The 57671-nt window shown below is 73.6% G+C and carries 45 protein-coding genes, 1 tRNA gene and 2 pseudogenes; 18 read left to right on the forward strand and 30 right to left on the reverse strand.

Annotated elements, in window-relative coordinates; all coding sequences use genetic code 11:
• Positions 1-206: pseudogene (locus IE170_RS32685) on the reverse strand (DNA-3-methyladenine glycosylase 2 family protein); the annotation flags it as partial.
• Positions 207-310: 104 nt separating this feature from the next.
• Positions 311-1765 (reverse strand): peptidoglycan recognition protein family protein, encoded by a 1455-nt coding sequence (locus IE170_RS17695; RefSeq protein WP_189810365.1) that lies wholly within the window; start codon positions 1763-1765, stop codon positions 311-313.
• Positions 1766-1904: 139 nt separating this feature from the next.
• On the opposite strand from IE170_RS17695, the gene IE170_RS17700 reads away from it, so the two are divergent.
• The 4 genes from IE170_RS17700 to IE170_RS17715 all read left to right on the forward strand — a co-directional run bounded on the left by IE170_RS17700 (position 1905) and on the right by IE170_RS17715 (position 7933).
• Positions 1905-2657, forward strand: a complete 753-nt coding sequence (locus tag IE170_RS17700) for a TIGR03089 family protein (protein WP_189810366.1) — start codon at positions 1905-1907, stop codon at positions 2655-2657.
• A 161-nt stretch (positions 2658-2818) separates the two neighbouring features.
• The gene (locus IE170_RS17705; protein ID WP_189810367.1) at positions 2819-4048 is read left to right on the forward strand and encodes an LCP family protein; all 1230 of its coding nucleotides are present in this window, start codon (positions 2819-2821) and stop codon (positions 4046-4048) included.
• Positions 4049-4272: 224 nt separating this feature from the next.
• Entirely contained in the window at positions 4273-6108 is a 1836-nt protein-coding gene (locus IE170_RS17710; protein WP_189810368.1) for an LCP family protein, read from the forward strand.
• A 109-nt stretch (positions 6109-6217) separates the two neighbouring features.
• Positions 6218-7933 carry an LCP family protein gene (locus IE170_RS17715; RefSeq protein WP_229884916.1) on the forward strand — a complete coding sequence of 572 codons (1716 nt, stop codon included), beginning with the start codon at positions 6218-6220 and terminating at the stop codon, positions 7931-7933.
• 114 nt (positions 7934-8047) lie between these two features.
• On the opposite strand, the gene IE170_RS17720 is transcribed toward IE170_RS17715, so the two are convergent.
• Positions 8048-9076 (reverse strand): glycosyltransferase family 2 protein, encoded by a 1029-nt coding sequence (locus tag IE170_RS17720; protein ID WP_189810369.1) that lies wholly within the window; start codon positions 9074-9076, stop codon positions 8048-8050.
• Positions 9077-9251: 175 nt separating this feature from the next.
• Here IE170_RS17720 and IE170_RS17725 point away from each other — a divergent pair, with 175 nt between their 5' ends.
• The gene (locus tag IE170_RS17725; RefSeq protein WP_189810370.1) at positions 9252-10751 is read left to right on the forward strand and encodes an LCP family protein; all 1500 of its coding nucleotides are present in this window, start codon (positions 9252-9254) and stop codon (positions 10749-10751) included.
• A 24-nt stretch (positions 10752-10775) separates the two neighbouring features.
• Here the strand turns inward: IE170_RS17725 and IE170_RS17730 are convergent, their stop codons facing one another.
• On the reverse strand, positions 10776-11327 hold the full coding sequence (locus IE170_RS17730) for an acyl-CoA thioesterase (protein WP_125544516.1): 552 nt from the start codon (positions 11325-11327) through the stop codon (positions 10776-10778).
• A 106-nt stretch (positions 11328-11433) separates the two neighbouring features.
• Between IE170_RS17730 and IE170_RS17735 the strand changes: the two genes are divergently transcribed.
• Positions 11434-12765 (forward strand): LCP family protein, encoded by a 1332-nt coding sequence (locus IE170_RS17735; protein ID WP_189810371.1) that lies wholly within the window; start codon positions 11434-11436, stop codon positions 12763-12765.
• A gap of 69 nt (positions 12766-12834) precedes the next feature.
• Here the strand turns inward: IE170_RS17735 and manB are convergent, their stop codons facing one another.
• Positions 12835-13917: a mannose-1-phosphate guanylyltransferase gene (manB, locus tag IE170_RS17740; RefSeq protein ID WP_189810512.1), complete on the reverse strand. Its 1083-nt coding sequence runs from the start codon at positions 13915-13917 to the stop codon at positions 12835-12837.
• Positions 13918-14036: 119 nt separating this feature from the next.
• The gene (locus IE170_RS17745) at positions 14037-15194 is read right to left on the reverse strand and encodes an acyl-CoA dehydrogenase (protein ID WP_189810372.1); all 1158 of its coding nucleotides are present in this window, start codon (positions 15192-15194) and stop codon (positions 14037-14039) included.
• 194 nt (positions 15195-15388) lie between these two features.
• Between IE170_RS17745 and IE170_RS17750 the strand changes: the two genes are divergently transcribed.
• On the forward strand, positions 15389-16732 hold the full coding sequence (locus tag IE170_RS17750) for a UDP-glucose dehydrogenase family protein (RefSeq protein WP_189810373.1): 1344 nt from the start codon (positions 15389-15391) through the stop codon (positions 16730-16732).
• 27 nt (positions 16733-16759) lie between these two features.
• On the opposite strand, the gene IE170_RS17755 is transcribed toward IE170_RS17750, so the two are convergent.
• The 4 genes from IE170_RS17755 to IE170_RS17770 all read right to left on the reverse strand — a co-directional run bounded on the left by IE170_RS17755 (position 16760) and on the right by IE170_RS17770 (position 20927).
• On the reverse strand, positions 16760-17851 hold the full coding sequence (locus IE170_RS17755; protein ID WP_189810374.1) for a membrane dipeptidase: 1092 nt from the start codon (positions 17849-17851) through the stop codon (positions 16760-16762).
• Between the two features lie 207 nt (positions 17852-18058).
• Positions 18059-19249 carry a dipeptidase gene (locus tag IE170_RS17760; RefSeq protein ID WP_189810375.1) on the reverse strand — a complete coding sequence of 397 codons (1191 nt, stop codon included), beginning with the start codon at positions 19247-19249 and terminating at the stop codon, positions 18059-18061.
• Positions 19246-19791, reverse strand: a complete 546-nt coding sequence (purE, locus tag IE170_RS17765; protein WP_189810376.1) for a 5-(carboxyamino)imidazole ribonucleotide mutase — start codon at positions 19789-19791, stop codon at positions 19246-19248. The genes IE170_RS17760 and purE overlap by 4 nt, the downstream gene beginning before the upstream one ends.
• Entirely contained in the window at positions 19788-20927 is a 1140-nt protein-coding gene (locus tag IE170_RS17770) for a 5-(carboxyamino)imidazole ribonucleotide synthase (RefSeq protein ID WP_189810377.1), read from the reverse strand. Before IE170_RS17770 ends, purE begins: the two co-directional genes overlap by 4 nt.
• A 213-nt stretch (positions 20928-21140) precedes the next feature.
• Between IE170_RS17770 and IE170_RS17775 the strand changes: the two genes are divergently transcribed.
• Positions 21141-21686, forward strand: a complete 546-nt coding sequence (locus IE170_RS17775) for a GtrA family protein (protein ID WP_189810378.1) — start codon at positions 21141-21143, stop codon at positions 21684-21686.
• A gap of 27 nt (positions 21687-21713) precedes the next feature.
• On the opposite strand, the gene IE170_RS17780 is transcribed toward IE170_RS17775, so the two are convergent.
• Positions 21714-22979: a sensor histidine kinase gene (locus tag IE170_RS17780; RefSeq protein ID WP_189810379.1), complete on the reverse strand. Its 1266-nt coding sequence runs from the start codon at positions 22977-22979 to the stop codon at positions 21714-21716.
• A 14-nt stretch (positions 22980-22993) separates the two neighbouring features.
• A complete protein-coding gene (locus IE170_RS17785; RefSeq protein ID WP_125546019.1) occupies positions 22994-23671 on the reverse strand; it encodes a response regulator transcription factor in 678 nt (225 codons plus the stop codon).
• A gap of 494 nt (positions 23672-24165) precedes the next feature.
• Between IE170_RS17785 and IE170_RS17790 the strand changes: the two genes are divergently transcribed.
• On the forward strand, positions 24166-25683 hold the full coding sequence (locus IE170_RS17790) for a peptide MFS transporter (protein WP_189810380.1): 1518 nt from the start codon (positions 24166-24168) through the stop codon (positions 25681-25683).
• Between the two features lie 80 nt (positions 25684-25763).
• Here the strand turns inward: IE170_RS17790 and IE170_RS17795 are convergent, their stop codons facing one another.
• The 8 genes from IE170_RS17795 to hutU all read right to left on the reverse strand — a co-directional run bounded on the left by IE170_RS17795 (position 25764) and on the right by hutU (position 36193).
• Positions 25764-27128 (reverse strand): hypothetical protein, encoded by a 1365-nt coding sequence (locus tag IE170_RS17795; RefSeq protein ID WP_229884919.1) that lies wholly within the window; start codon positions 27126-27128, stop codon positions 25764-25766.
• Positions 27125-28120, reverse strand: a complete 996-nt coding sequence (locus IE170_RS17800) for a neocarzinostatin apoprotein domain-containing protein (protein ID WP_189810381.1) — start codon at positions 28118-28120, stop codon at positions 27125-27127. Before IE170_RS17800 ends, IE170_RS17795 begins: the two co-directional genes overlap by 4 nt.
• On the reverse strand, positions 28117-29022 hold the full coding sequence (locus IE170_RS17805) for a COG1470 family protein (protein WP_189810382.1): 906 nt from the start codon (positions 29020-29022) through the stop codon (positions 28117-28119). The genes IE170_RS17800 and IE170_RS17805 overlap by 4 nt, the downstream gene beginning before the upstream one ends.
• 14 nt (positions 29023-29036) lie before the next feature.
• Entirely contained in the window at positions 29037-29696 is a 660-nt protein-coding gene (locus tag IE170_RS17810) for an LPXTG cell wall anchor domain-containing protein (RefSeq protein ID WP_189810383.1), read from the reverse strand.
• A gap of 110 nt (positions 29697-29806) precedes the next feature.
• Entirely contained in the window at positions 29807-30982 is a 1176-nt protein-coding gene (gene hutI / locus IE170_RS17815) for an imidazolonepropionase (RefSeq protein WP_189810384.1), read from the reverse strand.
• A 983-nt stretch (positions 30983-31965) separates the two neighbouring features.
• Positions 31966-33321 (reverse strand): formimidoylglutamate deiminase, encoded by a 1356-nt coding sequence (locus IE170_RS17820; protein ID WP_189810385.1) that lies wholly within the window; start codon positions 33319-33321, stop codon positions 31966-31968.
• Positions 33312-34502, reverse strand: a complete 1191-nt coding sequence (locus tag IE170_RS17825) for an allantoate amidohydrolase (RefSeq protein WP_189810514.1) — start codon at positions 34500-34502, stop codon at positions 33312-33314. The genes IE170_RS17820 and IE170_RS17825 overlap by 10 nt, the downstream gene beginning before the upstream one ends.
• 17 nt (positions 34503-34519) lie before the next feature.
• On the reverse strand, positions 34520-36193 hold the full coding sequence (gene hutU / locus IE170_RS17830; RefSeq protein WP_189810386.1) for a urocanate hydratase: 1674 nt from the start codon (positions 36191-36193) through the stop codon (positions 34520-34522).
• Positions 36194-36298: 105 nt separating this feature from the next.
• On the opposite strand from hutU, the gene IE170_RS17835 reads away from it, so the two are divergent.
• A complete protein-coding gene (locus tag IE170_RS17835) occupies positions 36299-37651 on the forward strand; it encodes a type III PLP-dependent enzyme domain-containing protein (protein WP_189810387.1) in 1353 nt (450 codons plus the stop codon).
• Between the two features lie 16 nt (positions 37652-37667).
• Here IE170_RS17835 and IE170_RS17840 read toward each other — a convergent pair whose 3' ends face one another.
• On the reverse strand, positions 37668-38516 hold the full coding sequence (locus IE170_RS17840) for a MurR/RpiR family transcriptional regulator (RefSeq protein WP_189810388.1): 849 nt from the start codon (positions 38514-38516) through the stop codon (positions 37668-37670).
• A 239-nt stretch (positions 38517-38755) separates the two neighbouring features.
• Between IE170_RS17840 and IE170_RS17845 the strand changes: the two genes are divergently transcribed.
• Positions 38756-39373, forward strand: coding sequence for a hypothetical protein (locus IE170_RS17845; RefSeq protein WP_189810389.1), 618 nt, complete (start codon positions 38756-38758; stop codon positions 39371-39373).
• Positions 39374-39765: 392 nt separating this feature from the next.
• Here IE170_RS17845 and IE170_RS17850 read toward each other — a convergent pair whose 3' ends face one another.
• A complete protein-coding gene (locus IE170_RS17850) occupies positions 39766-41148 on the reverse strand; it encodes a cystathionine beta-synthase (protein ID WP_189810515.1) in 1383 nt (460 codons plus the stop codon).
• A 123-nt stretch (positions 41149-41271) separates the two neighbouring features.
• On the opposite strand from IE170_RS17850, the gene IE170_RS17855 reads away from it, so the two are divergent.
• The 3 genes from IE170_RS17855 (at position 41272) to IE170_RS17865 (ending at position 45692) form a co-directional block, all read left to right on the forward strand.
• The gene (locus IE170_RS17855; protein WP_189810390.1) at positions 41272-42297 is read left to right on the forward strand and encodes an SGNH/GDSL hydrolase family protein; all 1026 of its coding nucleotides are present in this window, start codon (positions 41272-41274) and stop codon (positions 42295-42297) included.
• An 863-nt stretch (positions 42298-43160) separates the two neighbouring features.
• On the forward strand, positions 43161-44381 hold the full coding sequence (locus tag IE170_RS17860) for an acetyl-CoA C-acetyltransferase (protein WP_189810391.1): 1221 nt from the start codon (positions 43161-43163) through the stop codon (positions 44379-44381).
• A gap of 477 nt (positions 44382-44858) precedes the next feature.
• Positions 44859-45692 (forward strand): hypothetical protein, encoded by an 834-nt coding sequence (locus IE170_RS17865; protein WP_189810516.1) that lies wholly within the window; start codon positions 44859-44861, stop codon positions 45690-45692.
• Here IE170_RS17865 and IE170_RS17870 read toward each other — a convergent pair.
• Complete coding sequence (locus tag IE170_RS17870; RefSeq protein ID WP_189810392.1) at positions 45676-46020, reverse strand: hypothetical protein; 345 nt, start codon at positions 46018-46020, stop codon at positions 45676-45678. The genes IE170_RS17865 and IE170_RS17870 overlap by 17 nt on opposite strands.
• A gap of 100 nt (positions 46021-46120) precedes the next feature.
• Here IE170_RS17870 and IE170_RS17875 point away from each other — a divergent pair, with 100 nt between their 5' ends.
• Entirely contained in the window at positions 46121-46351 is a 231-nt protein-coding gene (locus tag IE170_RS17875; RefSeq protein ID WP_125547985.1) for a DUF4287 domain-containing protein, read from the forward strand.
• 132 nt (positions 46352-46483) lie between these two features.
• On the opposite strand, the gene IE170_RS17880 is transcribed toward IE170_RS17875, so the two are convergent.
• Positions 46484-47332: a Bax inhibitor-1/YccA family protein gene (locus IE170_RS17880; RefSeq protein ID WP_189810393.1), complete on the reverse strand. Its 849-nt coding sequence runs from the start codon at positions 47330-47332 to the stop codon at positions 46484-46486.
• Positions 47333-47755: 423 nt separating this feature from the next.
• Positions 47756-47837: transfer RNA gene (locus IE170_RS17885), tRNA-Leu, on the reverse strand.
• 480 nt (positions 47838-48317) lie between these two features.
• Between IE170_RS17885 and IE170_RS17890 the strand changes: the two genes are divergently transcribed.
• Positions 48318-49082, forward strand: a complete 765-nt coding sequence (locus IE170_RS17890) for an ABC transporter ATP-binding protein (protein ID WP_189810517.1) — start codon at positions 48318-48320, stop codon at positions 49080-49082.
• A gap of 126 nt (positions 49083-49208) precedes the next feature.
• The gene (locus IE170_RS17895; RefSeq protein WP_189810394.1) at positions 49209-51761 is read left to right on the forward strand and encodes an ABC transporter permease; all 2553 of its coding nucleotides are present in this window, start codon (positions 49209-49211) and stop codon (positions 51759-51761) included.
• 78 nt (positions 51762-51839) lie between these two features.
• Here the strand turns inward: IE170_RS17895 and IE170_RS17900 are convergent, their stop codons facing one another.
• Together IE170_RS17900 and IE170_RS17905 are read right to left on the reverse strand one after the other, a co-directional pair.
• Positions 51840-53177: an SAM-dependent methyltransferase gene (locus tag IE170_RS17900; protein ID WP_189810395.1), complete on the reverse strand. Its 1338-nt coding sequence runs from the start codon at positions 53175-53177 to the stop codon at positions 51840-51842.
• 197 nt (positions 53178-53374) lie between these two features.
• Entirely contained in the window at positions 53375-54760 is a 1386-nt protein-coding gene (locus IE170_RS17905) for an NAD(P)/FAD-dependent oxidoreductase (protein WP_189810396.1), read from the reverse strand.
• A 516-nt stretch (positions 54761-55276) separates the two neighbouring features.
• Between IE170_RS17905 and IE170_RS17910 the strand changes: the two are divergent.
• Positions 55277-55557: pseudogene (locus IE170_RS17910) on the forward strand (type II toxin-antitoxin system Phd/YefM family antitoxin).
• 42 nt (positions 55558-55599) lie between these two features.
• On the opposite strand, the gene IE170_RS17915 reads toward IE170_RS17910, so the two are convergent.
• The 3 genes from IE170_RS17915 to IE170_RS17925 form a co-directional block, all read right to left on the reverse strand.
• The gene (locus IE170_RS17915; RefSeq protein ID WP_189810397.1) at positions 55600-56541 is read right to left on the reverse strand and encodes a Ppx/GppA phosphatase family protein; all 942 of its coding nucleotides are present in this window, start codon (positions 56539-56541) and stop codon (positions 55600-55602) included.
• Positions 56538-57098: a DUF501 domain-containing protein gene (locus tag IE170_RS17920; RefSeq protein WP_189810398.1), complete on the reverse strand. Its 561-nt coding sequence runs from the start codon at positions 57096-57098 to the stop codon at positions 56538-56540. Before IE170_RS17920 ends, IE170_RS17915 begins: the two co-directional genes overlap by 4 nt.
• Positions 57099-57177: 79 nt before the next feature.
• Positions 57178-57666, reverse strand: a complete 489-nt coding sequence (locus IE170_RS17925; RefSeq protein WP_189810399.1) for an FtsB family cell division protein — start codon at positions 57664-57666, stop codon at positions 57178-57180.
• Between the last annotated feature and the right edge of the window lie 5 nt (positions 57667-57671).

Here is a 57671-nt window from a genome sequence, read left to right on the forward strand (position 1 = left end):
ACGGACCCGTCCTCGCCGACCCGGAAGGTCGGATCGCCCGGCCCCCGGCGCAGCGGCCCGAGCGTCAGACCCAGATCGATCGGCCCGCCGGGATCCCAGAGGCGGCTCAGCGCCGCGCCCGCGCCCGCCGCCGGCCGCGCAGCGGGTACGCGGGTCCGGCCGCCGCGCACGGCGGCGCGGGTCAGGGGATCGAATCGGCCGGCCATGCCACGAGCGTAGCCGCATCCCGACCGGCCGGAGCGGGAGGGCGGGGGCGCCGACGCCCCGGGCGCCCGGGCCCCCGGCGGCCCCGACCCGCGGGACCGGCCCCTCACCTCCCCTGGAGCTTCGCCGATGCCGTCCGGGTGGTGGGCAGCTGCCCGTACAGCAGCTTGCCGGGGCACTCGGTCGCGAATCCGTCGCGGTGCCCGGAGATCACCTTCATCTTCACGCTGCTGCCCTTGGGGTAGCGGTTGCCGCCTCCGGATTTCAGCGTGGCCGTCGACCGCGGGTCCCGGTTGAACAGGCCCAGCTTCCAGGCCGTGAGCGCCGCGACGGACTTCACCGCGGACGCCGGCGGGTTCGTCCCCGTGAAGGTGCCGATGACCGCGATGCCCATGCTGTCGGTGTTGAAGCCCATGGTGTGCGCGCCGAGCACCGCCCGGGCGACGCCGCCCGCACGGCCCTCGTAGACGGTGCCGCACTTGTCGACGAGGAAGTTGTAGCCGATGTCCCGCCATCCGCTGCTGACGACGTGGTAGCGGTACATGCTGCGGATGACGGCCGGCGCGTCCTTGCAGGCGTAGTTGTTCCCGGAGGCAGTGTGGTGGACGAAGGCGGCCTTGACGGTGCTCGTGTAGACGAAGGCCTTCTCCCTCAGCTTCTCGTCGGCCCCCCATCCCAGCCTGGTGACGATCCTCGGGCGCGGTCCGATGTAGGGCGCGGCCGCGGCGCCGGGCCGGGCCTCGCCGGTCAGGACGGCGTCAGCGGTCGAGTCGGCCTTGTCGAGGGCGCCGATCTCGGCGGCGCCCAGGGGCGCCAGCGGGACGTTCACGGAGGAGGCCTCCGCCGTCTCCATGGTCATGCCGGGCAGCAGTACGGGCCCCTTGTCGTCGTCGCCGGGCAGCCCGCCCGTGCCCGCGCCGTTCTTCCCGTCGGCGGCGCCCGCGGGCGGCGCTCCGGGGTCGACCAGCTCGATCCGCAGGCCGGACGGGAGCCGCGCGGGGAGCGCGCGCGCAGTGGGGCGTTCCGCCTCGACGCGCACTTCGATGGCATCCGACTCCCCCACCCACAGCGGGGCGGTGGCGCCGCGGGCGGGGCCGGTGCCGCGTTCGGCGGTGTCGGGGTCGGGGGCGTGCTCGCCGTTGTGGGTCTCGACGTCCTGCCAGTCGGACCAGAGCGCGGTGCCGACGGACCGGGTACGGACCTGGACGCGGCCGTGGAGCTCGGCGTCTGCGTCGTCCCAGACGACACCGACGAGCGAGAACCGCTCGACCTCCCGCGCGGCGAGGCCCCTCGTCTCGGGCAGGCCGGCGGCGGGGGGCACGGCCGACCGGTCGGAGGACGCCCCCAGGGGGACGAGGGGCAGCGACCGGGTGGAACCGGCGGGGGTTGCGGCGGAAGCCGGCCCGAGGCCGGAGGCGGCGGCACCGGAAGCGGCGCCCGGACCGAGGACGGCGGCACCCGCACCGGAGGCGGCGGCAGCCGGCCCGGACAGGGCGAGCGGCAGGGCAAGTGTGGCGGCGGCGGCCGCGACACCGACCGCTGAAGACAGGAATCCACGCATGCAAGCGATGCTGGGCACTCTCCCCGCGGCCCGCCATCGGAGAACTGACGGACCGTCTGCTGACGCGCCCGGCCCGCTCCCCCGTACGGATGAGCCGCGCGCCGCCGTCCGGGGGAGCGCCCCGCGTACGCTGGGCCGGGTGAACGCCACTGACCGCACCCCTGCCGACCTGCTGCGATCCGCGCTCGCCGCCGATCCGGGCCGCCCTCTCGTCACCTTCTACGACGACGCCACGGGCGAGCGCGTCGAATTGTCCGTCGCCACCTTCGCCAATTGGGTGGCCAAGACCGCCAACCTCCTCCAGGGCGACCTGGCCGCCGGCCCCGGCGACCGGCTCGCCCTCCTGCTCCCCGCGCACTGGCAGAGCGCCGTCTGGCTGCTCGCCTGCGCCTCGGTCGGCGTCGTCGCCGAGGTCGGCGGGGACCCGGCCGGCGCGGACGTGGTCGTCAGCGGCCCGGACACCCTGGAGGCGGCCTCGGCGTGCCCGGGCGAGCGCGTCGCGCTCGCGCTGCGGCCGCTGGGCGGCCGGTTCCCGCAGCCGCCGGCCGGGTTCGCGGACTACGCGGTGGAGGTCCCCTCCCAGGGCGACCGCTTCGCCCCGTTCGCCCCCGTCGACCCGGACGCCCCGGGCCTGTCGGTCGGCGGCGAGGAGCTCAGCCATGCCGAGGTCGTCGAGCGGGCCCGGGCGGACGCGGCCGAGCTGGGCCTGGGCCCGGGGTCCCGGCTGCTGTCCGGGCGCGGCTACGACACCTGGCAGGGCCTCTCGGCCGGACTGTACGCGGCGCTGGCCGCGGGCGGGTCGGTGGTGCTGTGCCGGCACCTGGACCGGCTGGGCGCGGAGGGCCTGGCGAAGCGCGCGGAAGCGGAGCGGGTGACGCACACGTCGGCGTAGGAGCCGGCACACCCCGCCACCCGTCCCCTTTTTCACCCGTTCAGCCCTAGACAGCCCCCCGCCCCCGGGCCGCCCCGCACGCCCGGAGGCAGGATCGGTCCAGGCCGCACGCGTACGGCGACCTGGACCGCATACCGGACCGGCGAGGGGACGGAACGCGAGTGACATCCAGCGCAGGCATACCCGGCAGGCAGCCGGAAGCGGCGGGAGGCTCCCCGGAGTCCCCGCGCCGCCGCCGGCGCCGCCTGCTGCGCTGGATCGGGCTGGGCCTGGCCCTGCTGGTACTGCTCGGGGCGGGCGCGGGCTGGTGGGTGTACCGCAAGCTCGACGCGAACATCACCGCGGACACGTCCGCGGCGGCCGAGCTGGAGCGCTACGAGCGGGAGCGCCCGGCGCCAGGCACGAGCGGCTCCCGCAACATCCTGCTGATCGGCTCGGACTCGCGCGCGGGCAGCGGCAACGCCTCGTACGGCAGGGACAAGGGCACGCAGCGCTCCGACACCGTCATCCTCCTGCACCTGCCCGCCGACCGCCGGAGCGCGACGGCGGTCTCGATCCCCCGCGACCTGATGGTGGACATCCCGAGCTGTCTGGGGCCGGGCGGGAGCCGGAGCGCGGAGCAGTTCGCGCAGTTCAACTGGGCCTTCCAGCGGGGCGGGGCCGCCTGCACGATCCGTACGGCGGAGAAGCTGACCGGGATCCGGATCGACCACCACATGGTGGTGGACTTCGACGGGTTCAAGCGGATGGTCGACGCGATCGGCGGCGTGGAGGTGTGCCTGAAGCAGCCGGTGAACGACCCCGGGGCACACCTGAGGCTTCCGGCGGGCCGGCAGGTCCTGCGCGGCGAGAAGGCGCTGGGCTTCGTCCGCGCCCGGTACAGCCTGGGCGACGGCAGCGACACGGAGCGGATGGAGCGTCAGCAGCACTTCCTGGCCTCGATGGTCGACAAGGTGCAGAGCAACGGGGTGCTGCTCAACCCGCGGAGGCTGTACCCGCTGCTGGACGCGGCGACGTCCTCGGTCACCACCGACCCGGGGCTGGCGTCGCTGCGCGGGCTGTACGAACTGGCGCGCGCGCTGCGGAGCGTGCCGACCGACCAGGTGAACTTCCTGACGGTGCCGCGCCGCCCGTACGCCGCGAACCCCAACCGGGACGAACTGGTACAGCCCGACGCGGCCCGGCTCTTCCAGCGGCTGCGCACGGACCAGCCGCTCGCGGTGGCGCCGTCGACGGGGCCGCACGAGCGCGGCACCGGCAGCACGACCCGGCCGCCCACCGGCATGCCCAGCACTGCGCCGCACACCACACCCACCCCGGGAACCGACACCCGCGCGACGCCCGTCCCCACGTTCACGGGCACCACCGCCGGGATGACCGACTGCCGGTAAAGCAATCCCAAAAGCCGGTGTCCGAACCGAAAGGCATGCGCGCTTTGCCCCGTTTTCGGGTGAGTGGAATTTGTCACCACCATGGTTTGGAGCGGACCGGGGCGGATAAGGTGAGCGATCCGGTGCCCTGGCCAGCGAAGAGGCCGTGCACCAGCAGCCGGATCGTTGACCGGGCGCCTTGGGGGAGGCGTGTCGCGAGGCACCGACGGAGGATTCAAGCAACCGTGGATGCGCAGAGCCGTGGGCGGGCGGACGAGATCGACCCCGCCGACCAGTGGGTGCTCAACCCCCGCACCGGCAACTACGAACTGCGACTGGACCGCTCCGGTCCGCAAGGTCCGTCGCCGGCGGTGACCCCGCCGCGCAGACCGTCGCGGTCCCGCTCGGAGGCGGCTCCACCCGCCCAGCCCACCGGGAACACGTCCCGGGCGGCCGGGACGGGCTCCAAGTCGGCCGGAACCCCCGCGAAGACGCCCGGCGGCGGGGGCCCCTCGAAGACGCCCGGCTCCGGCTCCCCAACGCCCGCGGTGCCCGGTCCGCGCCGCGGCGAGGCCCCGCCGGGCCGGCGCGGCGGCCGCCCCCGCAAGGGCGGTTCCGCTCCGCGCCGCAAGCGCGCCCTGGTGGTGACGGGCGGCACCCTGGCGTTCCTGCTGGTGGGCGGCTCGCTGGGCGCGTACCTCTACTACAACCACCTCAACGGCAACCTGAAGGTCACCGACGTCGGCGACGCGGGCACGGGCGGCTTCAAGAAGGACCAGCCGATCAACATCCTCGTGATCGGCACCGACAAGCGCTCCGGCTCCGGCAACGAGGGGTACGGCGACGCGGGCAGCCCCGGGCACGCGGACACGACGATCCTGTTCCACGTCTCGAAGGACCGCACCAACGCCACCGCGCTGTCGATCCCGCGCGACCTGATCACGAACATCCCCGCCTGCCCGACGAAGCAGCCGGACGGCACGACGAAGACGATCCCCGGCCGCAAGGGGGACCGTTTCAACACGAGCCTCGGCCAGGAGGGCCGCGACCCGGGCTGCACGATGCGCACGGTCAAGGAGCTCACCGGGATCACCGTCGACCACTTCATGATGGTCGACTTCAACGCGGTGAAGGTGCTCAGCACCGCGGTCGGCGGTGTGCCCGTCTGCCTGGACAAGGCCGTCGACGACGAGGACTCGAAGCTGAAGCTCGGCCCCGGCGAGCACCGCCTGCAGGGCGAGGAGGCGCTGGCGTTCGTCCGCACCCGGCACGCCTTCGGCAACGAGAGCGACCTGGACCGCATCAAGACGCAGCAGCAGTTCCTGAGTTCGATGATGCGCGAGATGAAGTCCAAGGAGACGCTGACCAGTCCGAAGAAGTTCTTCTCCCTCGCCGAGGCGGCCACGAAGTCGCTGACGGTGGACTCGGGCATCGGGTCGATCGAGAAACTCACCAACCTCGCGGGTGAGTTGAAGGACATGAACCTCAAGAACGTCACCTTCACCACCCTGCCGGTGCGCGACAACCCGGCGGAGAAGGTCAAGGCGACGGTCGTCGTCGACCACGCCCAGGCCGATCCGCTGCTGGAGATGATCCGGGGGGACGTGTCCCTCACCGAGGTCGAGGCGAAGGAGCAGGCGGCGAAGGACGCCGCCGACGCCGAGGCGAAGGCCAAGCAGGACGCGCTGCTCCAGGGCCCGCGCGCGCAGGCGAAGGACGTACGGGTGGACGTCCTCAACGGGGGCGGCCCGGCGGGCTCCGCCTCGGCCACGATCGGCTGGCTGCAGAACACCAAGGGCGTCTCCCGGTCCAGCAACCTGGGCAACGCGCCGGCCAAGCTGGACGCCACCCTGCTGGAGTACGCCCCGAACCAGGCCGACCAGGCCCGCGCCCTCGCGGACATGATGGGGCTGCCCGCCTCGGCGCTGAAGATGGGCACGGCCGACGCGGCGCCCAGGACCGCGATGAAGCTGACGCTCGGCGCGGACTTCAAGGGGGCGGGGGTCTCCATGACGGCCCCGCAGAAGGCGCCGGAGAACATCCAGCGCGTCGAGGCGGACAAGGCGATCTGCGCCAAGTAGCCGTACGGGCCGGCCGGCCGCTCCCCCGACGAGCGGCCGGCCGGCACCCGACCTGCGCCGGTCCGGCGGGCGCACCATGACGACATGACGTGATCTCTAGGGGGGACGTGTGAGGAGCAACAGCGTGCGCGGGGAGGGGGCGCCCGCCCGGCCGGACGGCGACACGGCCGACGGCGGACCAGCGGCCCGCGGCGGCGTCCCCGCAGCGCGCCCGGGCGCGGGCTCCGCGGCAGGGGCCGCGGCCGCTTCCGGGACGGGCTCCGCCCCCCGGCGCGGCAAGCGCCGGATACTCCGCTGGACGGCCTCGGTGCTGGCCTTCCTCATACTCGCGACGGCGGCGGCCGGGTACCTCTACTACCGCCACCTCAACGGCAGCATCCAGACGGACGCGCTCAACCTGGGCGAGAACAAGCTGGGCGGCTCCAAGCCCAACGCCTTCGGGCAGACCCCGCTGAACATCCTCCTGATCGGCTCCGACGCCCGCGACGGCGAGGAGAACAAGGCCCTCGGCGGCGCGAAGGACACCTTCGACGGGCCGCCGCTGGCGGACGTGCAGATGCTGCTGCACCTGTCGGCGGACCGCAGCAACATGTCGGTGGTGTCGATGCCGCGCGACACGATGCTGAAGATGCCCAAGTGCACCGAGCCGAACGGCAAGGTGCACCAGGCGAGCCGTGGCCTCGTCCAGACCAACGAGTCCCTCAGCCGCGGCGGCCCGGGCTGCACGGTCGCCGCCTGGCAGGACCTGACCCGGATCCCGATCGACCACTTCATGATGATCGACTTCAAGGGCGTGGTGACGATGGCGGACGCCATCGGCGGCGTCCCGGTCTGCGTCCAGGAGAACGTCCACTCCCTCACCCGCGACGGCAAGGGATCCGGCCTGAAGCTCCCCAAGGGCGAGAACACCATCCAGGGCGAGGTGGCCCTGCAGTGGCTGCGCACCCGCTACGGCTTCGAGGACGGCAGCGACATAGGCCGCGCCCACGCCCAGCACATGTACATGAACTCGCTGGCCCGCGAGTTCCGCCGGAACGCCAAGCTGAGCAACCCGATGAAGCTCAACAGCCTGGCCCAGGCCGCCATCAAGGCGATGGTCGTGGACCCCGGCCTCAACAAGATCGACAAGCTGTACGACCTGAGCATGGAGCTCAAGAAGGTCGACCCGTCCCGCATCACCATGACGACGATGCCGTGGATCCCGAGCCCCTCGGACTCGGCCCGCGTCGAGCCCAAGCCGGGCGAGGCGGAGGACCTTTTCCGGATGATCCGCGAGGACATCCCGCTCGACGGCAAGGGCCCCGAGCAGCCCGCCGCCCCCGGGGCGACTCCGTCCCCCGGCACCTCCGGTGCGCCCGCGACCCCCGCCTCCCCCGCCCCGAGCACGCCGACGGCCGATCCGGCCGCGCCGCCCGCGAAGATCGCCGTGTCGGTCCGCAACGCCACCGGCGGCAGGGACGGGGCGCAGGGCCGGGTCAAGGGCCGGGCCGGCGAGGTCGCGGCCGTCCTGGCCGGCAAGGGCTTCACCCGGGCCGTCGCGGACACCCTGACCGGGTCCGAGGACACGACGGTGGTCCGCTTCTCCAGCCCGGACCGGGCGGGCGACGCCGCGGCCGTGGCGACCGCGCTGGGCCTGCCGGCCTCCGCCGTGCAGAAGACGGACGACGTTCCCGGGATCGTCCTGTTCGTCGGGAAGGACTGGCGGACCGGCAGCGCGCCGACACCGCCCCCGCCGGCCCCCACCAAGGCCCCGGACTCCTCCCGTCCGCTCAACGGCGGCAACGACAAGGAGTGCATGGCGATCCAACCGGGCTTCACCTGGTAGCACCGGCGGCGCCCCGCGCAGCGCACGCGCGCGGGGCACGGCACGGAAAGGGCCCGGGCCGGGCGGTCGACGACCGCCCGGCCCGGGCCCCTTCGCCTGTGAGTCCGGCGGCTCTCAGGCGGCCGCCGACGGGTCGGCCTGCGGCGCCGGCCGCCGGCTCGCGATGACCTTGTCGGCCAGCGAGCGCGGGCTGCTCAGGAAGCCGAAGCCCCAGGACATGTGCATGGTGGCGATGGCCACCGGGATCTGCACCCGCGCCTTCGGCGAGAGCCCCCGGCCCGCCGGGATCGACCCGAGCGTGATCCCCGCGAGGTAGCCGGCGGGGACGGCGAAGGCCCAGGGGGTGATCGCCGCGCCGGCGACGATGCTCGCCGCGATGGCGCAGACAGCGGTCGGCGGGGCGAGGTAGCGCATGTTGATCGAGCCGGCGTGGTACCGGGCGACGACGTGCCGCCAGCGGCCGTAGTCCTTGTACTGCTTGGCCAGCGCCCGCACCGACGGCCGCGGCCGGTACTGCACCTTCAGCTCGGGCGAGAACCAGATCAGGCCGCCCGCCTCGCGGATGCGGTAGTTCAGCTCCCAGTCCTGGGCGCGGATGAACTCCTCGTTGTAGCCGCCGGCCCGCTCCAGGGCCTCCCGCCGGAACACGCCCAGGTAGACGGTCTCGGCCGGGCCGGCCACGCCGCCGGTGTGGAAGGCCGCGTTGCCGACGCCGAGCCGGGAGGTCATCGCGGCGGCGACTGCCTCCTCCCAGGCGTTCTCGCCCTCGGCGTGCATGATGCCGCCGACGTTCTGCGCGCCGGTCTCCTCCAGGAGGCGGACGGCCGTCGCGATGTAGTCCGGGGAGAGCATGCCGTGGCCGTCGACGCGTACCACGATCGGGTGGCGCGACGCCTTGATGGCGGCGTTGAGGGCGGCCGGGGTGCGGCCGGAGGGGTTCGGGACGGTGACGACGCGAGGGTCCTCGCGCACGAGCTCGGCGGCGATCTCGTCGGTGCGGTCCGTGGACGGCCCCAGCGCGATCACCACCTCCATCTCACCGGCGTACTCCTGTCCGAGGATGTGGCGGACGGAGTCGCGCAGGTGGCGCTCCTCGTTGAGCACCGGCATGATCACCGAGACTGCGGGCTGCTGGGCGGGCATGTGGTCCTTCAAGGTCGGGTATCGGTGTCACGTTACCGCGTACGGGGGAAACGGGTGCGCGCCGCCTGATCGGTGGGGACCGGCGCTGATCGTACGGGCCTACTGTTCTGACGATCTGACCGATGTGTGCGGATTTCCCTGACGGCCGCTGCAGATCCCGCGGAGGTGTTCCCCCGTGCCCCAGCCACACCGCCCACCCCGACCCGCCCGGCCCCGCGAGCCGCAGCGCGCGCGGCGCGGCGGGGCGCCGGCCGGGGCGCCGGCCCGGCGCGGGAACGGCCGGCCCCGGTGGGGCGTACGGCTGGCGGGCGGGCTCGCGGTGGCGGTCCTGGGCTCCGGCGCCGTCGGGCACGCGGTGATGACCGGCCTGGACACCGGCATCCAGCGCGTCGACCCGTTCAAGGACATGAAGAACCGGCCCGCCGCCGGGCACGGCCTGAACTTCCTGCTCGTCGGCACCGACGGCCGCGACAGCACCACCCCCGCCGACAAGCGCCGCTACCGCCTCGGCGGCGCCCCCTGCCGCTGCACCGACACCGTCATGCTCGTCCACCTCTCGGCCGACCGGCAGCGCGCCAGCGTCGTCAGCCTCCCCCGCGACAGCTACGCCGAGCTGCCCGCCCACCGGGACGAGTCCAGCGGCCGCGCCCACGGCCCCCACCCGGTGAAACTCAACGCCGCCTACGCGGAAGGCGGCCCGCAGCTGACCGTGCGCACCGTCGAGCAGATGACCCGCATCAAGATCGACCACTACCTGGAGGTCGACTTCACCAGCTTCATGAAGACCGTCGACGCGATGGGCGGCGTCGAGATCTGCACCGCCAAGCCCCTGCGCGACCGCAACACCGGCCTCGACCTGGCCCCCGGCAGCCACCGGCTGGGCGGCGGCGAGGCCCTGCAGTACGTCCGCTCCCGGCACGTGGACGGCGCCGCCGACCTGGGCCGGATGCAGCGCCAGCAGCGCTTCCTCGCCGCCCTGGTGGAGCAGGCCGGCTCCAGCGGGGTCCTGCTGAACCCCGTCAAGTTCAAGGAGGTCAGTTCCACCCTCCTGGGCTCCGTCCGCGCCGACCCGGGCTTCGGGTCGGAGCAGATGCTGGCCCTCGGCCAGGCGATGCGGGACTTCACCCCGGCCTCCTCCGAGTTCGCCTCCGTCCCCGTCGGCGACCCGTCGTTCCCCGTCAAGGGCATCGGCTCCACCGTCAAATGGGACGCGGCGAAGGCCGCCGAGCTGTTCGCCGCCCTCCGCGAGGACCGCCCGCTCGCCCCGGCCGCACCTGCCCGCCCCGGGCCGCGGCAGCCCGCCCCCGTGCCCGTGGACGTGCCCCCGCAGCAGGTCCGCGTCCGCGTCGAGAACGGCACCCGCACCGAAGGCCTCGGCGGCCGCGTGGACGCCGCCCTGCGCGCCACCGGCTTCGACACCACCCGGGCCCCCGGGTACGCCGCCCGCCGCGACCACAAGCGCACGGTGATCGCGTACGACCCCCGCTGGGACCGCTCCGCCCGCACCGTCGCGACCGCCCTGCCCGGCAGCGAACTCCGCGCGGTGCCGGGCCAGGGCCGCACGGTGCGGGTGATCGCCGGAGCGGACTACCGCAAGGTCGTCCCCGTACGCCCGGAGGAGCCGCAGCGCGGCCCCTTCGGCACCGTCACCGGCGACCAGGTGGTCTGCACGTAGCCGGGCCGGGCAGGGACCGCGGGCTCAGTCCTCGTCGAAGCCCTGCGCCGCGCGCTCCTCGCGCAGCGCCATGATGGCCCGGCGGCGCGCCAGCCGGTGCGTGCGGCGGATCTGCGCCTCCTGGTAGCGGCGCTTGTCCTGGTCCGTCTCGGGAACCACCGGCGGCACCGTGCGCGGCTTGCCCTCCGCGTCGACCGCCGTGAACACCAGGTACGCGCTGCCGACCTGGGTCGCCGGGGTGGACTCGTTCCACCGCTCCGCCAGCACCCGTACGCCGATCTCCATCGACGAGCGGCCCGTCCAGTTGCACTGCGCCTTGACGTGCACCAGGTCGCCCACGCGGACCGGGGCCAGGAAGGCCATCTCGTCCATGGACGCGGTCACGGCCGCGCCGCCCGAGTGGCGGCCGGCGACGGCGCCCGCCGCGTCGTCGACCAGCTTCATGATCACGCCGCCGTGGACGGTGCCCAGCAGGTTGGTGTCGTTGGCGGTCATGATGTGGCTGAGCGTGGTCCGCGAAGCCGAGGTGGGCTTCCCCTGCAGGTCGCCCGCCGTCGCGCCCGGTATGTGTGTCATACCGACACCTTAAAGCCGTCGTGGATGCCACAGCTGTGCAACAGCACCGGTACGAAGCGGGGCCCGGGCTGTCCCCCGGCTGCCGCGACCGGGCATCCTATGCCGCATGAACGAGTGGCCAGAAGGGCGCGGGGACCGCCGCGACGACGGATACGGGCACGGCAGCGCGCAGGCGCAGCCGGAAGGCGCCCGGCGGATGCCCCACGTCCAGCGCCGGCAGCCGGGCCTGCCGCAGCAGCCCCAGCGGCCGCCGCAGCCGCCGGTCCCGCCGCGGCCCGGCCGCCGGCCCGCCCCGCAGGTGCCGCCGCAGCAGGGCGCCCGCCACGACGCCGACGGCTACGACAGCGGCTACAACACCGGCCAGGTCTACGGCACGCCCCAGCGCGGCCCGCAGCGCCCCGGCGGCCCGGGCGGACCCGCGGGCGGCGGCCCGGTCGGCCCGGGACGCCCGGCGGCCGCGCCCGACTGGGGCCGGCGCATCAAGGTCGGCTCCATCGCCCTGGTCTCCGTCCTCCTCGTCACGGCCATCGGCACGTACGTGTGGGCCGACTCCAAGGTGCGCCGCGAGGTCGACCTCTCCAAGGTCATCGAGCGCCCCAAGGACGACGACTGCACCACCTACCTGATCGTCGGCTCCGACAGCCGCGAGGGGCTGACCGAGGAGGACAAGAAGAAGCTCCACACGGGCTCCGCCGACGGCAAGCGCACCGACTCCATGATGATCCTGGCGGCCTGCTCCGGCGGCACGACCATGATCTCGCTGCCGCGCGACTCCGACGTGGAGATCCCCTCCTTCGTCGGCTCGCAGTCCGGCAAGAAGTTCCCGGCGCAGGGCAGGCGCACCAAGCTCAACGCGGCGTACGCCGAGGACGGCCCGGAGCTCCTCGTCCGCACCGTCGAGCACAACACGGGCCTGCGCATCGACCACTACGCGGAGATCGGCTTCGCGGGCTTCGCGAACATCGTGGACGCCCTCGGCGGCGTGGACATGAACATCGAGAAGGCCTTCAAGGACGAGAAGTCCGGCGCCGACTTCAAGGCCGGCGAGCAGACCCTCAACGGCGAGCAGGCCCTCGCGTTCGTCCGCACCCGCTACGCCTTCGCCGAGTCCGACCTGGCCCGTACGAAGAACCAGCAGAAGTTCCTGGCGACGCTGGCGAACCAGGCGGCGACGCCCGGCACCCTCCTCAACCCGTTCAAGCTGTACCCGGTCCTCGGCGCCGGCCTGGACACGCTGATCGTGGACAAGGACATGTCGCTGTTCGACATGGGCGAGATGTTCTTCGCGATGAAGGGCATCACGGGCGGCAGCGGCACCTCGATGAACATGCCGATCGCCGGCGAGCGGGGCGGCAACCTGGTCTGGGACAAGGCGAAGCTGCAGCAGATCGTCAAGCAGATCCAGAACGACGAGAAGGTCACCGTCACGGGCAACTGACGCCGCGACGGACCACGGCCCCCGCTCCGGGCACCGGAGCGGGGGCCGTCGCCGTTCGCCCGTACGGGCTCAGCTGTCGGGGGAGAACCGCAGCGCCTTCGGCGGCAGCTCGGCCCGGCACCACACGCGGGCGCCGGCCCGCAGCTCGTTGTCCGCGCCGACGACCGCGCCGTCGCCGACGACGGCGGCGTCGACGACGGTGCGCGCGCCGACGGTCGCGCCGTCGCCGATGAGGCTGGCGGTGACCTGCGCGTCGGGCTCGATGACGGCGCCGTCGAGGACGATCGACCCGGTCACGACGGCCCCCGCCCCGACGCTCGCCCCGGCCCCGACGACGGTGCCTCCGGAGAGCTTGGCGTCCGGTGCGACGCGGGCCCCGGGCAGCACGAGGGATTCGCCGCGCGGCCCGGGCACGGCCGGGGAGGCCACCACCCCGCGGACGAGGTCCGCGGAGGCCCGGACAAACGACTCGGGCTTGCCGAGGTCGAGCCAGTACGTGTTCTCGGTGACGCCGTGCAGGACCGCCCCGTCGGCGAGGAGGCCGGGGAACGTCTCGCGCTCGACGGAGACCGGCCGGTCGTCCGGGATGGAGTCGATGACACTGCGCTTGAAGACGTAGCAGCCGGCGTTGATCTGGTCGGTGATGATCTCCTCGGGGGTCTGCGGCTTCTCCGTGAACGCCAGCACCCGCCCCTCGGGGTCGGTGGGCACCAGCCCGAACGCCCGCGGGTCCTCGACCTGCACCAGGTGCAGCGTGACGTCGGCCTCGGCCGCCCGGTGGGCGTCGACGAGGCCGGCGATGTCGAGGCCGGTGAGGATGTCGCCGTTGAAGACCAGCACGGAGGTGTCCGGCCCGCCGGTCAGCCGCCGGGCGGCGTTGCGGATGGCCCCGCCGGTCCCGAGGGGCTCCTCCTCGACGACGTACTCCAGGCTGACGCCGAAGTCGGAGCCGTCGCCGAAGTACGGCTCGAAGACCTCGGCGAGGTAGCAGGTCGCCATCACGATGTGGGTGACCCCGGCGGCGGCGGCGCGCGCTATCTGGTGGGCGAGGAACGGCACCCCGGCGGCGCGCACCATCGGCTTCGGAGTGTTGACCGTGACGGGGCGCAGCCGCGTCCCCTGCCCCCCGACCAGCAGGATCGCTTCCAAAATGTTTCTCTCCCCACCCCGGGTCGGGCCTGTGAAGGTCCAAAGTTAGCCCATGCGGGGCATGTGCCGGCCGGAGGCGGGCGAAACGTGACCGCTCCGCCGCCCCCGGCCCGGAATCACCGTTACGGCAGGTTGCGCGCCATGACGATGCGCTGGACCTGGTTCGTGCCCTCGTAGATCTGCGTGATCTTCGCGTCACGCATCATGCGCTCGACCGGGTAGTCGCGGGTGTAGCCGTAGCCGCCGAGGAGCTGGACGGCGTCCGTGGTGACCTCCATGGCCACGTCCGAGGCGAAGCACTTGGCGGCGGCGCCGAAGAACGTGAGGTCGGTGTCGGTGCGCTCGGACTTGGCGGCGGCCGCGTAGGTGAGCTGGCGGGCGGCCTCGATCTTCATCGCCATGTCGGCCAGCATGAACTGGACGCCCTGGAAGTCGGCGATCGGCTTGCCGAACTGCTTGCGCTCCTGGACGTAGCCCTTGGCGTAGTCGAGGGCGCCCTGGGCGATGCCGAGGGCCTGCGCCGCGATGGTGATGCGGGTGTGGTCGAGGGTCTTCATCGCCGTGGCGAAGCCGGTGCCCTCGGCGCCGATCATGCGGTCCGCCGGGATGCGGACGTTGTCGAGGTAGACCTCGCGCGTCGGAGAGCCCTTGATGCCGAGCTTCTTCTCCGGGGCGCCGAAGGAGACGCCCTCGTCGCCCTTCTCCACGACGAAGGCGCTGATGCCCTTGGAGCGCTTCTCCGGGTCCGTCACGGCCATCACCGTGTAGTAGTCGGAGACGCCCGCGTTGGTGATCCAGCGCTTGACGCCGTTGAGGACGTAGGAGTCGCCGTCGCGGACCGCGCGGGTCTTCATGCCGGCCGCGTCGGAGCCCGCGTCGGGCTCGGAGAGGCAGTACGAGAACATCGCGTCGCCCTTGGCGAGCGGGCCCAGGTACTTGGCCTTGAGCTCCTCGGAGCCGGAGAGGATCACCGGGAGGGAGCCGAGCTTGTTGACGGCCGGGATCAGGGAGGAGGAGGCGCACACGCGGGCGACCTCCTCGATGACGATCACGGTGGCCAGGGCGTCGGCGCCGGCGCCGCCGTACGTCTCGGGGACGTGCACGGCGTGCAGGTCGTTGGCGACGAGGGCGTCCAGCGCCTCCTGGGGGAAGCGGGCCTCCTCGTCGACCGCGGCGGCGAACGGGGCGATCTTCGCCTCGCAGAGCGAGCGGACGGACTCGCGGAGCATGTCGTGCTCCTCGGCCGGGCGGTACAGGTCGAAGTCGGCAGAACCCGCCAAGATCTCTCACTCCCCAAGGTGAACCACGTGCTAACTACCGTTAAGTAACCCAAATCTTAGTGTCCGCCGGCCGCGCAGCGATATGTACGCGGCACGTGAGCTGCATGACAACGCCCGGTACACCAGGGAACGTCCCCCGTACGGGCGCGACTATGCTCGGTTGCCGCAACAGGCCCCGCACCTCTGGAGCACCCATGGCCCCCCTCAGGATCACAGTGATCGGCACCGGCTACCTCGGCGCCACGCACGCCGCGGCGATGGCCGAGCTGGGCTTCGAGGTGCTCGGGCTGGACGTCGTCCCCGAGAAGATCGAGATGCTGGCCGCGGGACGGGTGCCGATGTACGAACCCGGCTTGGAGGAGCTGCTCGCCGCGCACGTCGCCGGGCTGCCGGGCTCCACGGGCCGGCTGCGCTTCACCCAGTCCTGGGAGGAGGTCGGCGGGTTCGGCGACGTCCACTTCGTGTGCGTCAACACCCCGCAGAAGCACGGCGAGTACGCCTGCGACATGAGCTACGTCGACTCCGCGGTCGAGTCGCTGGCCCCGCACCTGGCCCGGCCCGCCCTCGTCGTCGGCAAGTCGACCGTCCCCGTCGGCTCCGCCGAGCGCCTCGCCGCCAAGCTCGCCGCACTGGCCCCGGCCGGCGCCGACGTGGAGCTGGCCTGGAACCCGGAGTTCCTGCGCGAGGGGTTCGCCGTCCAGGACACCCTGCACCCCGACCGGATCGTCATCGGCACCCGCGGCGACCGTGCCGAGAAGGTGCTGCGCGAGGTGTACGAGCGGCCGATCGCCGAGGGCAGCCCGCTGGTCGTCACCGACTTCCCGACGGCCGAGCTCGTCAAGACGGCCGCCAACTCCTTCCTCGCCACGAAGATCTCCTTCATCAACGCGATGGCCGAGGTCTGCGAGGCCGCCGGCGGCGACGTCGCGAAGCTCGCCGAGGCGATCGGGCACGACGATCGGATCGGGAGCAAGTTCCTGCGCGCCGGCATCGGCTTCGGCGGCGGCTGCCTGCCCAAGGACATCCGCGCCTTCATGGCGCGCGCCGGCGAGCTGGGCGCCGACCAGGCGCTGACGTTCCTGCGCGAGGTCGACTCGATCAACATGCGGCGGCGGGGGCACATGGTGGAGCTCGCGCGGGACGCGGTCGGCGGGGCGTTCCTCGGGAAGCGGGTCGCGGTGCTCGGGGCGACGTTCAAGCCGGACTCGGACGACGTACGGGACTCGCCCGCGCTGAACGTGGCGGGGCAGATCCACCTCCAGGGCGGCCAGGTCACCGTCTACGACCCGAAGGGCATGGAGAACGCCCGCCGGGTCTTCCCGACGCTGGGCTACGCCGAGTCGGCGGTGGCGGCGGCGCGCGGCGCGGACGTGGTGCTGCACCTGACCGAGTGGCGGGAGTTCCGCGAGCTGGACCCGGTCGAGCTGGGTGCGGTCGTGAGCGACCGGCTGGTGCTGGACGGGCGCAACGCGCTGGACGGGGAGCGGTGGCGCGCGGCCGGGTGGACGTACCGGGCGATGGGCCGTCCGCGCGCCTGACGGCACTTGTGGAAGCCGGCGGGGCCGTCAGCCGGTTCGGCGGTGCGCGGCGGCGCGGGCGGTGAACTCGGCGGCGCGCAGGACCCGCAGGGCGTTGCCCCAGGTCAGTTGGGCGATGTCGGTCTCGGGCCAGCCGCGTTCGAGGAGTTCGGCGATGAGTCGCGGGTAGCCGGAGGGGTCGGTCAGGCCGGTCGGGCGGCGGGTTCCGGGCTCGGTGCCGAAGGAGGCGCCGAGGCCGACGGATCCGGGGCCGGCGACGGCCCGCAGGTGGTCGAGGTGGTCGGCGACGGCGTGGAGGGAGTCGCCGGTCTGCCCGGTGTCGAAGGTGGCCATCGCGAGGCCGCCTGCCGCGCGGAGGGCGAGCAGGACGTCGTCGTCGGTGTTGTCCGGGTGCGGGGTGAGGGCGTCCGCGGCGGTGTGCGTGGCGATGACGGGCGCCTTGGACGCGCCGGCGATCCGGAGGGCGGCGGCGGGGGTGCAGCCGGTGACGTCGAGGAGTACCCCCAGCCGGTTGGCCTCCCGGACGACTTCGTGGCCGAACGGGGTGAGGTCCTCGGCGGCCCAGGCGGCTCCTGCGGGGGCGAGGACGCGGACGCCGAGGGCGTGGAAGGCGCGCAGGGCGGCGAGCGAGTCGGTGAGGGCGCTGCCGGGGACGGGGCCGAGGAACGAGGCGATGCGGCCCCGGTTGCGGGCGTCGGCCATGTCGTCGGCGGTGAGCGCGAGGCAGAGGCCGTCGGGGTAGCGGCGCAGCAGGGCGAGGGCTGCGTCGATCTGGTCGAGGGCGTCGGCGAGGGCGTGGCCGGGTGCGGTGCCGGGGGGTGGGAGCAGGGACCAGAACTGGGCGCCGACCCCGCCGGCGCGCAGGCGCGGGATGTCGGTGTCGACGCCGGTGTCGGGGGTGCCGATGTCGTGGTACGGGCTCTGCCGCAGGGTCCGGACGAGGGTGTTGTGCCCGTCGGCGACGGGGTGCAGGGACAGCAGGGCGGCGGCCCGGTCCAGGGCGGAGGCGGGGGCCGTGGCGGGCGGGTCCGAGGCTCCGACGGAGGCCGGTCCGGGCGGGGGCGTCTCGGCCGCGTACGCGGGGTGTGCGGGGGTCTGTTCGTCCTGCAGGTCGGCCATGGGGTTCGCTCCGGGGTGGGCGGCAGCGGGGACGGGAGAGGTGCTGCCACCGTGACACGCGGGGCGGGCGGGCGGCCCGGCGGATGCGGCGTTCGGGTGACCCGCGGGGCGGGGCGGGGGGCTTGACGGCGGGGCGGCCCGGCCCGCCCGCACCACCCATGCGGCGGGGTGGGCCGGGCGGGCCGGGCCGGTCGCGCGGCCGGGAGGTCAGACCGCGGTGTGGAGGACGGCGTTGGAGGGGCCGCGGGTCGCCGAGAGGTCGCGGGCGACGGCCTCCGCGTCGCGCAGCACCCGTACCGCGTTGGACCAGGTGAGCTTGGCGAGGTCGGCGGGCGACCAGCCGCGGTGCAGGAGTTCGGCGACGAGGTTCGGGTAGCCGGCGACGTCGTCGAGCCCGGAGGGGGTGAACGCGGTGCCGTCGTAGTCGCCGCCGATGCCGATGTGGTCGATGCCGGCGACGTCCCGCATGTGGTCGAGGTGGTCGGCGACGGTGGCGGCGGTCGCGACCGGGCGGGGGTGCTCCGCTTCGAAGGCCCGGTGCACGGCCATGGCCTCGGGGGTGGTGTCGAGGTGGTGGAAGCCGTGGGCGCGCAGGTTCTCGTCGGCGGCGAGGGTCCATTCGACGGCCGCGGGGAGGATGAACTTGGGCACGAACGTGGCCATGGCGACGCCGCCGTTGGCGGGGAGGCGCTCCAGGACGTCGTCGGGCACGTTGCGCGGGTGGTCGCAGACGGCGCGGGCGGAGGAGTGGGAGAAGACGACGGGTGCGGCGGAGGTGTCGAGGGCGTCGCGCATCGTCGTCGCGGCGACGTGCGAGAGGTCGACGAGCATCCCGATCCGGTTCATCTCGCGGACGACCTCGCGGCCGAAGTCGGCCAGTCCGCCGTGCCGGGCCTCGTCGGTCGCCGAGTCGGCCCAGTCGATGGTGTCGTTGTGGGTGAGCGTCATGTAGCGGACGCCCAGCAGGTGCAGGGCGCGCAGGGTGGCGAGGGAGTTGTTGATGGAGTGGCCGCCCTCGGCGCCCATGAGGGAGGCGATGCGGCCGTCCCGGCGGGCCGCCTCCATGTCGTCGGCGGTCAGGGCGCGCGCCAGGTCGCCGGGGTAGCGGTCGATCAGCTGGGTGACGGCGTCGATCTGCTCCAGGGTGGCGCTGACCGCCTGGTCGCCGGCGTAGTCGGAGCGGACGAACACCGACCAGAACTGGGCGCCGACCCCGCCGGCGCGGAGCCGGGGGATGTCGGTGTGCAGGTGGGCGGAGGTGTCGCCGGCGATGTCGCGCTGTGCGAGGTCGTAGCGGACCTGCTGGCGCAGGGCCCAGGGCAGGTCGTTGTGGCCGTCGGCGACGGGGTGTTCGGCGAGCAGGGCGCGCGCCTGGTCGAGGCGGTCCGCCGCGGTCACTTGCCGAACCCGAAGGACTCCGCGCCGGCGGCCTTGGCCCGCAGCCGCTTGCCCTTCTCGGTGGCCTGGTTGTTCAGTTCCTGCTGGAAGTCGCGCATGCGGGCGAGGAGCTCGCCGTCGTGCGCCGCGAGCATGCGGGCGGCGAGGAGGCCGGCGTTGCGGGCTCCGGCGACGGAGACGGTGGCGACGGGGACGCCGGCGGGCATCTGGACGATGGACAGGAGCGAGTCCATGCCGTCGAGGTACTTCAGCGGCACGGGGACGCCGATGACGGGCAGGGGGGTGACGGAGGCGAGCATGCCGGGCAGGTGGGCGGCTCCGCCGGCGCCGGCGATGATCGCCTTGAGGCCGCGGTCGGCGGCCTGCTCCCCGTAGGCGATCATCTCGCGGGGCATGCGGTGGGCGGAGACGACGTCGACCTCGTAGGGGATCTCGAACTCGTCGAGGGCCTGGGCGGCGGCTTCCATGACGGGCCAGTCGGAGTCGGATCCCATGACGATGCCGATGACGGGGGCGGGGCTCCCGGTGCTGGGGGTGCTCATGCGGTGATCGTTCCTCGGAGGTAGCCGGCTGCGTGACGTGCGCGCTCCAGCACATCGTCCAGGTCGTCGCCGTAGGTGTTGACGTGGCCGACCTTGCGGCCGGGCTTCACGTCCTTGCCGTACATGTGGATCTTCAGCTGGGGGTCGTGGGCCATGCAGTGCAGGTACGCGGCGTACATGTCGGGGTAGTCGCCGCCGAGGACGTTGGCCATGACGGTCCAGCGGGCCCGGGGGCGGGGGTCGCCGAGGGGGAGGTCGAGGACCGCGCGGACGTGGTTGGCGAACTGGGAGGTGACCGCGCCGTCCTGGGTCCAGTGGCCGCTGTTGTGCGGGCGCATGGCGAGTTCGTTGACGAGGATGCGGCCGTCGCGGGTCTCGAAGAGCTCCACGGCCAGGTGGCCGGTCACACCGAGTTCCCGGGCGATGCGCAGGGCCAGGGACTGGGCCTCGCCGGCGAGCTCCTCGGAGAGGTTCGGGGCGGGGGCGATGACGGTGTCGCAGACGCCGTCGACCTGGATCGACTCCACCACCGGGTAGGCGACGGCCTGGCCGTGCGGGGAGCGGACGACGTTCGCCGCGAGTTCGCGGACGAAGTCGACCTTCTCCTCGGCGAGGACGGGCACGCCGGCCTTGAAGGGGGCCTCGGCGTCCTCGGGGGTCCGGACGAACCAGACGCCCTTGCCGTCGTAGCCGCCGCGGACCGTCTTGAGGATGACGGGGAACCCGCCGACCTCCTCGGCGAACGCGGCCGCGTCCGCCGGGTCCGCCACGATGCGGTGGCGGGGGCTGGGCGCGCCGATCTCGTCGAGCTTGGCCCGCATCACGCCCTTGTCCTGGGCGTGCACCAGTGCGTCGGGTCCGGGGCGGACGGGGATGCCGTCCGCTTCCAGGGCCCGCAGGTGCTCGGTGGGCACGTGCTCGTGGTCGAAGGTGATCACGTCGCAGCCGCGCGCGAAGGCGCGGAGCGTGTCCAGGTCGCGGTAGTCGCCGATGACGACGTCGCTGACCACCTGGGCCGCCGAGTCCTGCGGGGTGTCACTGAGGAGCTTGAACTTGATGCCGAGGGGGATGCCCGCCTCGTGGGTCATACGGGCGAGCTGGCCGCCGCCGACCATGCCGACTACCGGGAACGTCACCCCTCCAGGGTATCGGCCGGCAGTCCGCCGAACGGACGCGGCCCCGCCCAGAACTCGTAGCAACATCCCGTGCGCCCTGCGTCGCGCACCTGTACGAACGCACAGTGCCCGAAGGCACAGACGGGCCGGCGGGGGGACACTTAGCATGAGTGGCCGATCGAGAGGCGACGGACGCCCCGCTGGGGGCCGCTACGGACGGGACCGACCATCACCATGACCACGCCGGAACGGGGCTCCGCCCTCGAACGCGTACGCGGCCTCGCACGCGAAGTCGCGAAGTTCGGGGCTGTCGGGGGCCTGGGCGTGCTCGTCAACCTGGGCGTCTTCAACCTGCTGCGGCACACCACGGACCTGCAGGTGGTCCGGGCGAGCGTGATAGCCACCGTCGTCGCGATCACGACGAACTACCTCGGCTTCCGGTACTTCACCTACCGGGACCGGGCGCGGACGGGCGGCTCGCGGGAGGTGCCGCTGTTCGTGGCGTTCAGCCTGATCGGCCTGGTGATCGAGAACGGCGTGCTGTACGCGGCCACGTACGGGTTCGGCTGGGACGGCCGGCTCGCCTCCAACGTGTTCAAGTTCGTCGGCATCGGCACGGCCACGGTGTTCCGCTTCTGGTCGTACCGGACGTGGGTCTTCAAGGCGCTGCCGCAGGCGGCGCCCCCGGCGGTCGCGGAACCGGCGCCGGCGGTGCGGGCCGCGGCCCGGCCGGCGCGGGAGGGCGGGACGCGCTCCCCGGAGCCCGCCGGAAACAAGTAGGGCGTCGGCCGGCCGGCCTTCACCGGGTCAGCGGACGGTCTGCTCCCGCTCGCCGCGCTCGGGCTGGGTGCGGCTGAGGAACAGGGCGAAGACCGGGGGCTGGGCCTGGAGCAGTTCGAGGCGGCCGCCGTCGGCCTCGGCGAGGTCGCGGGCGACGGCGAGGCCGATGCCGGTGGAGTTGCGGCCGCTGATGGCCCGCTCGAAGATCCGGTTGCCCAGGTCGGGCGGGACGCCGGGCCCCTCGTCGGTGACTTCCAGGACGGCCTGGTTGCCGACGACGCGGGTGCGCAGGGCGACGGTGCCGCCGCCGTGCATGAGCGCGTTCTCCACGAGGGTGGCCAGCACCTGGGCGACCGCGCCGGGCGTCCCGAAGGCCCGTACGCCGGTCTTGCCGGAGCGGACGATGGCCCGCCCCTCGCTGCGGTAGGCGGGGCGCCACTCCTCCACCTGCTGTTTGACGACCTCGTCGAGGTCGAAGGGGACCGCGGAGCCCGTGCGCGGGTCGCGGGAGTTCGTCAGCAGCCGCTGGACGACGTCGGTGAGCCGCTCCACCTGGGCGAGCGCGATGGTGGCCTCCTCGCGGACGGTCGCGAGGTCGTCGGTGACGGTGATCTCCTCCAGCCGCATCGACAGCGCGGTCAGCGGGGTGCGCAGCTGGTGTGAGGCGTCGGCGGCCAGGCGCCGCTCGGCGGTGAGCATCCGCCCGATCCGCTCGGCGCTGGAGTCGAGGACGTCCGCGACGCGGTCCAGCTCGGGCACCCCGTAGCGGCGGTGGCGGGGGCGGGGGTCGCCGGAGCCGAGCCGTTCGGCGGTCTCGGCGAGGTCGGTGAGCGGGGACGCCAGCCGGTTGGCCTGGCGGATCGCGAGCGCCACGGCGGCGACGACGGCGAGCAGCGCCACCGCGCCGACCACGGCGAGGGTCCGCCCGACCTCCTCGGTGACGATGGAGCGGGGCTCCTCGACGACGACGAGTTCGCCCTGCTCGCCCTTGGCGGTGCCGCGCAGGACGCTCTCGTCGGTCCGCTCGCCGACCTCGACGGGGGGCTGCCCGGGGACGGTGATCCGGGCGTAGCGGCCGGGGTCGAGCTGCTCGGCGAGGGCGTCGGAGTCGATGGGGCGGCGCTCCGCCGCGCTCGCCTCGACGATGCCCGCCAGGCGCAGGGCCTCGGACTCGATGCGGTCCTGGGCGCTGCTGGTGATCGTGCGGGTCTCCACGATGACGAGGGAGACGCCGAAGACGGCGATCACGACGAGCACCACGGCGAGGGTGGACTGGATGAGGCGGCGGCGCATGGCTGGGGGCCCGGTCAGCTCTTCTCGAAGCGGAAGCCGACGCCGCGGACGGTGGCGATGTAGCGGGGGTTCGCGGCGTCGTCGCCGAGCTTCTTGCGGAGCCAGGAGATGTGCATGTCGAGGGTCTTGGTGGAGGACCACCAGGTGGTGTCCCACACCTCGCGCATGAGCTGGTCGCGGGTGACGACGCGGCCGGCGTCGCGGACGAGGACGCGCAGGAGGTCGAACTCCTTCGCGGTGAGCTGGAGCTCCTCCTCCCCCATCCAGGCGCGGTGGGACTCCACGTCGATGCGGACGCCGTGCGTGGCGGCGGGCTGGGGGGCCTCGGCGGCGCCGCGCCGCAGCAGGGCCCGGACGCGGGCGAGGAGCTCGGCGAGGCGGAACGGCTTGGTGACGTAGTCGTCGGCGCCCGCGTCCAGGCCCACGACGGTGTCGACCTCGTCGGCGCGTGCGGTCAGCACGAGGATGGGGAAGCCGAGCCCCTCGGCGCGCAGCCGGCGGGCGACCTCCAGGCCGTCCATGCCGGGCAGGCCGAGGTCGAGGACGACGAGGTCGACGCCGCCCTGGAGTCCTGCGTCGAGGGCGGCCGGGCCGTCCTCCCGGACCTCGACGTCGTACCCCTCCCGGCGCAGGGCGCGGGCCAGGGGCTCCGAGATGGATGCGTCGTCCTCGGCGAGCAGTACACGCGTCATGTGGGTGATGGTAGTCCGCGGCGGCGATCCGCAGGGGCGGCCCCGCGCACCCCTTTCCATCTGGCCTTATGAAGGCAGGCAGCCTTCGAAAATGCCGAAACGGTTCCCAATCTCCTTGTGATCCATCTCTCAAGTCCTTTCATATGCCGCCCCGTCGTGTCGTATGGTGGCGAGACGCCTGATGCACTACCACCGGGACCTTTGCGCCGAAATCCGAGCCAAAGGTCTCAATTCTGTCCGGATCGATCAGAGGGTCTTGACGACTTTCCCGATCGGCTTCGGTGACAGTGGATGACCTGTGGGCCGGCGCCCCGCGCGCGTTCGTGTGCGCGAGGGCGTGGATCCCGGTTGCGCTTGTTCCCCCGCTCCCTCCGCGGCGCGGGTGCGGTCCCCGGGGCGTGGGGGCAGGGACAGCAGCCGCCGGTTCCGGCCACCCCCCACCGGGCGCCGACCGGCTCACGAAGCCAGGCGTCCCGAGCAAACAAGGATCGACCATGGCTTCCAGCCTGACGAAGGGCGCGGTGGACCCGTCCGCCGAGAAGACCTTCTTCGGCCACCCCCGTGGCCTGGCCACTCTCTTCATGACCGAGATGTGGGAGCGCTTCTCCTACTACGGCATGCGGGCGCTGCTGGTGTACTACCTGGTCTCGGGCGGCGCGGACGCCGCCACGGGATCCCAGGGCGGCGGCCTGGCCATGACCGCGGCCACGACGACGGCCATCTACTCCGTCTACGTGTCCATGGTCTACCTGATGGCCATGCCGGGCGGATGGTTCGGCGACCGGGTCTGGGGCGCGCGCAAGACGGTCGCCATCGCCGGCTTCGTGATCATGACGGGCCACCTGACGCTGGCCCTGCCCGGCCAGGCGGTGTTCTTCGTCGGCCTGCTCCTCGTCGCGGTGGGCTCCGGTCTGCTGAAGGCCAACATCTCCACGATGGTCGGCCACCTCTACGACGGTCCCGAGGACCCGCGCCGTGACGGCGGCTTCACGCTGTTCTACATCGGCATCAACCTCGGCGCGTTCGTCGCCCCGTTCGTCGTCGGCACGGTCGGCAAGGAATACAACTGGCACCTGGGCTTCGCCCTCGCCGCCGTCGGCATGGGCATCGGCCTCGCGCAGTTCCTCATCGGCACCAAGCACCTCAGCCCGAAGAGCAGCCAGGTCCCGAACCCGCTGTCGGCCGAGGAGCGCAAGGCGGTCATCACCAAGGCCGCCCTCGGTGCCGCCGCCATCGCCGTCTTCTACGGCGCCGTGGTCGCCCTGGGCGCGTACACCCTGAACTGGGTGCTCGTGCCGCTGACCCTCGCCGGTCTGATCATCCCGGTGGCCGTGCTGGTCCGCATCAAGCGCGACAAGGACCTGAACAGCACCGAGCAGTCGAAGATGACGGCGTACATCTGGTTCTTCGTCGCCGCCGCCGTCTTCTGGATGATCTACGACCAGGGCGGCTCGACGCTGTCGCTGTTCGCGGACTCCAAGACCGCCGACACCGTCTTCGGCCTCGGCTTCTCGGCCACCTGGTACCAGTCCCTGAACCCGCTGTTCGTGATGGCACTGGCCCCGGTCTTCGCCTGGCTGTGGCTGTGGCTGGCCCGCAGGAACCAGGAGCCGAACACCATCGTGAAGTTCGCGATGGGCCTGGTCCTGGTCGGCGGCTCGTTCTTCGTCTTCATCGTCCCGATGAACATGGCCGGCGACGGCACCATGGTCTCCCCGATGTGGCTCGTCTCGATCTACATGATCCAGACCATCGGCGAGCTGTGCCTCTCCCCGGTCGGCCTCTCCGTCACCACGAAGATGGCCCCGCAGAAGTACGCCTCCCAGATGATGGGCGTCTGGTTCCTCGCGGTCACCGCGGGCGACTGCACCACCGGCCTGCTGTCGCTGGCCGGCGTGGACCTGAACGGCACGATCATCATCGGCATCCAGGCGAGCGCCGCCGTCCTCGCCGGTGTGGCGGTCTACGCCTACCGCAAGAAGGTCCAGGCGCTGATGGGCGACGTCCACTGACGCACCCGCACTCGCGCTGAGCCGGCGGCCCGGCACCCCTGTGGAAGGGGTGCCGGGCCGTCGGCGTCACGCCGGTCCCGTCAGCGGCGGGTGCCGCCGCGCAGGCGGTGCCAGGGGGTGAGCGTGAACACCGCCGCGCCGAGCAGGACCACCGTCGCGGCGGCCACCGCGAGCGCCCGCACGCCGCCCGTGTCGGCCGCGCCGGTCTCGGCGAGGCCGCCGGGGCCGCCCGACCCGGCGGAGGCTGCGCCTGCGGAGGCCGGGGAGCCGGAGCCGCCGGGCTGGGCGGTGGTGTCCAGTTCCAGGGACACGCCGCTGGAGACCGCCTTGCAGGGCACGTTGATCGGCGTCGAGCCGGGGCTCATCGTCACGTCGATGGTCAGCCGGTCAGGGGTCAGCGTGACCTTGCCGGTCGCGCCCGGCTTGTAGGTGCCGGTCATGTCGCTCAGGCTGACCGGGGCCTTGTCCGGGATCGGCTCCGCGTTGGCCGGGCCGGAGACCCGGACCGTGCCGGTGTCCGCGCCGCCGAGCCTGATGTCCATCGAGGGCTTCAGGGCGCCCGCGGGGAGGGCCATGGGGCTGGCCATCGCCCCCTTGGCGGTCTTCACGGTGAGGTCGAAGCCGCCGCCGTTCTTCCTCGCGTTGACCGTCACCGGGGTCTTGACGCCGCCCGGGACGACGGCGCCGCAGTCGAAGGCCACCTCGACGGGCTTGCCGGGGAAGTCGGTCTGCCCGCCGCCGCCACCGGTCGTGGCGCCGCCGGAGGCGGTGCCGCCCGTGGACGAGCCGCCGGTCGCGGCGCCGCCGGAGGCGGTGCTTGCGCCCGAGGTGGTGCCACCGGACGTGGTGCCGCCGCTCGCCGAGCCGCCGGAGGCCGTGCCCCCGCTCGTCGTGCCGCCGCTCGCCGAGCCGCCGTCCGACACCTTGATCACCGCCGCCGCAGCGGCCGCCTCCTTGGGCGAACAGCGCGTGACGAACCCGCTGAAGTCCACGTCGTACCGGCCCGGGGTGATCGTCACCTCCCCCGCCTTCGTCAGCTTGACCTTCCCCTTCATGTCGGACAGCACCATCGGCGCCTTCTTGGGGATCGGCGGGTTCTTCCGCTCCCCCTCCAGCTTCACCTCGCCCGCGAGCGCCCCGCCGAGCCCCACCCAGCCGGTCGGCTTCACGGTGTCCTTGCCGAGGTCCATCAGGTCCGTGTTGTCCGAGGCCGCCTTGACGGTCTTCCACACCACCTCGACCTCGTCGCCGACCTTCGCGGCGGCGGGCGCCGTCACCGAGACGGTCGTCGTGCCCTGGACCGGGCCGCCGCCGCCCGCGGGCGGTATGCACTCCACCTTGTACGCGACCTCCGCCGCTTGGGCGGGGCCCGCCCCCAGCAGCGCGGCCGCGCCGCCGAACAGCAGCGCGGCCGCGGCCGCGCTCACCCTCCGTTGGGTCTTCACTGGTGTCCCTTCGTCGTCGGACTGCCGGCTGACGGTGCGGACGTCTGCGGTGCCGTGAACCACGGCAGGTCGGCGGCGGCCTCCCCCGGCCCGGCCGCCTCGGGGGCGGCTCCTTCCCCGGCCGGTGCCTCCGGCGCGGGCGCCGGCCGGACCCGGTCGACGAGGGCCATCCCGGCCCGGAACAGGCCGGCGGGCACCACCAGCAGGAGCAGGGCCCAGAACAGCAGCACCCCGTACGGGCGGGCCACCGCCCACGGCCGGGCCGCCAGGACCGTCTCCCCGTACATGAGGGAGACCGTGTGGCTCCCGTGCGCGCCGGCCCCGAGCGTGACGGGCAGCCGGACCTCCGCCCGGCCCCCGGGCGGGATGGCGCCCTTCCAGCGGACCTCCTCCCACTGCGGTGCGTGGACCCCGCGGGCCGTGCCCAGGCGGAAGACCGGGTCCGCGACGGGCCCGGGGCCGGTGTTCCCGAGGGTGACGGTGAAGGTGCGCGAGGGCGGCGCCCCGAACCGGGTCAGGATCCCGTCTCCGCCCGCCAGCCGGGCCGGACCCAGGACCGCGAGGCGCGGCGCGCCCTGCTCGGGCGGCAGTTCGGCGACCGGGTGGCCGGTGAGCGCGAGCGGGAGGGCGACGGTGGCGGCGTCCCCGGCGACCGAGGTGACGTTGACGATGCACGGGCACGGCTTGGGCGGGGCGGTGGCGGCCAGCCGCGCCGTGAAGCGGCCGTCGCCGCCGACGGAGACGGCCGCGCCCTCGGCGTTGGCGCAGCTGTTGGTGCCGCCGATCATGTTCTGGCCGCAGACCAGCAGCATCACCAGCGTCCCGGCCCGCCAGCCCGTGCCGGTCACCGTGAGCTCCGTTCCCGGGGCGGCCTCCCGGAGGGAGAGCTGAGCCGCCGGCTGTGCGTCCGCGGCGGAGGCCGGTGCCGACGCGGCGAGCAGGCAGGCCGCGAGCGCGGCCGCGGCGGCGCGGGCCGCGGACCCGCCGGTCACGCGCGTGCTCCCGTCGGCGCGGGGGCCGGCCCCGGTCCCGGGGCGGGTACGGGCGGCCTGCACCGGGCGTGCCGCCTGCGGGCGAGGACCATCACGGCGGCTCCGCCCAGGGCGAGCACGGTCCCCGCGCCGGCCGCGGGCCCGGCGGGTGCGAACCGGGCGGACGCGGTGGCGGTGGCGGGCGCGGCTCCCGGGGCAGTGGCGGTCAGGGTGACGTCGGCGGCGTCGAGGCGGGGTGCGCCCGGCCACGGCTCGGCCAGGCGCACCCGCCCGCCCGGCGGCACCTCCGCGGGCAGGGCCCGCTCGGGGCGGCCGGGCAGCGGCCCGAACAGGCCCTCGGCGCGCACCGACACCCGCGGCGCGAGGGGCACGTTCCCCCGGTTGACCAGGGTGTACGCGACCTCCGTGCGGGCGCCGCGGCCCCGTACCGCGACGTCCTCGACGGTCAGCGCGGCGAGCGTCGGGCCGCCGACGCGCAGGTGGACCCGTACGGCCTCCTCGCGGCCGGCCTCGGCGGCGATGACGGCGGCCCGGCGGTCGCCGGGCAGCGCGGCCGGTGGGACGGTGACCGTGAAGGGGACGGCCGCGCGGGTCCGCGGCGGCACGGTGACGGCGGCCGCCCCGCCGAAGCTGATCCAGGATCCGGCCGCATCGGCCCCCCGGAGGGTGAGCGTGCGCGGCCGGTCGGAGGCGTTGGCCAGGGCGAGCCGGTCCTCCAGTACGGCTCCGGGGGCGCCGGCGAGGTAGAAGTCGGCCCGGGGCGCCGATCCGGCCGTGCCCGGCTCGGGGGCGGCGCTCCAGTCGGGGCCGTCCGCGGCGCGGGCGGGGGCCGCACCGAGCAGCAGCAGGAGCGGCAGTACGGAGGCGGCCCTCCGGCCGCGGGGGCGGCGGGGCACGGGCATGACCGGTGCTCCGTTCAGGTCCGGGCGGCCCGGCGGCTGCGCCGGCTCAGCCACAGCAGCCCCGCGGTGCCGGTCAGCAGCACGGTACCGGCGAGGGTGGCGAAGGCGGCGACGGAGTCCTCGGGTCCGGTCTGCGGGAGGGTGTCGGCGGGCCCGCCCCCGGCGCCGGCCGCGGCGGTGACGTCCAGCTCCAGCGACGGCTTCGGGCTGTTGCCGGGGGTGCAGGTGGTCGTCGTCCCCATCGCCTTGATGGTCAGCACGCCCGCCGTGAAGGTGACCCGGCCCGACTTCCTCGGGGTGTAGGTGCCCGACAGGTCGGTGATCTTGATGGGGGTGTTGGCGGGCGCCGCCTCGGGGTTCGGCGGGCCGGAGACCGCCACCTGCCCCTGGTCGGCGCCGCCCACCACGATGACCGCGCTCGGGTTCATCGCGCCCTTCCCGAGCTCGATCGGGCTGGAGGAGACGCCCTTGCGGAAGGACATCGTCAGCTTGTAGCCGCCGCCCTCCGGGGCGGCCTTGATGTCGATGGGCGAGACGGCCGACTTGTCCCCGATGGGCGTCTTGCAGTCGTAGGCGACGTCCACGACGTCGGCGCGCGCCGTGCCGGCGGCGGGCAGAACCGCCGCCCCGGCCAGCGCGAGCGCGACCGCCGCCGAGCGTGTGCGGTGGGACACCTTCGTCCTCCCCTCGAACCGATTCTGGCGGCACATCAGATCGGTGGCTCAAGGTACGCCCGGGGCCCTGCAAGGGGAAGACGAAGGACGCGGCGTTCGGCCGCGGCCCGTCAGGCCGCGCGCACCCCCCGCTGCCACACCGCGGAGACCAGCGGCACGCCCGGCCGGTACGCCAGGTGCACGTGGCTCGGGGCCTCCAGCAGCGCCAGGTCGGCGCGGGCACCCGGCGTCAGGACCCCGATGTCCGTACGGCGCAGCGCGCGGGCGCCGCCCGCGGTGGCCGACCAGACGGCCTCGTCCGGCGTCATCCCCATGTCCCGGACGGCGAGCGCGATGCAGAACGGCATGGAGCTCGTGTACGAGGAACCCGGGTTGCAGTCCGTGGACAGCGCGACCGTCGCCCCCGCCTCCAGGAGCCGGCGGGCGTCCGGCCACTGCGCGCGGGTGGAGAACTCGGCGCCCGGCAGCAGCGTCGCCACGGTGGTGTCCGCGGCCTGGGCGAGGGCGTCGACGTCGGCGTCGGTCAGGTGCGTGCAGTGGTCGGCCGAGGCCGCGCCCAGCTCGACCGCGAGCTGCACGCCCGGGCCGTACGACAGCTGGTTGGCGTGGACGCGCGGAATCAGCCCGGCGGCCGCGCCCGCGGTCAGGATCGCGCGGGCCTGGTCGCCGTCGAAGGCGCCCTTCTCGCAGAAGACGTCCACCCAGCGGGCGTACGGGGCGCACGCCGCGAGCATCTCGCCCGTGACGAGGGCGACGTACCCGGCAGGGTCCTCGGCGTAGTCCGGGGAGACGATGTGCGCGCCGAGGTAGGTCACCTCCTCCGTGTGCGCGGCCGCGATGCGCAGGGCGCGGGCCTCGTCGGCGACGGTCAGGCCGTAGCCGGACTTCGTCTCGAAGGTGGTGGTGCCCTGGCGGCGCGCCTCGTCGAGGTGGCGGACCAGGTTCGCCTCCAGCTCGGCGTCGGACGCGGCGCGGGTTGCCGCGACCGTGGTGCGGATGCCTCCGGCGGAGTAGCTGCGGCCCGACATGCGGGCGTTGAACTCGGCCGTTCGGTCGCCGGCGAAGACGAGGTGGGAGTGGGAGTCGACGAAGCCGGGGATCAGGGCGCGGCCCTGGGCGTCGAAGGCGGTGTCCGCCGGCGGGGCCTTGGCCGTGGGGCCGACCCAGGCGATGCGGTCGTCTTCAACGACGACCGCTGCGTTTTCGACCAGGCCGAGGGGGCCTGCGCCCAGCGCGGGGTCGTTGGTGACGAGGCTTCCGATGTTGCCGATGACTGTAGTGCTCATGGGTTCCTTCCAGGGGTTGCTTTCCCCCACCCCGCCCCTTCCCGAAACCGGGGCTCCGCCCCGGACCCGCTGCCGCCGCACGGCCGCAAGGCCGACCCTACGGGCCCGCGCCGCAAACGCCGCGCACCCGAAGCGCCGGGGCTCCGCGCCCGTGCGCTCAAACGCCGCGCAGGCTGGACGTGCCGGCCCGCCGGCTGCGAACCGAAAGGCACCCGACCGGAGCTCCGGGGCTGCGCCCCGAACCCCTTGCGGGCGCTTCGCGCCCGTGCGCTCAAACGCCGCGCAGGCTGGATGTGCCCGACCCCGCCGGACGGCCGGGCCGGCACCCCGGGTGCGAGCCCAGCCCTTCCGGGTGCCGATCCGGCCCGGCCGGGGCCTTGTCCAGCCCCACCGGGGGACCTGCCCAGCCCCACCGGGGGACCTGCCCAGCCCCACCGGGGGACCTGCCCAGCCCCACCGGGGGACCTGCCCGGCCCCACCGGGGGACCTGCCCGGCCCCACCGGGGGACCTGCGCGGCCCCGCCGGGCCCATCCGGTTCCCGTCGGAACCATCCGGTCCCGCCGGAACCATCCGGTCCCGTCGGGGACCATCCGTCCCGCCGGGGACCACCCGGTCCCGCCGGGGACCTGCCAGCCCCGCCGGCGTTTGAGGCGCGGGGTGTGGGGCGGAGCCCCGCAACCCCAGCCACAGCGGCGCTGAAGCCGGCCGGCCCCGGCAGGGGCCAAGCCGGCCCCTGCCCGAGGGGACCCATCCAGCCCCACCGGGGGGACGCATTCAGCCCCACCGGGGGGACGCATTCAGCCCCACCGGGGGGACGCATTCAGCCCCACCGGGGGGACCATCCAGCCCCGCCGGCGTTTGAGGCGCGGGGTGTGGGGCGGAGCCCCGCGGGCCCAGACGGAGATGAACAGCCCCGCCGGCGTTTGAGGCGCGGGGGTGCGGGGCCGGGCCCCGCGGGACCCGGCCGCGGGGTGGGGTGGGGTCAGGTGCGGACTGCGGTGATGGCGGTGGACAGGGCCGACGGGACGTCGGGGACCAAAGTGTGGGCTCCGTCTCGGACGATGTGGCGGCCGCCGACGACGGTGTGGCGGACATCCGCGGCCGACGCCGCGAACACGGCGGTCTCGGCGCCGAGCCTCGGCAGGGGCCCTGCCGTGCGGACGCTGTCCAGGGCCACCGTGGTGAAGTCGGCCAGGGCGCCCGCTTCGAGGCGGCCCGCGTCCGGGAGGCCCAGCGCCGCGTGGCCGTCCGCGGTGGCGGCTGTCAGCAGCGCGTTGGCGGTCCAGTGCCCCCGCGTCCGGCTGCGGAGCCGCTCGTCCAGTTCCATGGCCCGCGCCTCCTCCAGCAGGTCGATGACGGCGTGGCTGTCGCTGCCCAGGGACAGAGGGCTGCCCGCCTGCTGGAGGCGGACCGCCGGCCCGATCCCGTCGGCGAGGTCCCGTTCGGTGGTGGGGCACATGCAGGTGCCGGTCGCGGTGCCGCCGAGGAGCGCGATGTCCTCGTCGGTGAGGTGCGTGTTGTGGACGCCGGTGGTGCCCGGCCCGAGCACCCCGTGGTCGGCGAGCAGCCGGGTGGGCGTGCAGCCGTGGGCGGCCTGGCAGGCGTCGTTCTCGGCGGTCTGCTCGGAGAGGTGGACGTGCAGCGGGGCCTGCCGCTCCTCGGCCCAGCGGGCCACGGTGCCCAGCTGCTCCGCGGGGACGGCGCGCACCGAGTGCACGGCCGCGCCGATCAGGGCGTGCCCGCGCGGCTTGAGGGCCGAGACGCGTTCGGCCCAGGCGTCGGCGGTGCCGTCCGAGAAGCGCCGCTGGTGCTCGTTCGGGGCCTGGCCGAAGCCGGAGGAGAGGTAGGCGGTGTCGAGGAGGGTGATGCGGATGCCGGCGGCCGCGGCGGCTTCGACGAGGGCTTCGCCCATGGCGTTGGGGTCGGCGTACGGGGTGCCGTCCGCCTGGTGGTGGACGTAGTGGAACTCGCCGACGTTCGTGATTCCGGCGAGCGCCATCTCGGCGTACACGGCCCGGGCGAGGTCGAAGTACGTGTCGGGGGTGAGGCGGCGGGCGACGCCGTACATGACCTCGCGCCAGGTCCAGAAGGTGCCCGAGCCGACCTGGACGGTGCCGCGCAGGGCCCGGTGGAAGGCGTGGGAGTGGGCGTTGGCGAGGCCGGGGAGGGTGAGGCCGCGCAGGACCTCCGCGCCGGGCGGCGGGGCGGCGGCCCCGGTCCGCAGGGCGGCGATGCGCCCGTCGTCGGACACGTCGAGGGCGACGCCCGGCTCGACATGGGTGCCGAGCCAGGCGTGCTCCAGCCAGTACGTCTTCACCGTGCGCGGGGTCAGTGACACGCCAGGCCTTCCAGTACGTCGGCGAGGGCGAGGACGCCGGCGACGCAGTCGTCCTCGGGGGCGAACTCCAGCGGGGAGTGGGAGACGCCCGTGGGGTTGCGTACGAACAGCATCGCGGTGGGGACGGACGCCGACAGGATGCCCGCGTCGTGTCCGGCGCCGGTGCCGAGGACGGGCACGGAGCCGCCGAGGATCCGGTTGATTTCGTCGCGCAGGGCGTGCTCGAACTCGACGACCGGGGTGAAGGACTCCCGGACGACGGCGAGGTCGACGCCGTCCTTGTCGGCGCGCTCGCGGGCGGCCTTCTCGATGGCGGTGACCACGGTGTCGAGGGTGGCCTGGTCGGCGGCGCGGGAGTCGAGCCAGCCCCGTACGAGGGAGGGGATGGCGTTGACGCCGTTCGGTTCGACGGCGACCTTGCCGAAGGTGGCGACGGCTCCGGCGAGTGCCGCCTCCGTACGGGCGGCCAGGACGGTCTCGGCGTAGGTGAGCATCGGGTCGTGCCGGTCGACGAGGCGGGTGGTGCCGGCGTGGTTGGCCTCGCCGCGGAAGTCGAACCGCCAGCGGCCGTGCGGCCAGATGGCGGAGGCGATGCCGACGGAGTCGCCGGACAGGTCGAGGGCGCGGCCCTGTTCGACGTGGAGTTCGACGAAGGCGCCGATGCGGGCGAGCCGTTCGGGGTCGGGCCCGATCGCGTCGGGGTCGTACCCGGCGGCCTCCATGGCCTGCGGGAGGCTGATCCCGTCGGCGTCGCGCAGCTCGTACGCCTTCTCCTTGGTCAGCTGCCCGGAGGTGAGGCGGGAGCCGACGCAGGCGAGGCCGAAGCGGGCGCCTTCCTCGTCGCCGAAGTTGACGATGGCCAGCGGCCGCTTGAAGCTCGCGCCGCGGGCGCGGAGCTCGTCGAGTGCGGCGAAGGCGGAGACGACGCCGAGGGGGCCGTCGAAGGCGCCGCCGTCGGGTACGGAGTCGAGGTGGGAGCCGGTGACGACGGCGTCGCCGGCGGCCGGGTCGCCGAGCCAGGCCCACTGGTTGCCGTTGCGGTCGGTCTCGACGTCGAGGCGGCGGGCCTCGGCCTGCATCCGGAACCAGAGCCGGCAGTCGGCGTCGGCTCCGGTCCAGGCGTAGCGGCGGTAGCCGCCGGAGGCGTCGCTGCGGCCGAGGGGCCGCAGCGACGCCCACATGGCGTGGAAGCTCTGGCTCACGCGGAGGCTCCGGTGTCGCCCTCGCGCATCGGGACGCGCACGCCCTTGGCGTCGGCCACGGACTCGGCGATGTCGTATCCGGCGTCGACGTGCCGGATGACGCCCATGCCGGGGTCGTTGGTGAGGACGCGGCGGACCTTCTCGCCGGCCAGCGGGGTGCCGTCGGCGACGGTGACCTGGCCGGCGTGGATGGAGCGGCCCATGCCGACGCCGCCGCCGTGGTGGAGGGAGACCCAGGAGGCACCGGACGCGACGTTGACCATGGCGTTGAGCAGGGGCCAGTCGGCGATGGCGTCGGAGCCGTCGAGCATGGCCTCGGTCTCGCGGTACGGGGAGGCGACGGAGCCGCAGTCGAGGTGGTCGCGGCCGATGGCCAGCGGGGCGGCCAGCTCGCCGCTCGCGACCATGTCGTTGAAGCGCTCGCCGGCCTTGTCGCGCTCGCCGTAGCCGAGCCAGCAGATGCGGGCGGGCAGGCCCTGGAAGTGGACGCGCTCGCCGGCCATCTTGATCCAGCGGGCGAGGGACTCGTTCTCCGGGAACAGGTCGAGGATCGCCTTGTCGGTCTTGGCGATGTCCGCGGCGTCGCCGGAGAGGGCGGCCCAGCGGAAGGGGCCCTTGCCCTCGCAGAACAGCGGGCGGATGTAGGCGGGGACGAAGCCGGGGAAGGCGAACGCCCGGTCGTAGCCGGCGAGTTGGGCCTCGCCGCGGATGGAGTTGCCGTAGTCGAAGACCTCGGCGCCGGCGTCCATGAAGCCGACCATGGCCTCGACGTGCTTGGCCATCGACTCGCGGGAGCGGGTGGTGAAGCCGGCCGGGTCCTTGGCCGCGTAGGAGGCCATGTCGTCGAAGGCGACGCCGACCGGCAGGTAGGCGAGCGGGTCGTGCGCCGAGGTCTGGTCGGTGACGATGTCGATGGGGGCGCCCTCGGCGAGCATCTGCGGGAGCAGCTCGGCGGCGTTGCCGAGGAGGCCGATGGAGAGCGGCTTGCGCTGGTCGCGGGCCTCGGTGGCGAGCTGCAGGGCGTGGGCGAGGGAGTCGGCCCTGACGTCCAGGTAGCGGTGCTCGATGCGGCGCTCGATGGCGCGGGGGTCGCAGTCGATGCAGATCGCGACGCCGTCGTTCATGGTGACGGCGAGCGGCTGGGCGCCGCCCATGCCGCCGAGGCCGGCGGTGAGGGTGATGGTGCCGGCGAGGGTGCCGCCGAACTTCTTCGCGGCGACGGCGGCGAAGGTCTCGTACGTGCCCTGCAGGATGCCCTGGGTGCCGATGTAGATCCAGGACCCGGCGGTCATCTGGCCGTACATGGTCAGGCCGAGGTGCTCCAGGCGGCGGAACTCCTCCCAGTTGGCCCAGTCGCCGACGAGGTTGGAGTTGGCGAGGAGGACTCGGGGCGCCCACTCGTGGGTCTGCATGACGCCGACCGGGCGGCCGGACTGGACCAGCATGGTCTCGTCCTGCTTGAGGGTGCGCAGGGTGCGGACCATGGCGTCGAAGGAGCGCCAGTCGCGGGCGGCCTTGCCGGTGCCGCCGTAGACGACGAGCTTGTCGGGGTGCTCCGCGACCTCGGGGTCGAGGTTGTTCTGCAGCATCCGGAGGGCGGCTTCCTGCTGCCACCCCAGGGTGCTGAGCTCGGTGCCTCGCGCGGCCCGTACGGGGCGGGGTCCTGACATGGCGATGCCTCCAGACGCTGTGGGTAATTCCATTCACATCCTCTCCGGCTGAATACTTCCAGTCAACAGCTGCGGGCGGGCGCGCCGGGTGATGGGATGGCGGGCATGGCTTCCGACACGCACGTGCAGGGCGCCGCCGAGCGCCGGGACCTGGCCGTCCGGGCCGCCGTCGAGCAGGGCCTCGTGGGCGGGGCGGACTCCGCGCCGCCGCTGGTCTGCCTGCTGGACACCGCCGGGATCCGCTCCTCCGCCGAGGCCCTGGCGGGCGCCTTCGCGGTCGCCGTGCCGCCGGGGACGCCCGTCCTGCACGCCTTCGCGGTCAAGGCCGCGCCGCTCGTCCCCGTCCTGCGGCTGCTCGCCGGCTGCGGGCTGGGCTGCGAGGTCGCCAGCCCTGGCGAGCTGGCCCTGGCCCGGGCCGCCGGGGTGGGCCCGGGGCGGACGGTCCTGGACTCCCCCGCCAAGACGGCGGCCGAGCTGCGCGAGGCCCTCGACCTCGGGATCGCCGTCAACGCCGACAGCCGGCAGGAGCTGGAGCGCCTCGACGCCCTGGTCGCCCAGCGTCCGACGGCCTCCCCGATCGGCGTACGGATCAACCCCCAGACGGGTGCCGGCGCCATCGACGCCCTCTCCACGGCCACCGCCACCTCGAAGTTCGGCATCGCCCTGCGCGACGAGGGCGCCCGGGCCTGGCTGGTGCGCGCCTTCCTGGACCGCCCCTGGCTGACCCGGCTGCACACCCACTCGGGCTCCCAGGGCGTGCCCCTGCCGCTGATCGCCGAGGGCGTGCGGGAGCTGCACGCGCTGGCCGAGGAGATCAACGCGGCGGCCGGGCGCCGCCAGGTCGACACCCTCGACATCGGCGGCGGCCTGCCCGTCGACTTCACCTCGGACGCGCACACCCCCACGTACGCCGACTACGTCGCCGCCCTGCGCGGGGCGGTCCCCGCGCTGTTCGACGGCTCGTACGGGCTGGTCACCGAGTTCGGGCGGTCGCTGCTGGCCAAGCACGGCCTGGTCGTGGCGCGCGTCGAGTACACGAAGACCACCGGCGGGCGGCCGATCGCCCTGACCCACGCCGGCGTCCAGCTGGCCACCCGCACGGTCTACGCGCCCGCCGCGTGGCCGCTGCGGATCCTCGCCTACGACGCCAAGGGCGCCCCGAAGCAGGGCCCGCCGGTCGCCCAGGACGTCGCCGGCCCGGCCTGCTTCGCGGGCGACCTGCTGGCGACCGCCCGGGAGCTGCCCGAGCTGGCGCCCGGCGACCTGATCGGCGTCCCCGACACGGGGGCGTACTTCTTCACGGCCCACTACGGCTACAACAGCCTGCCCCGGCCGGCCGTCCACGGCTTCACGGTGGACGCCTCGGGCGGGGTGTCCTTCCGTACGGCCCGCCGGGCGCAGACGCCGGAGGACCTGGCGGCGGAAGCCGGCGCGGACCTGGCGGAGCCCCTCGGCTGACCGCGCCGCCCCCGGCCTACTCCACGAACAGGCCGCGGGCCGCGGCCCGCGCGTCGAAGGCCTCCAGGCGGGCCTGCGCGTCGGGCAGCGCGTCGGCCATCGCCTCCAGCAGCACCCGCCCCAGCAGCATCGGCGCACAGGCGGTGTCGAAGGCCAGGCCGGTGCCGACCGGCGCCGGGATCAGCAGGTCGGAGACGCGGGCGACGGGCGCGAACGGCGACTCGGCGACCGTCACCACCGTCAGCCCCGCCTGCCGGGCGTGCTCCAGCGCCTCGGCCACCTCGCGGGGGTGGCGCGGCAGCGCGAAGCACAGCAGCGCCGACGCGCCGGCGCCGGCGGCGGCGTCGATCCGGTCGGCGAGCATGGAGCCGCCCTCGTCGAGGAGCCGCACGTCGGGGTGGACCTTGGCCGCGAAGTACGCGAATCCGCGCGCCTGCGAGGACGCCGCCCGCAGCCCCAGCACGGGCAGCGGCGCCGACGCGGCGAGCAGCCGGCCCGCCTCCTGGACCGGCGAGGGGTCGGCGAGCATGGCCGAGAGCTGCCGCAGGTTCTCGATCTCCCCCTGGACGGCCTGCTGGTACTCGTTGTAGGCGTCCTCCTGCGGCTCCTCCGCCCGCTCGGCGGGCGGCGCCACCTCGCGCAGGTGCCGGCGCAGGGCCGGATAGCCGTCGAAGCCCAGGGCGACCGCGAACCGCGTCACCGAGGGCTGGCTGACCCCGGCCAGCTCGGCGAGCTCCACGCTCGACAGGAACGGCACCTCGGTGGCGCCGCGCACCATGCAGTGCGCGATCCGCCGCTGGGTGGGCGTCAGCCGGTGCCCCTCGAACAGCCTCTGCAGGCGCGCCGCCGGGCTGTCGCTCGTCATCCCGACCCTCCGTCCCCGTACGTATTCAGTCACGGAGCACTCTGCATGCGTCTATGCAGGCACGGCAAGCCGCAACCGCTCCGCGAGACGGACAACCTCCGGTGATCGCGCCTCGGCCGGGAGGTGCAGAGCGGATACTTCACCCTGCAAGCCGACTCGCGAACGAAGCGGACAGGCCGAAGGCGGCCCTCGGCTCCGGGGGATCCGTTTCCGATCGAAACGCAGGGCGGGGGGAGTACGTGGAGAACCGGTATGCAGGCGGGTGTGCGTCGTGCTCGGTGTGGGTGTCGGCGGGCGGCGGGTTTCTCGGCAAGGGCGTCACCGGCGGCTGGGAGGTGCGGTGCGCGACCTGCCGGTTCCTGGATGATCGGGCTGCGGCCGACGACTTCGACCCGGAGGCCCTCGAGCTGCCGCCGGTGCCGCCGGCCGGCAGCGCAGCCACCGTGGCCCTGCGCGTCCTCACGCTGACCCGGCCTTGCTGGGCCTGCGGAGAGGCCACGGTGTGCCTGGCAGGCCTGTACCCGCAGCGCCCCGCTCGCGGCTATGTCGGGCTGTTCACCACGGACAGCCCCAGGACGTTGGCGTTGGCCCGCCGACTGCTCCAGAACCACGGACACGCGGCTTTGGCCGCGACCGTCCGGCCCCGCTACAGCGGGACCATGCGCAAGCGCCAGTTGTCCAACGGCTGCAGCCACTGCGATGCGCTGCAGGGAAACTTCCCCGTCCAGGAGGAGGCGCTGGGCCGAGTCGCCGCGAGCGGCGTGGACGGACTGGACACGCTGGTAATCGCCGACTGCCCGGTGCTGGAGTGGCAGGCCGTCGTCCACGGCAGCAGCGGCGGCGTGATGGCCATCTGAGCTGCCGGCCGCCCCGGACGTCTCCCCAAGCCGAGATCACGCCTGCGTGCGCAAGCCGACGTGCGGCGAGCGGGAACCCGCCGCCGTCCGGGAAGGACGTTGACGGGGCCGGAGAACGCGGGGACCGCCGCACCCTCGGGGTGTGCGAGGGGCGGGACGACGGCGGTCCCCGCGCGGGACACGGGCCGGGTCAGGGCCGTCCGCGTCCGTGGCGCCGCGGGTCCGGGAGCCGCTCCGGAGGTGTGCAGACGCCGTTCCGTGGCGCCGGCCGGGGCCCTCGCCCCCGCCGACACCCACCACTGTGCCCCGCGCTTGTTAAGCCGGTGCTGCCGCCGCGTGACGGGCGCGTGCCGATCGCACGAAGCCCCGCCGCGCGGTCGGCGGCACCGCGGTCACGCGTTCTTCGCGAGGAACGCGAGCAGGTCCTGCCGGCTGACGACGCCGGTCGGCTTGCCCTCGACCAGGACGATCGCCGCGTCGGCCTTGCCGAGGGCTGCCATCAGGTCGGAGACGGGCTCGCCGGAGCCGACCTGCGGCAGCGGCGCGCTCATGTGCTTCTCCAGCGGGTCGCTCAGCGCGGCGCGCTGCGCGAACAGCGCCGCGAGCAGCTCCTTCTCCACGACGGAGCCGATGACCTCGGCGGCCATGACGTCCGGGTGGCCGGCGCCGGGCTTGACGACCGGCATCTGGGAGACGCCGTACTCGCGCAGCACCTCGATGGCCTCGCCGACGGTCTCCTCCGGGTGCATGTGCACCAGGGAGGGCATGTCGCCCTCCTTGTCGGCGAGGACGTCGCCGATGCGGGCGGCGGGGCCCGCCTCCTCCAGGAAGCCGTGGCCGGCCATCCACTCGTCCGAGAAGATCTTGCTCATGTAGCCGCGGCCGCTGTCCGGGAGCAGGACGACGACGACGTCGTCCGGGCCGAGGCCCTCGGCGGCGCGCAGCGCGGCGACGACGGCCATGCCGCAGGAGCCGCCGACGAGGAGGCCCTCCTCCTTGGCGAGGCGGCGGGTCATCTGGAAGGAGTCCTTGTCGGACACCGCGATGATCTCGTCGGCCACGTTCCGGTCGTAGGCGGTCGGCCAGAAGTCCTCGCCGACGCCCTCGACGAGGTACGGGCGGCCCGAGCCGCCGGAGTACACGGAGCCCTCCGGGTCGGCGCCGATGACCTTGACCTTGCCGCCGGACGCCTCCTTCAGGTAGTTGCCGGTGCCGGAGATCGTGCCGCCCGTGCCGACGCCGGCCACGAAGTGCGTGATCCTGCCCTCGGTCTGCTCCCACAGCTCGGGACCGGTGGTCTCGTAGTGCGAGCGGGGGTTGTTCGGGTTGCTGTACTGGTCCGGCTTCCAGGCGCCGGGCGTCTCGCGGACGAGGCGGTCGGAGACGTTGTAGTAGGAATCCGGGTGCTCCGGGTCGACCGCGGTCGGGCAGACCACGACCTCGGCGCCGTACGCCCGCAGCACGTTGATCTTGTCCATCGACACCTTGTCAGGACAGACGAAGATGCACTTGTAGCCCTTCTGCTGGGCCACGATGGCGAGTCCTACACCGGTGTTGCCACTGGTCGGCTCCACGATGGTGCCACCGGGCTTGAGAGCACCGCTCTGCTCGGCGGCCTCGATCATCCGGAGGGCGATGCGGTCCTTCACGGAGCCGCCGGGGTTGAAGTACTCGACCTTGGCAAGGACGGTGGCCTGAAGGCCTTCGGTCACGCGGTTGAGCTTCACCAGCGGGGTGTTGCCGACGAGGCTGATCATCGAGTCGTGGAATTGCACCATGTTCTCCAGGGATGGGACTCCACGGGTTCTCCGGGAGACATGGCCAGAGTATGCGGAAAGGGATTGGCCGACGGGCGGTACGGGGCAGGAAGCTCGACGAGGACGGAGGTGGCGTGAAGGGTGTCCAGAGCAAGGACGGCCCGCCGGATCGCGGCGGGGGCGGCGTACGGCGGAGGCGGGCTCGGCCTGGTCGGGGTCGCCGCCGTGGGGCTGGTGCTGGCGGAGGTCCAGTTCGCCAAGCGAACGGTCGGCAGCGGCCTGCCGGACCCGCCGCGCGCGGACGGCCTGTACGGCGGCGGCTTCCACGGCGGCGGGCTGGAGCCGGGGCCGCTGCGGCTCGCGATGATGGGCGACTCGACGGCCGCCGGGCTGGGCGTCCACCGGGCGCGGCAGACCCCGGGGGCACTGCTGGCGTCGGGGCTGGCGGCGGTCGCAGAGCGGCCGGTGGAGCTGCGGAACGTGGCCCTGTCCGGGGCGATGTCCGACGACCTCGACCGGCAGGCCGGGCTGCTGCTGGACGGTGACGCGCCGCCGCCGGACATCTGCGTGATCATGATCGGGGCGAACGACGTGACGCGCCGCATGCCGCCCACGCAGTCGGTGCGGCACCTCACCTCGGCGGTGCGGCGGCTGCGGCTGGCGGGCACCGAGGTCGTCGTCGGGACCTGCCCCGACCTGGGCACGATCGAGCCGGTGTACCAGCCGCTGCGGTGGCTGGCCCGGCGGGTGTCGCGGCAGCTGGCCGCGGCCCAGACCATAGGGGCCGTCTCGCTGGGGGCGCGCACGATCTCGATGGGGGACCTGCTGGGCCCGGAGTTCGCGGCGAACCCGCGCGAGATGTTCGGCCCGGACTCCTACCACCCGTCGGCCGAGGGGTACGCGACCGCGGCGATGGCGATCCTGCCGACGGTGTGCGCGGCGCTGTCCCTGTGGCCCGAGTCGGACCGGCTGGAAGTGGCCCGGGACGAGGACATGCTGCCGGTGGCCAAGGCCGCCTCGGCCGCAGCCGGCCAGGCGGGCACGGAGGTCACCCCGGCCCGCGGCCCGTGGGCCCTCCTGAAACACCGCCGCCGCCGCCGCGTCCCGTCGGAAGACGCCGCCCCGACCCACCCCCCGGCCACCCTCACCCACTCCCAGGACCCCTGACCCCGACTTCCATCCCGACCACCGCCCACTCCGGCCCCGCCCGCGCTTGAGGCGCGGGGCCGGGGGCGGAGCCCCGAAGCCCACCCGCCCCCGGGCCTCCCACCCCCGGGGGTCGGGCACATCCAGCCCCGCCGGCGCGCGACGCCCGGGGCTCTGGGCAGAGCCCGAAAACACTCGGGGCCCGAAACCCCACCCGCCCCGGGCGCCTCCCACCCCCGGGCGGGCAACTCCAGCCCCGCCGGCGCTTGAGGCGCGGGGCCCGGGGCAGAGCCCCGAAACCCACCACCCCGGGCCTCCCACCCGGGGGCGGCACATCCAGCCCCGCCGGCGCGCGACGCCCGGGCTCTGGGCAGAGCCCGAAAACACGCGGGGCCCGAAGCCCCGAAACCCCAACCGCCCCGGGCGCCTCCCACCCCCGGGCGGGCACATCCAGCCCCGCCGGCGTTTGAGGCGCGGGGTGCGGGGCAGAGCCCCGAAAACCCACCCACCCCGGGCCTCCCACCCCCGGGAGGGCAAACCCAGCCCCGCCAGCGCGCGAGGCCCGGAGCTCTGGGCAGAGCCCCGAAACCCACCCGCCCCGGGCCTCCCACCCCCGGGGCCGGGCAAACCCAGCCCCGCCGGCGTTTGAGGCGCGGGGTGGGGGGCAGAGCCCCGGGAGCCCCCGGCCGGACTTCCGGCTCGCGAGCCCCGGCTCCGTACGCCCCCGCGGGGCAGCGGGGCACGGGCCCCGCACACCCCCGGACCAGCCACCCGACCCCGCGGAGCGACCGGCATCACACGCCCCACCCGGTGACCAAGACCGTACGGGCCGGTAACTTCGCTTGCGGTCCGCAATGAGCCGCAACTCACCCCTTGGAGCCCCGATGCCCGAAGCCGTCATCGTTTCCGCCGCCCGCTCCCCGATCGGGCGCGCCTTCAAGGGGTCCCTCAAGGACGTCCGCCCGGACGACCTCACGGCGACGATCATCCAGGCCGCGCTGGCCAAGATCCCCGAGCTGGACCCGCGGGAGATCGACGACCTGATGCTCGGCTGCGGCCTGCCCGGCGGCGAGCAGGGCCACAACCTGGCCCGCATCGTCGCGGTGCAGATGGGCATGGACTACCTGCCCGGCACCACGATCACCCGATACTGCTCCTCCTCGCTGCAGACCTCCCGCATGGCCCTGCACGCGATCAAGGCGGGCGAGGGCGACGTCTTCATCTCCGCCGGCGTGGAGACCGTCTCCCGCTCGGTGAAGGGCACCTCGGACGGCCTGCCGGAGACGCACAACCCGCTGTTCGCGGAGGCGGAGGCGCGGACCGCCGAGGTCGCCCAGTCCGAGGGCTCGACCTGGCACGACCCGCGCGAGGACGGCCTGATCCCGGACGCGTACATCTCGATGGGCCAGACCGCCGAGAACCTGGCCCGTCTGAAGGGCGTCACGCGCCAGGACATGGACGAGTTCGGCGTCCGCTCCCAGAACCTGGCCGAGGAGGCCATCAAGAACGGCTTCTGGGCCCGCGAGATCACCCCGGTGACCACCCCGGACGGCACGGTCGTCAGCACGGACGACGGCCCGCGCGCCGGCGTCACCCTGGAGGGCGTGCAGGGTCTGAAGCCGGTCTTCCGCCCGGACGGCCTGGTCACGGCCGGCAACTGCTGCCCGCTGAACGACGGCGCCGCCGCGCTGGTCATCATGAGCGACACGAAGGCTCGCGAGCTGGGCCTGACCCCGCTGGCCCGGATCGTGTCCACCGGCGTCACCGCCCTCTCCCCGGAGATCATGGGCCTGGGCCCGGTCGAGGCGTCGAAGCAGGCCCTGAAGCGGGCCGGCCTGACGGTCGGCGACATCGACCTGTTCGAGATCAACGAGGCGTTCGCCGCGCAGGTCATCCCCTCCTACCGGGACCTCGGCATCCCGCTGGAGAAGCTGAACGTCAACGGCGGCGCCATCGCAGTCGGACACCCCTTCGGGATGACCGGTGCCCGCATCACCGGCACCCTGATCAACAGCCTCCAGTTCCACGACAAGCAGTTCGGCCTGGAGACGATGTGCGTGGGCGGCGGCCAGGGCATGGCGATGGTGATCGAGCGGCTGAGCTGAGCCGCAGCGGAGGGTAGGGGTCGCCCGAGGAACGAGGGCGGCACCTGCCCGCAGCGGAGGCGAAGCCCAGCGCGACCAAAGGCACCGAGCGGCTGAGCTGAGCCGCAGCGGAGGGTAGGGGTCGCCCGTGGAACGAGGGCGGCACCTGCCCGGAGCGGAGGCGAAGCCCAGCGCGACCAAAGGCACCGAGCGGCTGGGCTGAGCCGCAGCGGGCCGGGTTTCCCCTGGTCCGGGCCCACTCCCGCGTCCGCGTCCAACCCTCCCGCGGCCGAGCTGTGACCGAATCTCCCCCAGGATGTGACAAACATCCTGGGGGTTCGGCATTTATGCAGGTCAACCGGGGTAGGGCGCTCTCCTGTGTGACGAAGACCCTGTCCATTTCGTGACGTAATGCACTGCACGCCATTCCCAGGTCGGGACACTCTGATGTAGGAAGTCGGGGGATCGAGTCAAATCAGGAGTTAGTCAGTGAGCGCCATGTCTCTTGCCCTGCTGCTGACCACGGCCGCCGCCGCGGCCGTGGGCGCTGCTGCGCTGCACGCCGTCCACGGCCTCCGCAAGCAGGTCACCGCCCTGCGGGGCGAGCTCGCCGTCCCGGCCCGGTCGCGCGGCGCGAGCGTCCCGCACGCCCGGGGTGCCGTGGAGTCCCCCGCCGCCGAGATACGGGCCGCCGTGGCGGAGGCCCTGGCCGAGGAGCGCGAGCGCGAGCTCGCCGAGGCGCGGGCCTTCTGGGCCGCGCAGGAGGCCCGCGAGGCCGCCGAGGCCTCGCCGACCTTCGCGGGCGACGCCCCGTCGCTGCTGGGCGGGCTCCCGGGCCTGGCCGACGACGGCCCCGTCTTCCTGCCCCGGCAGGCCGACCTGGTGGGCCTGGAGCCGGTGCTCGGCGAGGAGGTCGTCGACGAGTACCCGGAGGATTCCGCGGAGCTGGCCGCCGCGCGCCGCCGCCACCCCTCGCACCCGGACTTCGTCCCGTCCCAGCCGGCGTCCGCCGGCGCGGACCACGAGCGCACGGTGAGCCGCCTGGAGGAGCTCGCGGAGGCCCGTACGGCGCTCGCGGACGTCCGCCCCGGCCCCCTGGGCACCCTCGACGTGTACGTGTTCACGGACGGCACGACGCTGTGCATGACGCCGGGCCACCGCGAGACGGCGGAGCGCCTCGCGGAGGCGCTGCGCTCGGGCACGGCGCCGGTCCTGCTGGGCGGCTCGGGCATCTCGGGCGCCTACGCGCTGACGTTCTCCTGCGGCGGTGACGCGCAGGACCCCGACAACAACGTCTACATCCTGGCGGACCGCGTCATCGCGTCGCTCTGACCTCCGCCTGCTCCACCAGCCGCACGGCCTCGTCCAGCATTTCGGACGGGGCCTTCGCGGTTTCCGGGGCGGCGGTGCGCAGGGCTTCGGCGAGGTCGGTCCCGGCGACGGCGACCTGGTCGCCGACGGCGAAGACGCCGGCGTCGGGCATGGTGTGCGCCGGAGCCGCCCCGTCCGGTGCTTCGAGCCGCTGGGCGCGTACGGACAGCTCGCGGGCCAGTTCGAGTGCCTCGGCGGCGGCTCCGCGCTGCAGGCGGCTCTGCGGCATGGCGCGCAGCCGGTCGGCAAAGCGTTCGACGGCTTCGGTCAGGGGCGAGGTATCGAGCACCCGGCCGACCTTACGCGCCGGGGCGGCGCCATTGCCAACGGCCGTACTCTCCGGCACGGTGACGGGAAGGGAACAGCACGGCCACACCCCGGAGGCGCCCATGTCCGTAGAGTTCTCCGAGCAGACCCACCGCAACATGATCGACAGGATTCCGCAGACGACCGGCCGCGAGGTCGCGGAATGGCTCCGCACCGTGGACGAGGGGCCTTCCCTGGTCCGGTTCGAGGAGAAGGTCAGCTGGCTGCGCGGCGCGCACGAGCTGTCGTACGGCCAGGCCAAGGCGATCATCCACGAGTACGACCTGCGCAGGGCCGCCCGCAGGTTCGGCTGATCCGCCGTCCCTCCTCCCCCTGTCCCCGTCCCCCCACCGGTCCCGTCCGCACCGGAACGCGGGAAGGCCCCGCGAGCGTCGCTCGCGGGGCCTTCCCCTTGGTGCCGGCGGGCCCTGCCGGGCCCGGTCCTGCTAGTCGTCCCCGGAGAGGAGCTGGAACAGGCGCAGCAGCTCCAGGTAGATCCACACGAGGGTCATGGTCAGGCCGAAGGCGGCCAGCCAGGCCTCCTCGCGGGGGGCGCCGTAGGTGATGCCGTCCTCGACCTGCTTGAAGTCCAGGGCGAGGAACGCGGCGCCGAGGATGACGCCGATGATGCCGAACAGGATGCCGAGGCCGCCGCTGCGGAAGCCGAGGCCGTCACCGCCCGCGAACACCGAGAACAGCAGGTTCGCCACCATCAGCAGCATGAAGCCCATGGCCGCGGCCAGCACGAAGCCGTAGAAGCGGCGGGTCACGCGGATCCAGCGCATCTTGTACGCGAACAGCACCGCGGCGAAGACGCACATGGTGCCGAGCACGGCCTGGATGACGACACCGGCACCGAGGTAGGTGCTGGTGGCGGCGCTGATGACGCCGAGGAACACTCCCTCGAACGCCGCGTAGCCCAGGATGATCGCCGGGGACGCCTTGCGCTTGAAGGCCTGGACGAGGCCCAGGACCATGGCGACGAGCGCGGCGCCGATCGCGATGCCGTAGGACTTGCCGATGTTCGCCGGGTCGACCGGGAGGGCGATCCAGGCGAGCGTCGCGGTGAGGATGACCGTGCCGAGCGTCATGGCCGTACGGCTCACGACGTCGTCCATGGTCATCGCGTCGACACGGGCGGGCGCCTGCGGCATCCCGGTGGCGGGGTCGGTGGCGTAAGGATTCGTCGCGTACGGGTTGGCCCCGGCCTGCTGGTGCTGCGCGTCGAAGCCCGCGTAGGCACCGTTGTCGCGGCTGAACCCCCGTCGCGAGAAGACCGGGTTACTGCTCCTCATCTCACTCCTCCATGGCCACCTTGCGCGGCCTTGCAACAAGAGTAATGCGCTAGCAAAGAAATCACCCTACTGCTGGAGGAGGATCTTAGGAGAAGGACGGACGGCGCGCAGGGGCATAACCGCCGGTCGGCGGCGCGGCGGGCGGGCCGGGCGGTGGGCCGCGGGGCCGGCCCCCTCCCACGCGGCCGGCGCGTCCGCGGTGAGACGGAGGGGAACAGGGGGGCGGAGGGAACAGAAGGAACGGAGGAGGCAGCAGAGACGGAGGCGACGCAGGATGCGGCCGGGGCGCTGGAGGGGGTTGCGTCCGCTGTCGGGCGGGCCGGGCGGCGTACGCCGGCGCGCGGTCGGCGTCGCAGCGAGGGGCCCGAAACGGAAACGGGCCGAGCCACCGGGTGTTCGCGGGTGGATCGGCCGAAGTGGGAGTGCCCGGAGCCGGACTTGAACCGGCACGACCTCAAGGCCAGCGAGGTTTAAGCTCGCCGTGTCTGCATTCCACCATCCGGGCATGAGTGGCGGCGCCTCGGAAAATCAACCGGACGCCGGGCCGAGCCTATCGGGAATGCCCTGGTCGGGGACGGGCACACTTTCCTATGTTGTCTGATTTTATTGGCGCTTGAGTGACCGTCAGACCCGAGAACACGGGGTCGGCCGGTTACGGCGCCGAGGACCGGCGATACGGGAATGACGGGATTTCGATGGCCCGCGCCGGGCTTCGCGCCACCTGTGCGCCACCCCGGGCCACCCCACCCCCGCCTCCCCCCGTCGGTCTTCCCCGCGACCCCTTCAGCCCTCCGGAACGCCACCCTCCAGGGGGCGCAGTCATACCAGAGGAGGATCCGGCCGGTCCCGCGGTCAGACTCCAGTGGGCCGGTGAACGGGCACCGCGGCTGATCCCCCGCCGGTCCCGCGCGGAGACGATGGGAGGGTCCCAATCCGCCGACCGCCGCAGCCGGTCAGCATCCGAGGAGCAGCCCCCGTGACCACCATGAACCACGCCCCGCACACCACCCTGGCCGTGGCCGCCCGGGCCACCGGCCTGTCCAAGGTGTACGGCCAGGGCGAGACCCAGGTGGTCGCGCTCGACAACGTGTCCGTGGACTTCGGCCGCGGCCGGTTCACCGCGATCATGGGCCCGTCCGGCTCCGGCAAGTCGACGCTGATGCACTGCGTCGCCGGCCTCGACACGTTCTCCTCCGGCTCCGTCCGCATCGGCGACACCGAGCTCGGCTCCCTCAAGGACAAGCAGCTCACCCAGCTGCGCCGCGACAAGATCGGATTCATCTTCCAGGCGTTCAACCTGCTGCCGACCCTGACCGCCCTGGAGAACATCACCCTCCCGATGGACATCGCCGGCCGCAAGCCGGACAAGCAGTGGCTCGACACGGTCATCGAGATGGTCGGCCTCTCCGGCCGCCTCGGCCACCGCCCCACCCAGCTCTCCGGCGGCCAGCAGCAGCGCGTCGCGGTGGCCCGCGCCCTGGCCTCCCGGCCCGAGATCATCTTCGGTGACGAGCCGACCGGCAACCTCGACTCCCGCTCGGGCGCCGAGGTCCTCGGCTTCCTGCGCAACTCCGTGCGCGAACTCGGCCAGACGGTCGTCATGGTGACCCACGACCCGGTCGCCGCCTCCTACGCCGACCGCGTCGTCTTCCTCGCGGACGGCCGCATCGTCGACGAGATGCTCGCCCCCACCGCCGACGGCGTCCTCGACCGCATGAAGGCCTTCGACGCCAAGGGCCGCACCAGCTAGGGCCGGTCCGGCCGGTGCCGTGACCGGGCCGCCGGCCCGCAGCGCCCGCCCGCAGCCCTCCCCGAACCGCCCGACCGCGCCTCCTGCGCCGCCGCCCCGGCGGCCGCCACGACTCCTGGATTCCCCATGTTCCGTACCGCCCTGCGCAACGTGCTCGCGCACAAGGCCCGACTGCTGATGACGGTGCTCGCCGTCATGCTCGGCGTCGCCTTCGTCTCCGGCACGTTCGTCTTCACCGACACCGTCGGCAAGGCGATGTCCGACCAGTCCCGCAAGAGCTTCGACGGGGTCGCCGTCTCCGTCACCCACCTCGGCCCCGGCCGCGCCGAGGACGGCACCAAGGAGGAGGGCGAGCCCGGCATCAGCCAGCAGACCCTCGACAAGGTCGCCAAGCTGCCCGGCGTCGCCTCCGCCTCCGGCCGCGTCTCCGGCTTCGCCGGCGTCGCCGACCCCTCCGGCAAGCTCATCGGCAGCGGCTGGATGAACCAGGGCGCCAACTTCGCGCCCGTCCAGGACGGCAAGGACCCCCGCTACGCGTTCACCGCGGGCAGCGGGCCCGCCAAGGCCGAGGAGATAGCCCTCGACCGGGCCTCCGCCAAGGCCGGCCGCTACTCCGTCGGCGACAAGGTCCGCGTCGCCACGAACGGCCCGGTGAAGGAGTACACCCTCAGCGGTGTCTTCACCACCGAGGACGGCGCCGTCAACGCCGGCGGCTCGCTCGTCCTCTTCGACGCCAAGGTCGCCCAGGAGCTCTACCTCGCCCCCGGCTACTACTCCGAGCTGGCCGTCGCGGCCAAGCCCGGCACCGACGCGGCCAAGCTCCTCGCCGACGTCACCCCGGTCGTCGGCAAGGACGCCAAGGCCGAGACCGGCACCGCCCTCGCCGAGCGCAACGCCAAGAGCATCGAGCAGGGCATGAGCGGCATGAAGACCGGCCTGCTCGCCTTCGGCTTCATCGCCCTCTTCGTCAGCATCTTCCTCATCTACAACACCTTCAGCATGCTGGTCGCCCAGCGGACGAAGGAACTGGCCCTGCTGCGCGCCGTCGGCGCCACCCGCAGCCAGGTCCGCCGCTCCGTGCTGACGGAGTCCCTGCTCGTCGGCCTGCTCTCCTCCGTACTCGGCCTCGGCCTCGGCGTGCTCCTGGCCATGGGCCTGCGCTCCGGCATGGACAGCTTCGGCGCGAAGATCCCGGCCGGCCCGCTGGTCGTCTCCACGACCGCCGTCGTCACCGCCCTCCTCGTCGGCCTGGTGGTCACCGTGCTCGCCGCCTGGCTGCCGGCCCGCCGCACCTCCAAGATCCCGCCGGTCGCGGCGATGGGCAGCGCCCACCTCCCGCAGACCGCAAAGTCCCTCGTCCTGCTGAACAGCTTCGGCGGCGTCCTGGCCGGCCTCGGCGCGGCCCTGATCCTGTGGGGCTCCGCGAAGGGCGGCGAGACCGGCCGCTGGATCATCGGCGGCGGCGCGTTCTTCACGCTGATCGGCGTGGCCGTGCTCATCCCGATGCTGTCCCGGCCGCTGATCGCCGTCGTGCGCCCGCTGCTGACCCGCGTCTTCGGCACCGCCGGCAACCTCGCCGCCCGCAACGCGGTCCGCAACCCGCGGCGCACCGGCGTCACCGCCGGCATGCTGACCATCGGCCTGACCCTGGTGACGGGCCTGACCGTGCTCGGCGTCACCGTCGGCAAGGCCGTCGACCGCTCCACCACGGACCAGATCCGCGCCGACTACATGCTCACCATGGCCAGCGGCGGCGACCTGGACCCGTCGGTCCTGACCGCGCTGGAGAAGACCCCGGGCGTCACCGCCGTCTCCGCGCAGCAGTCCGCCTACTTCAAGGGCAAGGACGACGTCTTCCACTCCGCCTCCGGCGTCAACCCGGCCGCCATCGAGAAGCTCGTCAACCTGAAGGTCGTCAGCGGCTCGGTCGCCTCCCTGGCGCAGGGCCAGGTCGCCGTCGCCGACAAGACCGCGAAGAAGGCCGGCCTGTCCGTCGGCAGCACCATCGACGCCGCCTTCGACGGCGGCGGGAAGAAGACCCTCACGGTCGGCGCGGTCTTCGAGGAGAGCGAGCTCGTCTCCCCCTACGTCCTCGACGCCAAGCTCGTCCCGGTCGCGGCCGGCGAGAAGCCGCAGATCCGCCAGGTCTTCGTCAAGCTGTCGGGCGGCGAGTCCGCGGCGAACGAGAAGAAGGTCATCGACGCCCTCGGCGACAACCCGGCCATCAAGATCGACGACAAGCAGGACATCCGCAACGAGATGGGCGGCATCATCAACACGATGCTGAACCTGATGTACGGCCTGCTCGGCATGGCCCTCGTCATCTCGGTCCTCGGCGTCGTCAACACCCTCGCCATGTCGGTCTTCGAGCGGACCCAGGAGATCGGCATGCTCCGCGCCGTCGGCCTGGACCGCGGCCGGGTCAAGAACATGATCCGCCTGGAGGCCGTCGTCATCTCCCTCTTCGGCGCGGTCCTCGGCGTCGGCCTCGGCACCTTCCTCGCCTGGGCGCTCGGCCGCACCTTCAAGAACAGCATCCCGAACTACGAGCTCGTGGTCCCCTACGACCGGATCGGCGTCTTCCTGCTGCTGGCCGCCGTGGTCGGCGTCCTGGCCGCCATGTGGCCGGCGCGCAGCGCGGCGAAGCTGAACATGCTGACCGCGATCAAGACCGAGTAGCACCGGCCGGCGGTGCACGGCACGCAGGGCCCCGGGGCGGCGGAACCGCCCCGGGGCCCTTCCGCGTGCCCGGACGGGTCACGCCGGTGACGCCGGCCCCCCGCCCCAGGTGCGGGTCCGCAGCGGTAGGCGGGACGTGCCGTTGTCCTGGGGTCGGACCGCGAGGACCTGGTTGACGCCGAGCCGGTTGTGCTCGAAGCCGAGCGCGGACGCCGCCATGTACAGCAGCCACACCCGGGCCCGCCCGGGCGAGGTCAGGGCGGCGGCCTCCTCCCAGTGCTCCTCCAGCCGGGCCACCCACGCCCGCAGGGTGAGGGCGTAGTGCTCGCGCAGCGCCTCCACGTCGCGGACCTCGAAGCCTGCCCGCTCCAGTTCGCCGACGGTCGTGCCGAGCGGGGACAGCTCGCCGTCGGGGAAGACGTAGGCGTCGATGAACGGGTCGGCGCGGTGGGCCCGTTCGCCGGGTTCGGGGCGGCGGGCGATCTGGTGGTTCAGCAGCCGGCCGCCCGGGCGGAGGAGGGTGTGCAGGGCGCGGGCGTACTCGCCGTAGCGGGCCGCGCCGACGTGCTCGGCCATGCCGATGGAGGAGATCGCGTCGTAGGGGCCGTCGCCAACGTCGCGGTAGTCCTGGACGCGGATCTCCACCCGGTCGGCGAGGCCCTCCTCGGCGACCCGTTTGCGGGCGTGTCCGGCCTGCTCGGCGGAGAGCGTGACGCCGGTGACGCGGACGCCGTACGAGCGGGCCGCGTGCAGGGCGAGGGCGCCCCAGCCGCAGCCGACGTCGAGGACGCGCATGCCGGGCTCCAGGCCGAGCTTGCGGCAGACGAGGTCCAGCTTGTCGTGCTGGGCCTGCTCCAGGGTGGCGCCGGGGCTCCAGTAGGCGCAGGAGTACACCATCGACGGGCCGAGGACGTGCGCGTAGAAGTCGTTGCCGACGTCGTAGTGGTGGCTGACGGCCTTGCGGTCGCGGCCCCTGCTGTGCCGGGGGCCGCCGCGGCGGACGGCCTCCTCGGGCGGGGGCGCGGGCGGCGGCCAGGGCCCGGCGAGGGCGGCGAGCTCGCGCAGGGCGGCGCGGCGGGCCGGGTCGCGCAGCAGCGCGGCGGGCCCGGCGGGGGCGGGGGCTCCGGGGTTCGCCGGGACGGCGGGTTCGCGCTCCCACAGCAGGCCGGACACCCGGTCCAGCAGCGCGTACAGGTCGCCGTCGACGGTGAGGTCCCCGGCGACCCAGGCGCGGGCGAGGCCGAGCTCGCCGGGCCGCCACAGGATGCGGCGCAGGGCGCGGCGGCGGGCCAGGACGAGGACGGGCCCGCCCGGCGGCCCCGCCTCGCTGCCGTCCCAGGCCCGGATCCGGACGGGGAGCGGTGCGCCCAGCAGGGTCTCGGCCACAGCGGCCAGCCGCGGTGCGGCGTCGGTCATCGTCGGCACCTCCAGTCCATCCGATCGGACGGACTACCCCGGTACGGCTCCGGCCATGCCGCGGGCGGGGCCGCGGACGGGGCGCGGCGCCGGGTGCGCCGAAGGGGCCGCCCGCACCACGGATGGCGGGCGGCCCCTTCGGGGACGTGCTCGGCGGGCCGGACGCGCGGGGCGTCCTGCCTGCCGTCAGACCTGCGTCAGGAGGCCTTGGCCTTCTCGGCCGGCGCGGCGGCGGCGGCCGGAGCCGGGGCCGGCTTGGCGGCCTCGTAGAACTCCTCGCGGGGGGTCTCCAGAGCACCCAGGGAGACGACCTCGCGCTTGAGGAACATGCCGAGGGTCCAGTCGGCGAAGACGCGGATCTTGCGGTTCCAGGTCGGCATGGCCATGCCGTGGTAGCCGCGGTGCATGTACCAGGCGAGACGGCCCTTGAGCTTGATCTTCATCTTGCCCATGACGATCATCGCGACGCCCTTGTGGACGCCCAGACCGGCCACCGCACCCTTGTTGGAGTGCTCGTACTCCTTCTGCGGGAAGCCCCGCATGCCGGCCACGACGTTGTCGCCGAGGACCTTGGCCTGGCGCAGCGCGTGCTGGGCGTTCGGCGGGCACCAGGCGTTCTCGACGCCGGCCTTGCGGGCGGCGACGTCGGGGATCTGGGCGTTGTCGCCGGCGGCCCAGATGTAGTCGCTGCCCTGGACCTGGAGGGTCGGGGCGGTGTCGACGTGGCCGCGCGGGCCGAGCGGCAGGCCGAAGCGGGCCAGTGCCGGGTTGGGCTTGACGCCCGCGGTCCACACGATGGTGTTGGAGTCGACCTCGAGGCCGTTCTTCAGCACGACGTGGCCGTCGACGCAGGAGTCCATCGAGGTGCCGAGGTAGATCTCGATGCCGCGGGACTCGAGGTGCTCCTTGCCCCAGGTGCCGAGCTTGGGCCCGACCTCGGGGAGGATCTTGTCGGCCGCGTCCACCAGGATGAACCGCATGTCGTCGCGGCTGATCGTGGAGTAGTACTTGGCGGCGTCGCGGGCCATGTCCTCGACCTCGCCGATCGTCTCGGCGCCGGCGAAGCCGCCGCCGATGAAGACGAAGGTGAGGGCCTTGCGGCGGACGTTCTCGTCCGTCGTGGACTCGGCCTTGTCGAGCTGCTCGAGGACGTGGTTGCGCAGGCCGATGCCCTCTTCCACGCCCTTCATGCCGATGCCCTGCTCTGCCAGGCCGGGGATCGGGAAGGTGCGGGAGATGGCGCCGAGGGCGATCACCAGGTAGTCGAAGGGCAGCTCGTACGCCTCGCCGACCAGCGGCGTGACGACGGCGACCTTGCGGTCCTGGTCGATGCTGGTGACCCGGCCGGTGAGGACCTCCGCCTTGGGCAGCACGCGTCGCAGCGGGACGACGACGTGCCGAGGCGAGATGCTGCCTGCGGCCACTTCGGGGAGGAAGGGCTGGTAGGTCATGTACGACCGCGGGTCGACGACCGTGACGGTCGCCTCGCCGTAGCGCATCTTCTTCATGATGCGCTTGGCTGCGTACAGGCCTACGTACCCACCTCCTACAACGAGGATCCTGGGACGCTCCGTGGTGCTCATGGAACGAGTATCCAGCACCCCCAGGAGTGATGCTCGTGAGCCCCTTCACAAGAACCGACAGGGGCTCTGCTACACTGCGCCGCCCACGTGACGGAGGTCATGGCGCGGATCGGGAACCACCGTGTAACGGGATTCGTTGTTCACCCGCTCTGAACTGGCCTCCAAGGCCCCAACCGGAGTAGACCACCGGGTTCGTGGATACCTACCGGCGCGGGTCGGCGCCCTCCCCGGATCGCACGAAACGAGCCCAGGAGGGGCCGTTGGACCCCCGAGAGGGGCCTTTCGGCCCCTCGACTTGACCCGGGGCACCCTTTTTCCTTGTGAAGAACTTCACGAACTTTTCCGCGCGCCGCCCGGGGAAGCCGAGCCCGAACCCCCCGAACACCCCCAACACGCCCACTCCCAGGGCCCGTCAGCCTTCGATCCCACCGCCCGGGCAGAAGGCCCGCCGACCTCTCGGCGGCCGCCGATGCGCCGTGAGGGCCGCTCGCCCGGCCCGATGCGTAACGTGGGCCCATGGCCGAGAACACCGTCACGGTGCGGGAAGCCCGCGCCCACCTCGCCGAGCATGTCGACCGGGCCGCGGCCGGCGCCCCCACCGTCATCACGCGCAACGGCGCGCCGATCGCGGCCATGGTCCGATCGCGGACTTGCGGGCACTGGAGGACGCGGCCGACGCCCTGCTGTCGCGCGAAGCCGAAGCGGTGCCGGCCGAGGGCGGCCCCACGGTGACCATGGCGGAACTGCTGGCGGACCTGTTCGCCGAGCCGGACCGCCCGCCCGAGCCGCGACGGTGACGTCACCGTTCCCGTCGGCAGGCAGGCGGCCGGTGGGCGGCGTCAGGTCAGGGACCAGGCGATCCCGTCCAGGATGTCGTGTTCCGAGACCACGACCTCCGTCGCGCCCGTGCGCTCCATGACCGCCAGGAGGACGAGGGCGCCCGCGGCGATCACGTCGACGCGGCCCTCGTGCATCACCGGGATCGCCGCGCGCTCGGCGTGCGTGGACGACAGCATGCGCTCGCTGATCTCGCGGACCTGCTCGTACGGGATGCGCGAGTGGTGGATGCGCGAGGAGTCGTACGCGGGCAGGCCGAGCGCGATCCCGGCGACGGTGGTCACCGAGCCGGCGAGGCCCACCAGGGTGCGGGCCTCGCGCAGCGGGACGCTCTGCTCGGCCAGGTCGAGGGCCGCCTCGATGTCGGCCCGCATCGCCGCGGTCTGCGCAGCGGTCGGCGGGTCGGTGACGGCGCCGTCCACGACGAGGTGCCGCTCCGTCATGCGGACGCAGCCCACGTCGACCGAGCGCGCGGCCCGCACGTGTTCTTCGCCGACCACGAACTCCGTGGAGCCGCCGCCGATGTCGACCACCAGGTACGGCTTCTCCAGGTGGTCGGCGCCGACGAGCTCCCGGGTCGCGCCGGTGAAGGAGAACTCCGCCTCCTGCTCGCCGGAGACGACCTCCGGTTCGACCCCGAGGATGTCCCGCACCCCGGCGGTGAACTCGTCCCGGTTCTCCGCGTCCCGCGAGGCGGAGGTGGCCACGAACCGGATGCGCTCGGCGCCCAGCTCCTTGACCACCCCGGCGTACTCGCGGCATGCGGCGAAGGTGCGCTCCAGTGCCTCGGGGGCCAGCCGGCCGGTCCGGTCCACGCCCTGGCCGAGGCGGACGATCGTCATCCGCCGGTCGAGCTCGACGAGGTGCCCGGTCGCCGGGTCGCAGTCCGCGACCAGCAGGCGGATGGAGTTGGTGCCGCAGTCGACCGCCGCGACGCGGGTCATGCCTGCTGCTCCTTGTCCTGCTCGGCCGCGGCACCCGGGCCGCCGCACGGCGTGACGCACGGGCCCTTCGCCCACCACTCGGGCAGCATCGCCAGCGCCTCGTCGCCGAACGGGTTCACGCCCGGCCCGGCGGCCAGCGAGTGGCCGACGAGCACGTGCAGGCACTTGACCCGGTCCGGCATGCCGCCGGCGCTGGGGAAGCCCTGGAGGACCTCGATGGCGTCGCGGCGCCGGATGTAGTCCTCGTGCGCGGCCTGGTAGGCGGCGGCGAGCTCGGGGTCCTCGGCGAGGCGGGCCTGCATCTCCTTCATCACGCCGTTGGCCTCCAGCGTGCCGATCGCGGAGGCGGCGCGCGGGCAGGTCAGGTAGTAGAGCGTGGGGAACGGCGTGCCGTCGGGCAGGCGGGGGGCGGTCTCCACCACGTCGGGCTGCCCGCAGGGGCAGCGGTGGGCGATGGCGCGCAGCCCGCGCGGCGGGCGTCCGAGCTGCTGCTCGAACGCCTCGATGTCCGCGTCGGTCGGCTCGGTCCGGTCGGTCTGGGGCGGGGGCGTCTGCATGCCTGGAGGAAGTCTCTTCGTTCTCGTGGATGGGTGCTGCGGGGTGGTGCGGTCGGAGCGGGCGGGCGCGTACGGCCCGTCAGTCGCCGGGCCGGTCGGCCTTGTCGACGCCGTCCCAGACGTTGGAGTACCAGGGCCGGTCCGACCCGGCGTGCCCGGTGCGGCGCTGCTGCGCCGCCTCGGCCCCCGGGTCGGCCATGATGTAGCCGGTCTCGCCGGGCCGGACGAAGTGCAGGTGCTTGCGCGCCTGCTGTTCGGCGTAGGCGTCGTCCTGCCAGCGGGCCTTCTCGTCGCGCAGCCGCTCCAGGCGCTTGGCCGCCGCGTCGGCGGCCCGCTCCTGCTCGGCGATCTCCGAGCGCTGGGAGACGTACTGGCGCATCGGGTACGCCAGGGCGACGACCAGCGTGCAGAGGACCAGCACCAGGAGCGCGGCCCGGCCGGTGAGCCGGCTGCGGCGGACCTGGCGCCGGTTCTGGGACCGGTACACGTGGGCGGCGGTCCGCTCTCCGAGCTGCTTGAGCCTCGTCGCGGTGGAGAAGGTGGAGAACCGATCCCGGTTCCCGGCCATTGAAC

It is taken from the genome of Streptomyces toxytricini (assembly GCF_014649915.1).
GTDB lineage: Bacteria > Actinomycetota > Actinomycetes > Streptomycetales > Streptomycetaceae > Streptomyces > Streptomyces toxytricini.

What these genes read in the sequence shown, in the direction of transcription:
- IE170_RS17720 (WP_189810369.1), bottom strand. Translation starts at nt 9,076, where the DNA reads ATGCCCGCCCAGCAGCCCGCAGTCTCGGTGATCATGCCGGTGCTCAAC.
- IE170_RS17805 (WP_189810382.1), bottom strand. Translation starts at nt 29,022, where the DNA reads ATGCCCGTGCCCCGCCGCCCCCGCGGCCGGAGGGCCGCCTCCGTACTG.
- IE170_RS17860 (WP_189810391.1), top strand. Translation starts at nt 43,161, where the DNA reads ATGCCCGAAGCCGTCATCGTTTCCGCCGCCCGCTCCCCGATCGGGCGC.
- IE170_RS17920 (WP_189810398.1), bottom strand. Translation starts at nt 57,098, where the DNA reads ATGCAGACGCCCCCGCCCCAGACCGACCGGACCGAGCCGACCGACGCG.
- IE170_RS17750 (WP_189810373.1), top strand. Translation starts at nt 15,389, where the DNA reads ATGGCCCCCCTCAGGATCACAGTGATCGGCACCGGCTACCTCGGCGCC.
- purE (WP_189810376.1), bottom strand. Translation starts at nt 19,791, where the DNA reads ATGAGCACCCCCAGCACCGGGAGCCCCGCCCCCGTCATCGGCATCGTC.
- IE170_RS17875 (WP_125547985.1), top strand. Translation starts at nt 46,121, where the DNA reads ATGTCCGTAGAGTTCTCCGAGCAGACCCACCGCAACATGATCGACAGG.
- IE170_RS17790 (WP_189810380.1), top strand. Translation starts at nt 24,166, where the DNA reads ATGGCTTCCAGCCTGACGAAGGGCGCGGTGGACCCGTCCGCCGAGAAG.
- IE170_RS17775 (WP_189810378.1), top strand. Translation starts at nt 21,141, where the DNA reads ATGACCACGCCGGAACGGGGCTCCGCCCTCGAACGCGTACGCGGCCTC.
- hutI (WP_189810384.1), bottom strand. Translation starts at nt 30,982, where the DNA reads ATGAGCACTACAGTCATCGGCAACATCGGAAGCCTCGTCACCAACGAC.
- IE170_RS17835 (WP_189810387.1), top strand. Translation starts at nt 36,299, where the DNA reads ATGGCTTCCGACACGCACGTGCAGGGCGCCGCCGAGCGCCGGGACCTG.
- IE170_RS17780 (WP_189810379.1), bottom strand. Translation starts at nt 22,979, where the DNA reads ATGCGCCGCCGCCTCATCCAGTCCACCCTCGCCGTGGTGCTCGTCGTG.
- IE170_RS17755 (WP_189810374.1), bottom strand. Translation starts at nt 17,851, where the DNA reads ATGGCCGACCTGCAGGACGAACAGACCCCCGCACACCCCGCGTACGCG.
- IE170_RS17785 (WP_125546019.1), bottom strand. Translation starts at nt 23,671, where the DNA reads ATGACGCGTGTACTGCTCGCCGAGGACGACGCATCCATCTCGGAGCCC.
- IE170_RS17925 (WP_189810399.1), bottom strand. Translation starts at nt 57,666, where the DNA reads ATGGCCGGGAACCGGGATCGGTTCTCCACCTTCTCCACCGCGACGAGG.
- IE170_RS17735 (WP_189810371.1), top strand. Translation starts at nt 11,434, where the DNA reads ATGAACGAGTGGCCAGAAGGGCGCGGGGACCGCCGCGACGACGGATAC.
- IE170_RS17695 (WP_189810365.1), bottom strand. Translation starts at nt 1,765, where the DNA reads ATGCGTGGATTCCTGTCTTCAGCGGTCGGTGTCGCGGCCGCCGCCGCC.
- IE170_RS17895 (WP_189810394.1), top strand. Translation starts at nt 49,209, where the DNA reads ATGTTCCGTACCGCCCTGCGCAACGTGCTCGCGCACAAGGCCCGACTG.
- IE170_RS17730 (WP_125544516.1), bottom strand. Translation starts at nt 11,327, where the DNA reads ATGACACACATACCGGGCGCGACGGCGGGCGACCTGCAGGGGAAGCCC.
- IE170_RS17825 (WP_189810514.1), bottom strand. Translation starts at nt 34,502, where the DNA reads ATGTGGGCGTCGCTGCGGCCCCTCGGCCGCAGCGACGCCTCCGGCGGC.
- IE170_RS17865 (WP_189810516.1), top strand. Translation starts at nt 44,859, where the DNA reads ATGTCTCTTGCCCTGCTGCTGACCACGGCCGCCGCCGCGGCCGTGGGC.
- IE170_RS17915 (WP_189810397.1), bottom strand. Translation starts at nt 56,541, where the DNA reads ATGACCCGCGTCGCGGCGGTCGACTGCGGCACCAACTCCATCCGCCTG.
- IE170_RS17900 (WP_189810395.1), bottom strand. Translation starts at nt 53,177, where the DNA reads ATGACCGACGCCGCACCGCGGCTGGCCGCTGTGGCCGAGACCCTGCTG.
- IE170_RS17880 (WP_189810393.1), bottom strand. Translation starts at nt 47,332, where the DNA reads ATGAGGAGCAGTAACCCGGTCTTCTCGCGACGGGGGTTCAGCCGCGAC.
- IE170_RS17890 (WP_189810517.1), top strand. Translation starts at nt 48,318, where the DNA reads ATGAACCACGCCCCGCACACCACCCTGGCCGTGGCCGCCCGGGCCACC.
- IE170_RS17905 (WP_189810396.1), bottom strand. Translation starts at nt 54,760, where the DNA reads ATGAGCACCACGGAGCGTCCCAGGATCCTCGTTGTAGGAGGTGGGTAC.
- IE170_RS17840 (WP_189810388.1), bottom strand. Translation starts at nt 38,516, where the DNA reads ATGACGAGCGACAGCCCGGCGGCGCGCCTGCAGAGGCTGTTCGAGGGG.
- hutU (WP_189810386.1), bottom strand. Translation starts at nt 36,193, where the DNA reads ATGTCAGGACCCCGCCCCGTACGGGCCGCGCGAGGCACCGAGCTCAGC.